This is a genomic window from Anaerolineales bacterium, assembly GCA_016928575.1.
Taxonomy (GTDB): domain Bacteria; phylum Chloroflexota; class Anaerolineae; order Anaerolineales; family RBG-16-64-43; genus JAFGKK01.
Genome location: JAFGKK010000089.1, coordinates 1 through 48724, shown reverse-complemented (window position 1 = coordinate 48724; position 48724 = coordinate 1). Strand labels below are relative to the sequence as shown.

Here is a 48724-nt window from a genome sequence, read left to right as displayed (position 1 = left end):
GGAATCACTCTGGCGTGAATTCCGGTGTGATCGTCACCCCCGAGCGGGTTTATCGGGGGCCCAGGGTCTTTGAATACGGTCTGAGGGAAAGCCGCTGGATGCCCGCTAAGTACCCGCGGGCATGACGAACGGATGAACTGGATACCCGCTGCGATCACCCCGCTTCGCAAGCGTGGCGCTTCGTAAACCGAAGCGCCACGCTCCCGCGGGGCAGGCGCGGGAATGACGCACCTACAAAAGGATGGCCAATGCTTGTCACCCTGAAAATCCAACGCTTCGATCCGGAACGGACTCCCTCCTCTTGGTGGTCCGTCTTCCGCCTGGAGGCCGAACCCTCCGACCGCGTGCTGGACCTGCTGATTCGCGTCAAGGATGAGATGGACGGCACGCTCACCTTCCGCCGCTCATGCGCCCACGGGATTTGCGGTTCGTGCGCGATGCGGGTCAACGGCGCCAACCGTTTGGCCTGCAAAACCCTGGTTCGCGATCAGGGGCGCAACATCACCGTGGAACCTCTTCTCGGGCTGCAGGTGGAGAAGGACCTAGTGGTGGATATGGAGCCGTTCTTCGCCGCCTACCGCAAGGTGAAGCCCTATCTGATCAACGACGAACCGCTTCCCGCCGACGGGCGCGAACGGCGGCAAAGCCCGGCCGAGCGGATGCGGATCGACGACACGACCAAGTGCATCCTGTGCGGGGCTTGCACCACCGCCTGCCCGGTCTTCTGGGCCGACGGGGAATACATCGGCCCGGCGGCCTTCGTGGCGGCGCACCGCTTCCTGTTCGATTCGCGCGACCGCGGCGCCGCGGAACACACGGCGGCGCTCCAGGGCGTGGATGGGATCTGGCGCTGCCGGACGATCTTCCAATGCACGGTCGCCTGCCCGCGCGAAATCAAGGTCACCAAGGCCATCGCCGAGGTGAAAGGCAAGCTGGTCCGTGAGGCCGTCCGCTGACCGCGCCCCCCAATTCGTCATGCCGGCGTGTGCTTCACCGGCAGTCAGGGTCGGACGCGGTTAATCTCGGCGCCGTTGCCCGGATTCCCGGTTGCGGATCACTCTCTTCGGATGGATTTACCCCCCCGGCCAATTGCGATGCGAGGGACCCCGGCTCCAGATCGCGGACTACCGCAAACACCACCCCGCGGTAATCCCGCGCCGAGTCGCCGAACGGACGAAAACCGGCCTTCCCGTTCCCGTCAACCAGGACCAAGTCGCCGGGCCGGGCTTTGGTCCGGATGCAAACGATCCGGTCGCCGGCTCTCAAACGCATCTCTGGCGAATTTTCCTCCGCTTTGACCCAGAACGCCAGGGCGCCCGGAAAAAAATCACCCGCCAAGACACGTGCCGATTCCAATCCGATATCCATGGATGCCTCCTTTTAACGGACCGGGATCCAGCCCAATTCTTGAATTCGATTTTGTCCTTCGGCCCCAAGGACAAAATCAATAAACGCCTGTGCCAACGGCTGGGACAGAGGTCCGGTTAATAGGAACAGCGGGCGGATCAGCGGATAGGATCCATCTTTTGCACTGGCCGGATTCGGAACAACTCCCCCAATCGCAAGCGCCTTGACCGCAGGATCCAAATTCCCGAAGCCGACATAACCAACGGCACCCGGCTCCCCGGCAACCCGGGCCGCCATATCCCCGGCCGTCACAGCCGTCACCAGGTTGGGAGCGGAAGCCTCCTGCTTTTCAAGCACCAATTCATCGAAGGCACCCCGCGACCCCGAACTTGTCTCCCGTTGGACGGGCAAAATCGGCATGTCCGCTCCCCCCAATTCCCTCCAATTGGTGATCCGCCCCAGGTAGCAATCCCGCAATTGCTCCAGCGTCAACCCGGAAACCGGATTATCCGGGTGGACGATGATGGCCAGAACGTCGATTGCGATTTTTTGCAGGATGATTCCGGAAGCCTCCTCCGGGCTTAGATTCCGCGAGGCCATTCCGATGTCGGCGGTCCCGTCGTGCACCGCCTGAATCCCCACCGCCGATCCGCCGGCGGCGATTTCCATGGTGACATGAGGATGCATAGCTCGGAAGTCGTCCGCCAACTGCGAAACCAACGGCTGCACCGTCGTGGAGCCGGCAAACGTCAGCCGTCCGGCGAGCGGGTCCTCGGTCGGCGCGGGGGAGACCGTCGCCGGCCGACAGCTTGCAACGGAAAACATCAGCAAGGGCAACAACAGCGTTTTGTTCATGGTTTCCTCCGGGGTTCAGGCCGGTACGGCCTCGAACCGTTCCAAAATTTTCGTCCGGGGCGTTTCCACCCATTGCAAAAACAGTCTCACGATTTCCGGATCGAATTGTCTTCCAGCCTGCGAACGGATGTACTCCAGCGCCCGCGCCCGGGGCCACGCCGCACGGTAACTCCGGTTGCTGTTTAGCGCGTCCCAGGTATCCACAATGCCGAAGATTCTCGCGGCGAGGGGAATTTGTGTTCGGATGAGACCCCGCGGATATCCCGAGCCGTCCCAGCGTTCATGATGGGCGTAGGGAATATCCAACGCCTTGTGGAGAAAGGGGATCTCCCGCAACATGACAAACGCGTAGATCGGGTGTAGGCGCATCGTTTTCCATTCGTCATCCGACAGCGGGCCCGGTTTGTGCAGGATGCTGTCCGGGATCGCCATTTTTCCGACGTCATGCAGCAAGGCTCCCCGGCGATATTCGATTAGGTCCGAGTCCGGAACCTTCATCATTCGCGCCAACACAACCACGTCCGCGGCGACGCGCTCGGTGTGCTTTTGGGTGTCGTGGTCGCGCAATTCCAAAGCGCTCGACCAGCCCCGGAGAGCGGAATCGTAGGCGGCATTAAGTTGCCGGTTCGCTTCCTGCAGATCCTCGAAGGTAACGGCCAAGCAACGGTTGGATTCCTTAAGGTCGCGGTTGACGAGGCTCAATTGCCGGTTGGCCTCCTGTAAATCGCGGACCAATCCGCCGTAAATTCCTTGTAATTCCGCCGACATATGGGTGAACGCATCGGCCAGCTGGCCGATCTCATCATGGACGCCGATGGGGATCAGATGGTCGACTTCGCCGAGCAAAGGCAAACCGGATTGCGCTTTGGAAAAATCCGCCTGCGCCAACAACCGGGCCGCCTCCGCCAAACGGCGCACCGGCCGGATGATGGAACGCAGCACGAACGCCAAGAGCAGGCTGAGCAGGATGGCGGTGGCCGCGGTTCCGGCAAGGATCAAGTCGCGACCCGTATTCGCGATCCGGGCGAATTGGGATATCTGCCGGGCCTGTTGCAGGATAAAAGTCCGCGCGCCGATTGTCACCGGCGTTCGAAAAATGAATTCGCCGCTGGAGAACCGGGAGGAATTATCCGGCGTGGAGTCCGCCTTCAAGAAAAGGGTGTCCCGCAGACCAAGCGTGAAGGCGATCCTCTCCAATTCCGATGCGAGATCAATGCCAACCACGACCGCCCCGCCGCCCTGGATATCCTCGCGGACCAAATACAACAGGCGGCCATCCACTTCGAAAATACCGGATCCCGCCATCGGCAATAGACCGATAACGGAGGAAATCTTGTAAAGGCTGGCTTGGACCAAATTGGTCCGCGGATTCCCGTTTGCCGTGTAGATCTGTATCAGATCGAGTTCGAATCGGTCGCGGATTACCACCGCGCGGCTGTTCACGACGGGAAGCGAATCCGCCGTATCCATCGCCAGGGCTGATGTCATGATCGGATCGTTCGCCAACATGCGCGCCGCCGTATCACCGAACCCCAGCTTTTCGCGCAGACTGGCGACGACCTTTTGATTGTCCGACTGGACCTCGCCTTCCAGCAAGGTCCGGGAGATGGAAATTATCCCGAAGTTATAAACCAACCCCGTCGTCAGCATGGACAGCAGCATGCATCCGACGACCGGGACAAGGACTTTCATAAAAATTCCCGTATTGCGGTAGGCGAATCCGGCCTTGCTTGCCAGCCGCCCGGCCGAAGAGGCATGGAACGCTTTAATTAACCGTTTGATTTTTCCCTCCGAGAAATTTTCCTAACATAGTGTTGAAAAAACCGGTCGCGTAGCCCGCGTTTTGTGCGGGCGTATCGAGACCGCGATATTTCCGGCGGTTTCGATACGCCCCGATGCTTCATCGGGGCTGCTCAACCACCTGCGACACCTTTTTTCAACATCCTGCTAAATGGATTCCACGACCCGCGCCGAACGGGATTCCATCGTGGGTTTTGACGGTTAAAATTTATCGGAAGCGGGTAAAATGCCGGTTAATGGGGATTTATCGTTTGGTTAATGTCCGGTAAATGGATTAATGACGGGAATTCCAATTGAGGGTTTTTATTACTTCTTCTTTGCGGCGTATCGCTTCCTGTTCGATTCGCGCGACCGCGGAGCCGCGGAACACACGGCGGCGCCTCAGGGCGCGGATGGCATCTGGCGCTGCCGGACGATCTTCCAATGTACGGTCGCCTGCCCGCGCGAGATCAAGGTCACCAAGGCCGTCGTCGAGTTGAAGGGCAAGCTGATCCGTGAGGCCGTCGGCTGACCACGCCCCCCAATTCGTCGTGCCGGCGTGTGCTTCACCGGCGTTCAGGGTCGGACGCGATTAATCCCGGCGTCAATCCCCGGGCTCCCGGTTGCGAAGTACTCTCTTCGATCAACTGCCCAAGCCATATCGCCTTCCCCATGGTGACGCCGTCCGGATTGTGGAAGGGTTCTTCGAGCCCATTTCTTGTGTTTCCGGTTTTCGTTCGTCACCCCGGCGCCCGCGCCCGCTCGCGAATTCTTTGCATCGGAAGATTACTGTGCTCATCGCTCGGGAGGCAGGCCCTCGCGCAGCGGATGTGACTGCGGCCTGCATGACGATCACTCCGCCCTTGCGGGGCTTCACGGTTGCGGGGATTGGTGCCAATACTGCGGCTTGCGCAGTTCCTCCGCGTAAAAAGGGCGGATGGGCGAATCCTGGAGCATGACGTTCTGCCAATCCGGGGCGGTCGTCGTCTGGCGGAAATCCTCGTTGGAATAGCAAAACCCCTTGATGTTGGGATCCGCGTTGATCAGCGCGAAGAAAGGCGCGAACCAGGAATCCCAGACGGCAGCGTCGGCGACTCCCTGGGTCGACGGCCCCGATTCGGGGATGAAGACCGGCTTGCCGCGGGCGGCGGCGTCCGCCAGGAAGCGCAGCAGCTCGGCGTTGGCCGCGGGGTCGAGGAAATGGAGCGAGAAGATGTCGACGCTCCACCAATCGACCACGTCGTCCCCGGGGTACCAATCCAAATACGGGAATTCCCGCGCTTGCGGCATATAGTTCCACATAAAGACGGCGTTGGTCACCCCCTCCCGGCGGAACAAGCTGACGATGCGTCGGAAGGATTCGGCGAAATGCCGGATGTGGTACCCGCTCCAGGAGCCGTTGAATTCGGGCGCCGGACGGACGAACACCGGCCGGTCGAATCCGCGCACCAGCGCGGCCAATTTTACAAGCGCGTCGTCGTAGTCGCCGCGGGCCACTTCCCGTTCCAGGCCGGTGATGGTCCTGCCCTCCGAACTGGTGTACAGGATGGTCAGGAGCGGAATTTCGCGCGGGTAACGGTTGAAATCGTCCGCCAGGCGGTCGATCATCTGGTCGAGGGTGAACCGTGTTCCTCCAAGGTTGATATCGTCGCGGACGACGATCGGCAGGGTGTCGGGGAAGGCGGCCAGGTACGCGTTGTGATGCTCCGGCCAAAAGAGCGGTCCGGATCCGTGCAGAATCCTCCCGCCGAGATCGCCGGCCTTGAGATCGTCGCACTCAGGCCATCCCGGATCGACGGCGCTCGAAACCGTTCCCGTCGGAGGAATGGAGGAAGGATCGGACGAAATTGTTGGCGTCGCCGGCACAACGCCGGAAATCAGGGAACAGGCGAGGACCGGCGCGCACGCCGCCGGCAGGTACAGCATCCTCCAGAAGGTTCCACAAATCGTCTTCATGGCGCACCCCGTCGGGTTCCGATTCGCTTGCCGAGAACCGAGCTTCCGCCAGTATCCACTGTGGGGGAGACGCTTGGCAACTCGCCGTCGGCCGGGGCGGGGTCGCCCGTAGGTCACGATACCGGCCGCCCGTAGACGATCCGGCGGGTTTCGGCACGGTGGCGCTACGCACCGACACGTTCCGTTCCGGTGTTCGTCCGCATCCAGCTCACCGGCCATGCATCAAGACGGCCGGAGCAGTCCTCCGAAGGATTCCGGATGAACAACCGCCGGCTGCGGCGCGAAAAGCGGCGCACCGCGACGGAGAGGAACTCCCCCTCCCTTCAGCGATAGGCGGACAGGAAATGCCGCAGGGTTTGCCACGATTCCCCGAAGCCCATCCGGTAAGCCAGGCACTTGCGCAGATAATACCCGTCGATCAGGTCCCCGATCAGGCGGAACAGCGCGTTCGGGGGAAGCTCGAGCAGCGGCGCAAAGACGCGCATCAGGCGCGGATGATGCGACAACAGGCTGAAGAAGCAACGCAGGTTCAGGATCCGCCTTCGCTCGCGCTCGTCGGCGAACCGCAGGGGCGTCCGGTGGTAATAATTCTCATACAGGGAGTCAAAATTTCCGTCGAAGAATCCGCGCTCGACCGCATACGCCGTGAGCGGCAGCTTCGGATACGGGGCGAACAGCGAGGCGTTGGCGACGTCGGGCTGGATCCGCTGATTGACCGCGAGGGTGCGCAGTGCCGCCGCGTAGGTTTCGCCCGGCAGCCCGACGATGTTTTCCGTGATCAGCTTCACGCCGTGGCGGCGGAGCCGATCCGCGGCGGCGGCCATCTGCTCCTCGCTCATCCGGCGCAGCATCACCTGGTTGCGGAAATATTCGTCGCCGGATTCCACCCCGCAATACGCCAGCCGCAGGCCGGCCTCGGCCAACGCCGCCGTCACATCCTCCTCCAAGGATTCGAAGCGCGCGTTGATGCTGAACGGCAGGCGGACCCGCCGGGCATACGCCTCCGCGAACGCCAAGGCCCATTTCCTATCCAGGGTGAAGACGTCGTCCACGAAGCCCACCATCCGCAGCGGGACTTTCTTGCGCAGGTCCTGGATTTCCTCGATGATGCTTTCCGGCGAGCGGGAGAAGAAAATCCCGGATTGGCCGGTTTCTTCGCGGTACATCTTGTTGTAGGCGTCGTTGAAACAGTACGTGCAGCGGTTCGGGCATCCGCGGTGGGCCACAAAGTGCTTGATCCCGTGGTGGTAGAGGAAGGGGGAGAGCCGGGTGTAGAGATCGCGGGCCGGAAAGGGCAGGTCGTCGAGGGACCGGTTGCGGGGCCGCACCGGATTGCGGATCACTTCTTCGCCGCGCTTCACCCAGAAGTTGCGCACGTCCTCCGGAATTCGCCCCCCCTCCGCCTCGAGCCGATCCGCGAATTCCAGAGCGGCTTCTTCACCCTCGCCCCGGCAGACGGCGTCCACCCAGGGGAGCTTAATCATCTCGGGGAAGAAGGTCGGGTGCGGCCCGCCGAAGACCGTCGTCACCGCCGCGCCTTGCTTCAGGATCCGGGCAAATTCCAGAATGCGCTGATGGCCGCCGGTCAGCATGCTGAAACACACCGCGGCGGGAGCCCAGGCGCGGATCGCCTCGAGAGCCCGCTCCGGGCGCCCGCCGATGACAAACAACTTCACCTCGTGGCCGCCGCGCCGCAGCATCGATGCCACTCCGGTGAATCCAACCGGGATATTGAACCGGATAACCTCGTCTACGAAGGCAAAGCGCATGGGCACGTATGGCCTTTCCCGCCGAAATCTGCGGATCCCGGGGGTTCGTGTTGTATTTTACCGGATGCACGCCTCCCGAACCAATCGACGGTAGCGGCGACGCATCCGCCGGATTCGGATTCCGCCTCCAGCATTGTCGGCATGCAACCCCCAAAGCTTAAGGCGCGGACCGCGCGGGTTCTTTTCGGCCCACCGTCCCTTCGCGCAGGTTCGTAATGAAAACGCCATCGAGATCTATGGAGAAGAATTCCGGCCAGCCCTGCGCCAGCAGCGGATCGCGGAGGTTCCACTGGAGGATCCTCTGGCAGGGCCGGCCTTCGGGCACCTCGCAATCCGAGCTGATCCCGCCGCCGAACAGCTCGGCGAGCCTGGTTTCCTTGAGGAAAGCGCGGCCCCCCACCCGAATATTGAAAACCACCTTGGAAAATATGATTGCAAGGGGCCGGAGGGAGCGAAGCAGATTGCTGCGTCGGATCGCCCCCTGTAAAGACGTGTCCGGCCTTTATAAAATGCGGAGGATGGTTCGAACCGGAGGGCTCGGCCAAGCGCCCCGGTTCGCCGCTTTCGCGAATCGCAATCGCCCTCTACGGCCGGCGGCGCGTCACATCGTTTGATCCTTGCGCGCCTCGTCCGCGGCCGCTCCGTTCCCTTCCCCGGCTTCCGGGACCGCCGGCTTCATGCCCAGCCAACCGATGATGATCAGCGGAATGCCGACCACGATCGCCACGTCGGCCAAGTTCGAAACCCCGGTGCGCACCGCGCCGAATCCCAGGCTGAAGAAATCGACCACCTCGCCGTACGCCGCCCGGTCGATCAGGTTGGCGAAGCCGCCGCCCCACACCAAGCTGAAGCCCGCGGCCGCCCAGCCGAATCCTTCCTCGCGAATGAGCATGATGCCGACCCAGACCAGGATCGCGACCGTGGAGAGTGGCATGAACCAGCGGCGGATCCCGGCTGGAAGCTGGGAGCCCAGCCCGAGGATGGCGCCGGTGTTGTGGATGTATTCCAGGCGGAGGAAATCCCCAAGGTAGGAATGCCGGACGCCGTCGGAAAGATATTCCGTCGCGAGCGCCTTGCCCGCCTGGTCGACGGCCAGCACCGCTGCGACCAGGAACAAAAACAACACCAGCTTCCTTCGGTTGCCCACGCGTTCCCTCCCGTATCCGTCCGGACGGCTTCCCGCCCCGGCGCATCCGCGTTTTGTCCGCGCCGAAAGACGGACCGTCTTCCGGATCCGCCGTGCCCAGCGGTTGTTCAGCCCGAACCGATTCCTCTCACTCCCGGACCGCGGAGAATAGGCCCGTCTCCTTCGAGATCCGGATCACCCCGCCTCTTCGCGTCATCTCCCGCTTTAGGTATTCCTTCAATTCACCCAGCCGGCCTTCGCCGACCGTCATCCGGCCGGATTGAATATAGGCGATGAGCGGCTCCAACTCGGTGACGGCCAGGGAATCCTCGTAGCGCTGGAGAGTCACCTCGCGGAACAAAGCCGCGATCTGCTCCGCGCCGTTTTCCAGCGTGAACCCCTCTTCCAACCCGCCCGACCTCCACACGTCCAGTTGCGGATCGAATCCGGAAACCAGTTCGGCCAACTCGCGCATGTGCCCGCTCCCGACCGTGGAAGCATAAAACCGCCCGGCGGGGCGCATCACCCTGCGAATTTCCGCCAGCGCCCGCGGGCGTTCGCGAACGTGATACAGCATGTGGTCGGCGATCACCGCGTCGAAAGCCGCCGCGGGAAATGGGACCGCTTGCGCGTCCGCGAGTGCAAAGCGGAACAGCCGGCCGCCGGAAGCGAGATTCCTCCGCGCCTGCTGCGCCATGCCGGCCGAAGCATCGGTCAGCGTGAGGTTCCATCCCTCCGGGATCCGGCCGAGGTTGTCGCGCCACAACTCGCCGCTTCCGCACCCCAGCTCAAGCAACCGGCAATCGGGGGGAAGATCCAGCCGCTCGAAGATCCACTGCAAAAAGCCGTGGGGGTTGGTGCTGAAGGTCCGGTGGATGGATACGCGCGCGTTCAGGTTCGAGGCGTCGCGGTATTGTCTTTTCAGAAAGCGCTTGTCGTCCAGCCTGTCCGCCCGTCCCATTCCGGTTTCCTACTCCCCGTCCAGCACGGACCATCCCCGTTGCACGGCGGTTTGCCGCAGCTTCGAATCCGGATGGACGGCCGTCGGGTGGCCGGCGAGCTCCAGAAACGGCAGATCGTGGAACGAATCCGCGTAAGCGTAACTCTCCTTCCAATCCACCTCTACCCCAAGCTCCGCAGCCAAGCGCAATGTGCGGGCGGCCTTCTCGCGGCCGATCACCACCGGCGATCCGATCCGTCCGGTATAGCGGCCGGCGCGCACCTCGGCGTCCGTCCCGGCCGTCCCCGCCGCCTGGAGCCTTGCCCCGATCCGCGCGACGATCGGCGTCAGTCCGCCCGAGGCGATCATCAGCAGATGCCCCGACGCGCGGTGGCGTTCCCAGCGGCCGAGGATTTCCCTGCGGCCCGAGGGGAGGATGAACTCATCCGCGACCCAGTCGAAGGCGGCGTCGGCCTCCGGCCGGCTGTATCCTCCGATCAGACCGGCCATGCGTGCGATCGCGATTGTATTGAACGCTTCCCGGGAGTAAAAACCCAATTTGCTAATCTGATACAGAGGCAGGAGCGAGGCGAAGTAAGCCGCGGCCGGAATCGCGCGCCCGTGGGCAAAGGCGTACTCGGTCATCCCCTTGCCCATCGGATTGGTGAACAGCGTGCCTTCGATGTCGAAGAGGGCCGCGATCATGGCCGCCCATGATACCACGGGGAGGCGGAAGCGCTCGTGTTATCGGAAGGAGACGCATCTCCCCGGCTTCCGGTTTTGGTCTTTCCTCGCTTCCAACCCCCACACCCGTCTCTCGCTTTCCCTCGTTACGCTCGGGACAGGCCGCTCGAGGGCGGGCTGGGGGGGCCAGGGGATAGGGGCGGGGATCGAGAAGTCTAAGATTTCCTTTAACATTGAATCCGCCGAGCAGAAACAAGATTACTTGAATAGCCCCAGCCAAGTTGTTCCCACGGCGAACTGCCCCCGAAACGCAAAGCCTCAAAGGCACGGAAGAAAAATCTCCGGCGCCTTTGGGGCTTTGCGTTTTTTAGATTGGTCGGCGATCGTCAGGGTTTCGGTTTCGAATACCCGCGCAATGCGGTTCCGCAACGCGTGCAGGCCGTGTCCCACCAGGAGGCTTCCTGCCCGCACTCCGGGCAGGACCAGCGCGCCTTCATCCCCTCCAGCCAGGCGGCTTTTCCCTCCCGGTCGATGGTCTTCATATATTCGAAAATTTCGCGGTGGTACGGATATTCCTCCATGTCCGCAAATCCCTTCAGCTTTTCACAGGGATATTCCTCGCAGGCGGAGCAAAATTCGACGCCCTTGCTCCGGGCGCAGGCCTTGAGGTTGCATACGCGGCACCACTCCGCATTCAGTCCGCTCTTGCACCCGCGGCATGCTTCCTTCGCCGTTCCGGCTTTCGTTTCCAGAAAGATTGGGCACGCCCCGCAATACAGACCGCAATAACCGTCCAGGGAATAATCCATCATGCGCTCCTTTCAGTTTGTGGGATTCTACCCCGCTTTTCTCCCCGGCCGGCGGCAGCTGGCATACCGAGGTTGGTGGTGGACGGGATCCCGAATGACATAAATTTACGCATCGATCCATTATCCGTTCATCGTATTCCGTTTTTCCGTATCTTTTTTCGCCGGATCCCGGAACGATACGAACAATCCCGCCGCCGAGAGGATCAGCAGCGGAAAGTGCATCACCCCGGTCCACAAGAGCTCCGGCAGAATGACGAATTCCAGCACCAGATTCCCCATTCCGAACAGAAAGCCGAACAGAGCGGACGCTTTCAGGAGCGGCCGGTTCACCGACGGGAAATGCGCCAACAGAACCGCCAGCGTTGCGGTGGTCGTCATGCAGAATGTCAGTGCGGATCCGGATTCAAACAGATAGCGGACATGGATATCCGGCAGCCCGGTGGATGGATCGAGCGGCCGCCACAGCGCCAACAGCGCCGGCGGCAGGAGCAGGATCAGCCGGCGCGCGCCGGGACGGTGGGCGAAGGCGTTCCCGTGCAGAAAAAAATCCTGCAGCCAGAGAAAGGCCAGGCACAAGGTCGGGACCAGCGAGGCGGTGCAGACGGCCAGGCCGTACCGATCATCAACCGACACGCTTTGCAAAACCGACGCGAAGAGATACAGGACCGACACGCACAGGGAAAACAGCCGGCTGACTCTTGCGCCGTCGGCCAGGACGCCAACCAGGAGGAGCAGGAACAGCGCGTTGACGAATGGGAAGACGGCCGCGAAATCCTCCCGGATCGGGTGGGTCAGGACGAACAGTTCAGCTGCGGGATCCCGGCGAGGGAAAACCCGCGCTGGACCAGCGGCGGAAGAAACACCGCAACCGCTCCGACAGCGATCAGGTTTTTGGTGGAAACCTCGGTCCGCAGGATTTTCCGCATGGCATTCCGCCAACCCTAAGGGTTGGCAAGGGTTCCCAAGGGTTCCGCCAACCCTAAGGGTCGGCAAGGGTTCCCAAGGGTTCCCCTGCCGCGCGCATTCCCGGAAAATCTTAAGCCCAGCTTGAGAGGATCTTCAGATCCGGATTGTACGTTGGAAACCCCCATTCCGATAGGAGGTCGCCCATCAACGTCACTCTCAAGTGCGTCGCCGCCGGCCCGGCAAACCTGTTCTGCCTCCTCGCCGCCTGCGGCCCTCACAGAACCCAACCGGCGAAATTCGCAGCCCCCGAGATTGAGCCGCCGGAGGATTTCATCCCGTCCGAAAGGGATAGGCGGAACCGGTCCCTCCGGAAGCGTGCCGCTCCGACAACAATCCGGGCATCCGCCGGCAAAGGGGCATCCGAAGGCGGCCGCCCCGCGGCGGGTTGAGCCGCGATAAAGATTATCCTGGAAAATGATCGAAACCGTAAAGGGCAGGGATGCGGAAAGCGCAAACCGCACCCGCTTTGCGGGTGCGGCGGATTGTCCCGGCGAGTGGGCGGAAGGATCTTGCCGGCGCTATTCCGCCTTCCCGCCCCGTGCGGATTCCCATCGCAGGAAAGCATCCAGGTCCACCCGGATTTGCGAGACGACGAACGCGATCACCGCGGCGTCGTCGATGTATCCCACCCCGGGGACGAAATCCGGAAGCACATCTACCAAGGCGACAAAATAAATCACCGCGATCACCACCAGCGCCATCGAGCCCCAGGGAATGGACGTGTATTCGCGCTTGAGATAGGATCGCATCAGACGGAACAATGCCCGCAAATACTTCCACACTTCCAGCAACGGGCCTTTCCGTTCCTCGCGTTTATCGGCCTTCTCGACCGCTTGGGAAAGCAGCCGCTCCGCTTTTTCCGGCTGCCGCAGCAGTTCCTCCGCCTTCGGTTTTGTCCTCTCGACCGCATCCGAGAGGATCTTGTTCCGTTTCGGGGTTCCCTGTTCCCTGTTCATCGTCTCACCTCACCCTATGGTAACGGGGTTTTCCGCAATAGTCCATACGACCGCCTAGTGAGCGCCGCGCTGCCGCCGCGCGGGTCCGGTATGACGGCTCTCCATAAGGACCGGTGGCTCCGGAACGCTAATCCTCCGGCCAGTAAATTTCCGTCCAGTGGACGGGGTGATCGGTGGCGGAATCCGGAGGGAGCACGTAGACCGGATTGCGCGCGGCCAGATTGGGGGAAAAGAGGATATGATCGATGCGGTTTTCGCCCGCCAGATCGACTCCCTCCGGGCTGAGCTTGGAAGGATAGACGCTGGTCCAGGCGTTAACCAGCACGCTGTCGATCATCCGATACGCTTCCTCGTAATCCCTCAGGTTGTAATCCCCCAGCGCGATGACGTACGGCCTATCCCGGATCCGGTCGAGAAGCCCCCGGGTGAAGGCCAGCATGGCGGCGTCGGTTCCGTCGGGATGAACGACATAAATAAAAATACGCCGGCCGTCAACCTCGATTTCCGCTTCGGCGCTGCCGATTTCATCCGTGTCGCTGTAGGTGAAGACGGTGCGGGTGTTCCGCAGCGGATATTTGGAAAGGATGGCCGTTCCGAACGTACCCGCGACGGTGGTCGGTCCGTAGTACGAGTGATACCCCAGCCGCTCGGCGAAGTGCCGGACGTAATCGTTGTTGTTGAGCGAAATCCGCGTCGAATCGGTCTCTTGCATCGCCAGGATATCCGGGGAAACGCTCCGGATGAGGTCCAGCTGCCGTTCGTAGGATTTTTCCCCGTACATGTCGTTGAACTGCTGGACGTTTATGGTCATCACCGTCAGGGAGGAGCGATCCGCATCGGGAACCCCGCCGGGCCGGGCGGGGAACGCGGAAACCGTCGTGGCCGCGACTATGCCGCCGAGCAACACGCCCCACGCTCGGGAAAATGCCCCCCCGGGCGCCGGAGCGGCTTGCGCGTCGGTGCGGCGGGAAAGCCCGACCAGTAGGGTGATGCCTCCCGCCGCCAGGAGATAGGGAAGCCAGAATAAATTCCGGAACGGCGGGCTGACCGGCGGAACGTAGCCCCACACATTGGTGAAGATTTGGATAAACGCCAGCAGAATGAGAAAAAAACCGCCCAGGAGAATTCCCGGAACCAAATCCGCCGGAGACGAGATGCTCTCTGCGACCTCGCGGACAAAGAAGACCAAATCCAGAAGGACGACCGGGAACAGCAGCAGCATCAGGGCCAGGGGAATGTAGGACCACCCGCCCGGAGTCGAAACCACCACCGGCGCGGAATCCGGCGTCGACGGAAATGCGACGCGGTGGGCCAGGACGGTGCCGGCCAGGGAAAGCGTGAAGAGTACGTTCCAAATCCAAAGCTCCCGCGGGCGGATCCGGTCGATCCATTGCGGACGCAGGAGCATGAGCAGAACCCAGCCGGCGGAGAGCAACGCGACCGCGGTCACGATCAGGGTGTAATCACCCTCCGTCCAGCGGGCGAATATCCCCGGGGCGGAAAACGAAAACCAGATCAGGGTCAGGATGAGGATCAGCCCCACCACCCCGGCAGTTACGCCGCTCCGGTCCTTTTCCTCGGCGTACGACCCATGGGTGAGATCGAGGAGCGTCAACGCGCCCCCCAGCAAGAGCCCCAGCGCCCAACCGACCCAGCCGCCGGAGGGGGTGAGGGAGTATTCGATTCCCAGCCCGACGGTCCGCAGCAACACGGAAAGGCTCACCGCCAGCCCGAACCCGGCCGACGCCCATAAGCCGATCCGGCCGCGGGATTCCCCACCGTTCCTGATCAGCAGGAGAAAGATCAGGCTCAAGGCGGCGGAGGCGGCGAGGCCGGCGGCCGGCGCGCGGTTCGACGTGTCGACGTAGGGGAGAACACCGCGCGCAAGAAGGAGAATTGTAAACAAAGTCCAGATCAGCCCGCGCGGAAATTTTCTGTAAAAGGGAATCCCGAGCAGGGGCGCGAAGAAGAACAGCACGCCCAGGGCCTTGGCGTTCAGCGCCGCCTGCAGAAGATTAAGGATGTAGATGGATTCGACCAGCGTGCCGGCCGCCTGGAGGAAGACCAGGAACAGAACCGCGAACACGAGGATGAGGGGGGAGATTTTTTTCATCGCGTCTCCTTTTTTCCGGATCATCCCGCCCGCACACCGCCTCCCCGCGGCGGAACCGGCCCGGGCGCCGGTAATTCACATCATCTTTCGATCCTCCGCTGCTGATACCAAGCGGAAGCCCGCCCGGTACGAAGCAGTCTCTGCTCGCCGGAAGACCCGATGGATCCGAGTGACCCGCAGGATTTCACGGCGGGAAACCTTTCGGGCAGGATCAAGCCCGGGATATTGGGCTGAGTCCTATCCCTGCACGGCATCGTCCTTGCTCTTTTTGGCGATTTTCGCCATTAAATTCTGGAGGACGGAGATCGTGATTGACAACCGTTTTTCATCGATATCGGAGAAAAGGAAGCGATAGTCCTCGCGGATGTATGGAAGGGTTCTTCGGATCAACCGCTCCCCCGCCTTGGTGCCGTACAGCAGATTCCTTCTCCGGTCTTTTCCGTCCGGCTTCCTTCCCAGCAATTGCTTCTTTTCCAATGAATCCACCAACCGCATGACAAAGGTTTTATCTCTAAGGATATTGTCTCCGTACCATTTTTGGCTCTTCCCCGGCTGCTTGAGGATATGGGTCAACAACAGCCACTCGTACGTATTGATATCGAACTTTTTCTCCGCCAACAGTCCGTCGAAATAGGCGAACAAATCGATGGAGGTTTTGTTGATGGCATGAAAAATCCCGGTTTCCGCATCGTCAAGGGTCTTCATCTTCGCCTTTCCCCGCCATGATATCCCGACCGGCTCCCCTTGACAAACGGCGGGATCGGGCAGGGGTTCCTATTTGGCCTTTTCGCACAATATCCTTGTGAATACTCCTTCAAGCTTAATGCTGGCCTGATTCAACAATCCCGGAACGACCACCACCTGTCGGCCCAATTTCCGGAAGGACCCGGACCATATCCAGTTGTTTTTCCATGTCGGCTTCGGCGAGCTTCGGCGAGCTTCTGCGGAACCGCGAATCCCGCATTGTTGACAAGCAGGCAGACGGATTTTTCGGCTGCAATCCTTTCCGCCAAGGCATCAGCATACGCATCGAGCGACAGATCGGCCGGCAGGGTGGTGCATTGCGCGCCGAATTCCTCAGCCAAGGCATCCGCAGTGGACCGCAAATTCCGCTCGTTCCGCGCGATCAGCATCAGCGGATACCCGATCGCGGCGGATTTGTGCGCGAAAGCCTTTCCGATGCCGCTTGAAGCTCCCGTGATGACAGCCGTGCGACCTGCATTCATCTTCATCCTCCATCCTGGGGAATAAATTCTGGTTACATTTGTAACTTTCTTATTTGTTACTTTTTAATCGGTATGCGTCAAGGCGTTATCGGCAAGATGATTACCCCCTTCGGTTTTGGTTGCTTTTTTTAGGGATCGCGGGATCGCCGCATTCAGGGGTCAGAACGTAAACCGACATACGTCAGGGATCTTGCACCTGCCAGACCCAGGGACCTGACAGGTGCCGGTCTTCGGAAAGGACTTGGATCAGTAATCGATCCGTTTCAGGAACCCGCGCAAGGCTTCCATGAAGACGGCGTACCGATCAAATCGGATGAGGTGGCCCGCATCGGGGACGTGGACGATTTCCGCCGCGGGGTTCAACCCGCGGATTTTCGCAACGGCCTCGGAGGTCATCAACCCACCGAGGGCCGGGTTGCCGGTGAAGACCAGCATCGGACAGGCGACGCGGCCGATGGTCTTCAGCCATTCCGTTTCCCGGGTCTGCACTTCCTCAACCAATGGATAGACGATCGCGGGATCGAGCTGTTTTTTCGCTTCGCTCATCACGCACACCAGCTCTTCAGGCCAGCCGGGATGATCGCGGCGGTTTTGCGCCAGAAGTTCCTCCAGGCTTTGATGGGGAAGGTTTACCGCCCACTGCACCATGGGCATGCTTTCGGGAGGGTGCGGAATCGGAGTCTGAACCGGCGACGGCAGCCTCCAGGGCGGATCCTCCAACACCAGGGCCCGGACCAGCTCCGGAAAGCGCACGCCGGCCTGGAAGGCGGTCATCGCGCCCATGGAGTGCCCGACCACGACGGGGCGTTTCAACCCGAGCGCGCGGATGATCCCCGCCGCGTCGGAAGCCAGATCCACCGCATCGCCTGGACGCATCCGCTCGGATCGGCCGTGCGCCCGCGCATCCGGCAGGATTACGTCGTATTCCGCCTCAAGTCCGCGCGCCTCGCGAATCCAGCACAGGCCATTGTCGGAAAAGCCGTGCAGCAGCACCAACGGGCGTTTGGTTCCTCGTCCGGTGCGGTAGTAGTGCAGTCGCGCGCCGCTGACCTGAATATCGTTTTCCGTCCAGCGAGATGGCATAGGACGCCCTGCCTCGCCCGCGTGAATTTTCTTTCCGGGAATACGCGGGGCCGTCAAAGGAGCACACCGCGAATGATAACAAACAAAAGGCCGATGGCGTTCTCTTCCTCCCCGCTTCCCGCCGGCCACGACGCATTTTTCAACACTCTGGCATCCAGCCCAGTCCCGGGCTTGCCATCCGTTTCGCTTGGTTTCACCCCGGATTTTCCAATGAAGCGGCGGTTGGCCGGAGCGGTCCGCGGTTCCGGTATGGATCGCTCCGGCTTATTGCCCTAGTTCTTCAGCGGAATGCACACCAGGCACTTGCTCTTCCGCTCCGGATCCTCGGCCGGATTGTTGAGGTTGATCTCCAGCGGCGGACGCTCGTCGAGTTCGTATCCGCTCTGCGGCAGCCACTCGCCGTACAAAGCCCGGAAGGCGATCGCCAGCTTGTCGATCGTGTCGTAAAAGAGGTACTGGCCGTACCGTCCGGCCGGAATCGTAGTGTACCGCACCCCGTCCTCATCCGTTTCGGGAAAACCGGCCGGCAAGGTGACGCAGGCGTCGTGCCGGCATTCGTCTTCTTCGGTCGTCTCCGGATCGTCTTGCGAAATCCCGATGAACAGCGGACGCGCGGCGGACAGCCCGCGCTTTCCCACCCAAGCCAACAGCCGTTGCCAGTTCCGCCCCGTGTCCAGGTAGCTCCCCGTGTGTCGGAAATACGCGATCCGGTATTCGGGTAGATTCTTGATTTCGACGTTCATCGCCCAGATCCTCCGTAAAAAAGAATTCTTCGGAGTATCGGCGGTTTTCCCGTCGGCGTCTTCCCGGATCTTGCGCGACTCTGCCGGCTTCTTGCGTTTTTTCCCCTCCCGGTATGCTTTCGGGGACATGCCGAACATCTGCTTGAACAACGCGTTGAACGAGGAGATCGAGGCGAACCCGCACTTGCGGGCGATGCCTGTGACGCTCTCCCCGGTTCCAGCCAGCATCCCGGCCGCCTGCTCCAGGCGCCGCGCCTTCACGTAGCGGATGACCGGCATTCCGGCGTACGCGTAGAACAAACGCGAAAAGTGGTACATCGAAAACCCGGCCACCCCGGCCAGGGTCCCGAGATCGAGCGGCTCGGTTAGATGGCCGTCGATGTATTGTTGAACGATTGCGATGCGTTTTGAATAATCGGCCATGGTCGAAACGGCGGCGCCGCTTGTCATCCCTTCCCTGCCCCGAGTTGTCTGCGGGTGGCCCGGCGAACGCATCCCCCGCGCTTGGATCTTCCAGCCCGATGGATACAGCCTCCCATAAACCTGCGTTCCGCCCTCCTTGCCCGGGTATTCTACCTGGTCCTTGACCATAAAAAAAAAGGAACGGTCATAGCGAAACTCAGAGCCGCCGTACCTCGATCGGAAATTTCTTTGGGTTTCCCCCTTTTTGAATTATCCCGACTCCCTTATCGGAATTACTCGCGCCTTATAGTAGTTAATCCTTCCATGAGAAATATTTTTCCGACTTGACTTACAGCTTAATTCCAATATTATGACTATTATGACTAATATTATCCATTATTAGGAGGCAAGATAGAATCATTGCGTCGATCTCACTTTTTTACCTTTTTCTTCGGCTTCGCGTCACTGGTTTCCGCTTTCAGCCTGGGAGACGCAGCCGGGGCCGCCGGTTCGACCGGCATCTTGGAACCTGAGGCCTCCGCAACGTCAACCCGCACTCCTGCCTCCCAAGCCGGAGCGGACGGGGCCGCTTGTCTGGTTGGGAATTGGGTGATGCCGACCGCGGACTTGGATTCATTGCTGGCGGCGATTGTCCCTGTTCCGGGCTTGCACGCCGTGTCCGGCGGATTGCAGATGGCGTTCGACGGGAATGCCTACACCTATTATTCCGACGAGTTCGTTCTGCGCATGGACTTTGGCCCCGGACAATATATGGAAGCTACGTCCAGTTTCCGCAATACCGGTACCTACACCGCCAACGATGAGATCATCCAATTCGACTCCGCCTCCGTCAAATCCGGCGTCTCCGAGTGGACGGCCTACAAGGACGGCGCCATGGTCTCGGCTCCGGGAGCGGGACCTTAGGTGAACCTTGCGGTCGACGGCCCGGCGCCATACCGTTGCACGGCCGAACGTTTGGAGATCGATTCTCATCCCACCGGGAGCGGGACGGTGACCATGGCCTTCTCACGCGCATCTTAAGTCGGCGCATTCCCCCTCTAGTGCGACCGATCGGTTTTGCGGTCCGGTCGGTTTCGGCTGGCGGGCCCCTCCCCCGATCGGGGGAGGGGCCCGTCGTTCCGGCGTGCGTTAATCGCCGGGTTGCGCCCGGAGATGGTCGCTGAAATCAGGGGGGCGAAAAGCCTTGCCCGCTTCCCCATAATTATTGGACAAAACTTTCGCATACAGTCCCTGCGTCGCCTCGCCGCGGCCGCGGCATCAGCCGCAAGAAACCTCCTCGAGCGCAATCACCCGCCATCGGCGGGTTTCCGGATTCTTGCGGTTTCCCTCTCGCCTTTTTCCTTTTTTGGCATCCGGATGGGATTTCCGGCACGGGGATGTACGGCCCGGCCTTTACGGAATTGCCGATGATGGGGATTCCTTCAACGATTACCACGCCTCCTGCGTGGCGTACCATACGATCCCCACAAAAACCGTCAGGCCGAACGCGAGATAGAACACACCCGCCAAATCCGCCCCGAGGAAATTTTCCGCCGCGATTCCTGCGATCATGGCGGCCGCAATCCCGACCAGGATATTCACCGGCGGCGCGGAAAGCAATCCGCGGAAAAAATCGCCCGCGTCGGACGGGGAAAAAATGTTTTCATAGGGTCCGACCAGCGGGAAAAACATCTCCACCCAGTCGTCGGCTCCCAATCCGCCGATGACGGAGTACACGATTCCCCAAACCGCGCCCGCGATCCCAAGCGCGGTCCAACCCCCGTCCGGCAAGGGGAAGTCGACGGCCAGGACACCGCTCAGGTAGGCCGCCAGCCATCCGGCGAAAAGCGCCCCGGCGACGGACAGCAGGATGATCACGACCATGCCGATCCACCAACTGCCTTCGCGGTAGAAGACAAACTCCTTCGTTCTTTCGGCCGTCGGAGTCCGGGCGGATTCTGCGCGCTTCGCCGGAGTCGGCTTGGGCGCCCTCGGTTCCGGGCCGGCCGCCTCGGACGAGGCTTGCCCCGCGGCGCTCTTGTGTTGCTCCAGATAGTGGCGGTACCAAATTCCGGCCAAACCGAAAAGCCCGGTGACAATTGCGGCGATAATCGCTTCCATTGCGCGCTCCCTTGGTAAAAAGACCGCTCGGCGGCGGACATCCTAACCTCAGCGGCGTCCGGAGTTCCACGGTTTCCCCAATTTTATCCGAAAGGAAAAACCGCGTCTCCCGGCTCCGCTGTCAGGATGCCGCTTTCCGGTCCAATCCGTATCCGGGCGCTTCCAGGCATCTCCAAACCATCCTCAACCGGCCCGCCCTTGTGCTCGTCGCCAACGACGACAAGAACATCCGTGAAATCCTGCAGACCTGTCTGGGAATCTCCGATTGCCGGGATTTCCCCGCCGGCAACGGCGCATTTTTCAACACTCTGCTGGACGTCTGGAAAAAACGATCTTGGCGGCCGCCCGCTGGATGTCCGCAAAAACCATGCAGGCAAGCCGATCGATCGGCGGGACCGCGAGCGGCTTCCCGGACGGCCATCACGCGGTGGATGCGGCGGCCAGATCAAACGATGCCGGCCAACCCGGCCGGGGCCCCGAGGCCGAGCGGCTCGGCCGGATGCTCGTCGAGGCATCAATTCATCATTGCGGCGTTTTTGGAAAAACCAGCCGCCTTTTCGCGCGCAGGCGGAAACCTTGCTCTCCGGACCGGCCCCGTTCCGCCGTTATTCCTACCGAGCGGGCCGGGGCCTCCCAAAAAGCCCGGCTTTTCCGTTTTTATCCGGAAACAATGCGTCTTCCGCGCGGAAAGTGAGGAACAGGAGGAAAGCCCGGTTCGAGCCTCACCGTCAGGCTTGCGCCGCCTTCTCTCCGAAGATCTTCGTGCCGATCCGCACCATATTGGCCCCTTCCTGCAGCGCCACGGGGTAGGAATTCGTCATGCCCATCGATAAGTATTTCATCTCGACATCCGCAATTTTCAGCCCGCGGATGCGTTCGAACAGCTTCCGGGTGTTTGCAAAATACGGCCGGGTGTCTTCCGGATCGCCGAACCGCGGCCCCATCGTCATCAGTCCCAGAATCCGCACATGCGCCAACCCGGCGATTTCCCGGATCACCCCTTCGGCGTCCTCCGGCAGCACGCCGGATTTCTGAACTTCCCGCCCGCTGTTCACCTCGATCAGCACCGGCATAACTTTGCTGATCTCGCCGCATTTGCGATCGATCCCGGCCGCGATGTCGATGGAATCGACCGTTTCGATCATATCGAACAACTCCAATGTTTTTCTCCGGAGCAAATCGTGCTTTTGCTGTCCGGGGAGGCCGATAAAATGCCAACCAGCCCGCTTTCCCACCACCCGATGGGATCTTTGGGCTTCCCGGATGTAGTTCGCGCCGATGATCCGCACACCGGCGGCGATGGCCTCCAGGATTTCCTCCGGGGTTCGCCCCTTCGCCGCCGCCACGAGTTCCACGCCCTCCGGCAGCTCGGCCAGGATTTTCCGCACGTTGTCTCCGATCATCCGCGCCTCACCTCCGCAGCAACCCTTCCCGGATTTCGCCGTCCGGCAGGAGATTATCCGGATGGGGCTTGCCCTGTTCTTCCATCCGGTACCGCAGGCAGTTCCGATTCCCGACCAAACAGTACGCTTCTACCCAATACCTTTCCAACTCCCCCCGTTCGGTGTACTCCCGGATCGGGCAGACCGGATACCACCGGCAGGGGGTGATCCTGCCCTTGTCGATCAACGCCTTCCACCCGGGGATCCGGTACGAGCCGGCATCCGCCTTTCCGCTGGCATACTCGGCATGCCATGCATCGGGCACCGGCAGCCATTCATACAGTTGCTTGCGCCATCCCTCCAAAAAGAGCGGTTGCCGCTTCATGAATTCCGCCGCGCAGAGAACGGGATGGCCGGCGGCGCGTTTGACCTCCTCCAGCCAGGAAAGCCCTTCCGTGGACCGCAGGAGGTGATGGTCCAGAATCAGCGCATCCACCATCCGCGAGAGTTTGATTGCGTTCCGACGGGCATGCTCCCAAGGCGAGGGCTCTCCGGCGGCTCTGCCAAGGTAAACGGGCGGACCCGAAGCCAGCACGATATCCGGCCGCCATGCCAACACCGCCTCGACGGTTTGATCGTCCAAGAGTTGAATGTCCGATGCATGCACGAAAACCGTGCCCCCCTCTTCGATCCGGCTCATCATGACGGTGCGGCGGTTCCCCTCCCTCCGCCCGTGGGGCACCGGCAAAGAGAACGTCAAAGGCCCTGCCCGCACGCCTTCCGCGTCGCGCCAATGTGCGGAAAATTTTTCCGTTAAGGCCTTGCGCCGGGCTTGCTGCTTGGGCGGACAATCCTCCCAGCCTTTGGCCCAGATCCGGACGCCCGAGAAATCCATCCCCAGGCCGCGGATTCCCAACTGGTACGGATTGGGATCGTCCAACGGGCAATGATCGCCGTCGAAATGGCTGACGATCACATCGCTGGAATTCTCCAATTCCCGCACGATCCGACCTCGAATTTCCCCCCCCACCGCAACCTGAAAGGGATGCGGCAGATAGCCGCCCCGGGAATAGCCCAGCGCAATTCCCGGATCGATAAATATCTTCCGATCCTTCAATTGCACCGAGCAAGACAGTCCGCGGACTCCCAGCGATTCGGTGCCGATGATGTTGATCACCATGGATGACAATGCCCGGAGCCCAGGCGCACGCCGCGCGGAGTCGAAGCCCGGCGCCTACTTCCCGCCCGGGGCTTCGCCGACGAGGATCACTTGCCCCGCCCCCCCTTCCCGGTAGGAATCCGGATACAGGGACCGGATTTCCGTTTTGTGCTGCGTACAATGGGTGGCGCAGATCATTTGTACATCCTTCAGGGATTCCGGCCGGTTGCCGTGCAGCCCGCCGATGATTCCGTATACCGTTCCAAACGCGGAAGCCGCGCCGAGAATGCGCTCCATCGGCGGATGGGAACATCCCACGACGACGACGACGCCCTTCGAAGTCTCCACGCAAAGGGATTGTTCCACACCGTCCAATTCGCCCGTGGAATGGATCCCTGCGTACAGAACGCCCGAGGTTTTCACGGTGACGACTTCGCGCGCGTGCTTCACGCCCCGGAAAGACGGAGGAACCCACACTTTCACCTCGGAGTTCTGATCCAGAAAAGCGGACAATCCCCCGGTGTGATCGAAATGGGCGTGGGAAATGAACACATCGCCGATCGTCTTGGGGTCGACCGCCAAGGCCTTCAGATTGGCAAGAAGAATGGAACCGCTTCCTCCCGTGTCGAACAGAATTCGTCGCCCGTGCGCCTCGACCAGAGCGGCAAAACCCCAGTCGGGCTTTAGGTCCTTCCGGATTGCGGTATTATCATACACGATGGTGACTTTCATCATCCTTGCCTCCTTTCGCAAAGGATCCGCCGAAGCTTTCGACTCCCGCGATACGCCCCCGGCCGCTCGCCGCTTTCACGGGGTGCGGGGCATCCGGCGGAAAACCGCCTCAAAGAAAATCCAGCCCCCCGGGGATAATCCTTTTCCCCGGGACGGTTTCTCGGCACACGGCTGGCGTCGGCGGGAGGGGATGCTGGGGAATCCTAATTTTGCGGTTTCCCGTCCGGCAAGCAACGCCTGCCCGGGGGATTGCACTCCCGGCGTTGCGGACGGCGGATATTCTAGTCCCGGCAGGGAATTCGCACAAGAAATGAACCGCGCTCTCCACGGGGTCGCTGACTTCGCCGCGGTATTGTGTGGTTTGATGATCCAATCGGTTAAAAATCGACAAGCCCAACAAGGTGCCGAAAAAGGGTAGGATCCCCCTGTTTCCGTTGATGGTTGGAAAACCGTCTTTTCGGTAGAATAACTGGGGATAATTCCATGGACCTGGCTGCCATCCTCAACCGGCCTCCCCTCGTGCTCGTTGCGGACGACGACAAAAACATCCGCGAACTCCTGCAGACCTACCTGGAATCCTCCGGCTGCCGGGTTTTCCCCGCCGGCAGCGGCGACGCCGCGCTGGAGATCCTCTCCCGCGAGGGGATCGACCTGGCCTTGCTGGATATTTCGATGCCGGGCAAGAGCGGCCTGGAAGTGTGCCGCGCGATGCGCGCCGAAAGGCGCACCCGGCTGGTTCCGGCGATGATCGTCACCGCCCACGATTCCGAGCGCCTGGAGGCGATCGACGCCGGCGCCGACGAGTTCCTCGGCAAGCCGCTGGATTCGGTCATCCTGCTCACCCGCGCGCGCTCGCTGCTCCGCCTGCGCAAACTGCACCTCGACCTGGAAGAGCGCAACGAACTGCTGGCGCGCGCCCTGCACCGCTACGTGTCGAAGGACGTGGCCGAGACGATCCTCACCGAACCCGAGCGCTATCTGCGGCTGGGCGGCGAATCCCGCCGGGTGACGGTGCTGTTCGCCGACATCAAGGGCTTCGTGCGCTTCACCGAGAACCATCCGGCCGCCGAGGTGGTGGCGATGCTCAACCGCATCTTCCCGATCCTCACCGGGGCGATTTTCGAGTGCGGGGGCACGTTCGATAAATTCATCGGCGACGCGGTGATGGCATTCTTCGGCGCGCCCGTGCCGCAGGAGGACGACGCCCGCCGCGCCGTCGAGGCCGCCCGCCGCGTCCAGCGCGCCTTCGCCGAGCAGGCGCCTGCGCTGAACCTCGCCTCGGGCGAGATCGCCCTCGGCATCGGTCTGCACACCGGCGAAGCGATCGTCGGCAACATCGGCTCCGATTTGGTGATGGACTACACCGTGGTGGGCGACGCGGTCAACATCGCCCAGAGGTTGCAGGAGGAAGCCTGGCCGGGGCAGGTGCTCCTCAGCCAAGCCACCTACGAGGCCGCCGGCAAGCCCCCCGCCCGCCCCCTCGGCGACAAACACCTCTCCGGCCGCTCCGGACGGGTGGCGGTCTTCGCCCTGGACCTCGACGGATGACCGAGTTCGACCGCAAAGCAAAAGACTGGGACCAGTCGCCCGTCAAGACGGAACGCGCGCAAGCCGTTGCCGGCGCCGTCGCCCGCCGCGTCCCGCTGAGCCGCGGCATGCGGGCGCTGGAATACGGATGCGGAACCGGCCTGCTCAGCTTCGCCCTCCGCCGCCGCCTGGGGCGGATCACGCTGGCCGACAGCTCGGAGGGGATGCTGGCCGTCCTTTCGGAAAAAATCGCCGGCGCCGGCATCCGCAATATGTTCCCCCTGCGGTTGGACCTCACTACCGATCCCCCACCCCCGGAACGCTACGGCTTGATCTACAGCCTGATGGCCTTGCACCACATCCCGGACACCGCCGGAATCCTGCGGGCGTTTTTCTCCCTGCTCGAAGAAAACGGCTTTGCGTGCATCGCGGATCTGGATTCGGAAGACGGCTCGTTCCATGGCGGCGGCTTCGACGGCCATCGGGGCTTCGACCGCGGCGAGCTGCAGGCGTTGGCCGTGCGCGCGGGGTTTCGGAAGGTCGCCTTCGATACGGTCTTCCGCATGCGCAAGCAGACCGAGCGCGGAGTAAGGGAATTCCCCCTGTTCCTGATGACCGCCGAAAAACCGGGCGGGAGGTCATGACGCCGCAGCCCGCCATTCAATCGAATCCAATCCGCGTTTTTCATACGAGGGGCAAGGATAAAAATCCGCCGCGCTGGAATTCTTTCGTTTGCCGCGGTTTCCGCCGCGGTCAATGCCCTGTTCGGATTCGCAGGGGGATTGTTCATGACTTTTGTGAATCTGCTTGGAACAATTCTCACCGGGGGCGCTGCCATCAGCGCTTTCCTTCCGCTCCTCCTAATCGGGTGCTGAAAAAGCCGGTCGAGCCCCGCCCGGCGGACTGTCCGGGGCGGGCTCAACCGCCTTCCCCTCTTTTTTCAGCACCCTGCTCATCCTACGGAAGATCAATTGACTTCTTTGGTCTGATCACCAGCCTGGGAGCCGTCGTTTGCCTGCCGATCCTCTATGGAGTCCTGGGCTTTATCGACGGTCCGATCGGCGCGTTTTTCGTAAATCCGGCGCTGAAAATCATCCAAGGGCTGGAGATCGAAGCGTCCGGATTTTTCCATACCGCCGTGGAACCCAAGAAGCCGCCGGTGATCGAACCGTCGAGCCCGTAGCCTGAGTGATTTCTCGTGTGCGAGTCTGATAAAAAAAACTCCCCGCCGAATTTCGGGCGGGGAGTTTTTTTATTATTTTCGCAGGGTGAGCATCGCTTCCGGCCGGGTTAGTCTTCCTTAACCTTCAATTCGCCGATATCAGTCTCTTTGCCCTCCGCGACGGGAATTCTCTCGTATAAGTAAATCCATCCATCCTCAACCTTCACCGTGATGTAATAATATCCCGTCGGGACATCCGCGATGGAGAAATTTCCTTCCGCATCCGTAGTTCCCTTTTTCATGAAGGGTTGGCTGCTGCAGGGAGTCTCTCCGACGTATTGAAAGCCCAACTCCTCGACGCAAAATTCCACTTCCGCGCCGGCCAAGGGTTTCCCTCCCACCGTAATGCTCCCGACGATGGAGCCAGGCTGTTTGGTCATTTCCGCGGGAAGAGCCGGCCCGTTGCCGACGACCGCGACACGAATGATCTTGTTGTCCGCCAGATCGGCGTTATCCATCCGGTAGTGGGTCGTCGTGTCTCCCGAAAGGATGTCAATCCCGTACTCCATAGCCACCCAGGTTTTGCCCGATTTGTCGAATGCCACCGAGAAGACCCCGTTACTGTGGAGATCTCCGCTGTTATAGGAGAACTCGCTGAACTGGTCTCCGTCAAGGATCAAGGCCCCATAGGTGTCCGTGTTGATCCACAGGCGGTCCTGCGGATCGACAAGGAGCGAGTTCGGAGTCATGATGCTGTGCTTCAACTCGAAGGCATTCCATCCGCCGTTTTCAAACAGATACAGCATATCGTAATCGATCATCCAAACCCGGTTCTTGGAATCCACGGCCAAACCGGCGGGGCTGATCTCCACGTCGAATCCGCTGCCCTGCGTATATTCCTTCCACGACGTTCCATCGTACGCCGAGATCGAGCGGGCCGTCGCCACCCAAACGGTGCCGTCCGGAGCGATTTCCAACCCATACATGAGATCTGGGTATTCACCGGTGGCGTAGGCTTCGACGGCGAACGATCCCCATTCCCCGTCCTTGTAGTAGTGAATACCCTTGTATCCGCCGACCCAGATACTCCCCTCCGCGCCGCAGGCTATATAATCGCCCCCGATATATTCCTCTCCACCGGGCGGGATTTCCTCCCACGCCCTTCCGTCGAACACCAGCACCATCGAAAAGGTGGAGGCGTATATCTTTCCATCCGGGCAGGCGGCCATATCCTCGACGTCGAGGCTGTAGAAATCGGTGTTCTCCTCGGTATACGTCTTCCACCCCCCGTCGTTCAGGCAGGTGACCCCGTTGTCCGAGGTTGCAAAACATGCGAAATCGCCCACCGAGCCGCCGGAGGACGGGCCGCCTTCGGCATCCCCTTCCTTCGTGGCTTCGGGTTGGGCTTGCGTTTGCACGGCGGTTTCCCCCGCGGGTTGGGCGGTCACAGCCGTGTCTGCGGTCGGCGTGTTCTCCGCCGCTTGAGGTTCCGCGCCGCTGAGTGCACACGCCATTTGCACCGCCGCCAGAATCATAAAAACGGCGGCCGGCGCCGCTAACTTCCGCTTGCTGGTTGCTGTATCCATTTCCCCTCCTTTGGATATATTGGTTTTTTCTTCGGGCGTGCAGATGGATTTCATGTTATCCCCCTTCTTGGAAAAAAACGGATTTGAGTAGTGGCACAATTATATCCCCGCCCTGCAAATTCGGCAAATGCCAAGGATCAGCGGGGGCAACGTTGTTCTTCTTTTTTTCCAAGGCTATCCTTTCTATGCTTGAGGAGGAACACCCGGATTCCCGGCCCGAAACGATGCCGGCCTCCCGTTTCATTTCTCTTTTTTCTTGACTTTTTTCAGATGGCCGCCGTCACATCCCCCATTTTCGAGTAAGATCACCATTCTTTGCGATAACTGCCGGAAACCTTCAAAAGAGACCCCCTGAGCGCTTGCCCCTCCGGCCTCTCTGCCGAAGGCAGGTTCGCGCCCCCCTCGGTGGGCATTTCACCGGGGGGAGCGGTGGCAGCGAAGGGGCTAAAAATTCTGTATCAGATGCTTCGGTTCGCTCAGCATGCCCCCTTTTTCAGAGGTTTCCACCTATTCATACGGTGACCGGTCCGAAAAGTTGTTCCCAGTCGGCCTGCCCGAGATTTTCAACCGTTTCGTGCGCCCCCGCGCCGAGCAACGCTTCCGCCGGCTGGTTGGTGGTCAGCCCGATCACCCGCCCGATCCCCGCGGCGCGCGCCGCCTGGATGCCAGAAAGCGAATCCTCGACCACGACGCACCGCGCCGGATCCCGCTTCAGGTTTTCCGCCGCCTTGAGGTAGAAATCCGGCGCCGGCTTGCCGGGCAGGATCCCGTCGTCGTAAACAATCAGCCTGGTGTTGAACCAGCGGTCCAACCGCAGCCGCCGGACGAAAAAATCCACGTTCTCGATGATCGAGACGGTGGCGATGGTGCGCGGAATCCCCCGTTCGCGCAGGTACTCCAGCAACTCCTCGGCGCCGGGCGAGAGCCGGAAGGCCTCGCCCTGCTTCCGGCATAGGTCCCGGTAATGGGCTTCCTTCTCCCCCACCAGCCGCGCGGATTCCTCCCGGCTGAGCGGCCGCCCGGCCAGGTATTCCATCGTCCCGCGGCTGTCGCGCCCGTGCATGATCCGCGCCGTTTCTTCGGGCGTGAAGGGGCGCCCGCGGATTTTAAAAGCCGCCGCCTGCCAGCTTTCCTCCACCAGCGGCCCGTCCCACCACAACACCCCGTTGAAGTCGAAAATGATTCCTTGAAAAGGCGTCAACCGTTAACCTCGATTCTTTCGGAAAGCAACGAGACGATGGACCATGGACCATGGATTCTCGACCATCAGTATTTCGACGATGGACCGCAGACCATAGACCATGGACCATCGTCGAGTATTCCATCGCGTTTACATCTCCCCAAATTCCATTCGGTGCGATATCGGATGTTAGCGGATTCCTCGAGCCCCCTCCCCTTTCCCTCCCCATATTGGGGAGGGGGTAGGAGGTGGGGTCCGGTCTTCACGATGGTCGGTTGTCGATGGTCTATGGTCGGCCCTTCCTCCCCCGGCCTACTTTCTCATCCTCCAGGAACCCGCGCAACTCGAACAACTGATCGCGCAGCGCCGCGGCCTTCTCGAATTCGAGGTTGCGGGCGGCGGTGCGCATCTCCTTATCGAGTTCGCGAGCCACGCGCTCGGCTTCCGCACGCGAGAGCCCCGCCCCCGCTTCCCCGGCTTCCCGGGATGGCTCCGGCGCGCCGGAGCGCAGGCGTTGGGTCAGGTCGCGCACCGCCTTGACGATGCTCACCGGTTCGATTCCGTGGGCTTGGTTGTACTCGACCTGGATCTTGCGCCGCCGCGCGGTCTCGTCGATCGCGCGCTGCATCGAATCGGTGACCTTTTCGGCGTACATGATCACTTTGCCCTGCACGTGGCGCGCCGCGCGGCCGATGGTCTGGATCAGCGAGGTGTCGGAGCGCAGGAAGCCTTCCTTGTCGGCGTCGAGGATCGCCACCAGCGATACCTCCGGCAGGTCGAGCCCCTCGCGCAGCAGGTTGATCCCCACCACCACGTCGTATTGCCCCAGCCGCAGGTCGCGCAGGATCTCCACCCGCTCGAAGGTCTGCACCTCCGAGTGCAGGTAGTGGACCTTGATCCCCAGCTCGGCCAGGTAATCCGCCAAGTCCTCCGCCATCCGTTTGGTCAGCGTGGTCACCAGCACCCGCTCCCCGCGGCCGGTGCGCGCGCGGATTTCGGCGATCAGGTCGTCCACCTGCCCCTGGGCCGGGCGCACTTCCAGGTCGGGGTCGAGGATCCCCGTCGGCCGGATGATCTGCTCCACCACCCGCTCGGCGCGCTCCATCTCGTAGGGTCCGGGCGTGGCCGAGGTGTAGATCGTCCGGCCCATGCGGGCTTCGAACTCCTCGAACGAAAGCGGCCGGTTGTCCAGCGCCGAAGGCAGGCGGAATCCGTAATCCACCAGGGTCTGTTTGCGTGAGCGGTCGCCGCCCGACATGCCGCGCACCTGCGGAACGGTCATGTGGCTTTCGTCGATCACCAGCAGGTAATCCGGCGGGAAGTAATCCAAGAGCACCCACGGCGGGGTGCCCGCCGCCCGCCGGTCGAAGTGGCGCGAGTAGTTTTCGATGCCCGAGCAATAGCCCACCTCGCGCAGCATCTCCAGGTCGTAGCGCGTGCGCTGTTCGAGGCGTTCGGCCTCGAGCGGTTTCTCGGCGGCTTTGAAATGGGCCACCCGCTCCGCCGCCTCGGCTTCGATATCGGCGATCGCCGCGCGCATCGATTCGCCCTCGGCGATGTAATGCCGCGCCGGGTAGATGGTGACCGAATCCGGTTCGGCGAGGATCTCCCCCGTCACCGGCTGGAGCTCGCTGATCCGCTCCAGCTCGTCGCCGAAAAACGAAAAACGGAAGACCGCTTCGGCGTAGGCCGGCATCACCTCGAGCGTGTCGCCGCGCACCCGGAAGGTGCCGAGCTTGAGCTCGGTGTCGTTGCGCTCGTAGTGAATGTCCACCAGCTGGCGCAGGAGGGTCGTCCGGCGGTAGGTTTTCCCGCGCTCGAGCGGGATGATCACCTTGCCGTAGTTCTCCGGCGAGCCGAGGCCGTAAATGCACGAGACCGAGGCGACGATCAGCACGTCGCGCCGCGAAAGCAGGGCGGTGGTCGCCGCCAGGCGTAGGCGCTCGATCTCGGCGTTTGTCTCGGTTTCCTTTTCGATGTAGAGGTCCTGGCGCGGGACGTAGGCCTCCGGCTGGTAGTAGTCGTAGTAGGAGACGAAGTACTCCACCGCGTTCTCGGGGAAGAAATCGCGGAACTCGGCGTAGAGCTGGGCGGCGAGGGTTTTATTGTGCGCGATCACCAGAGTCGGTTTTTGGATTTGCGCCACCACGTTGGCGATGGTGAAGGTTTTGCCGGTGCCTGTGGCGCCGAGCAGGACCTGGTGCTTCTCGCCCTTGCGTAGGCCGTCGATCAGCGAATCGACCGCCTGCGGCTGGTCGCCGGTGGGCTGGTAGGGGGAATGCAGTTTAAACTCCATGGCGAAGGAGGATTCTATCAAAGCGCGGAGTGTTTTCCAGAGGGGGATTTTACCCCCCGGGTTCTCTTTCCCACCGTTCCTTTCAGGACCTGGGGGACCGAGGGGGTTCTGCGACTTGCTGCACACGTACCGCCGCGATTTGCATCGGTCGGATTGGTCCGGATTGACCGAGGCGTTTTCCACAGAGACCGACGCGGCCGCAAAGACCGCGTCGGTCCGGTCGTATATTGGCGGGATCGCTGTCAAGGCATCGGCGGGAAGGTGCCCGGCGGGGCGTACCAATCCTGCGGATTGATGTTGTCCACCACCGCTCCGGCGTCCACGAAAACCGGGATCAGGCTGTGGTCAGTGCAGGAAGCCAGCAGGCCGCAAGGCACCGCTTGGGTGTAGCCGGCCGCGCTTCCGCCGGGGAGCTTGTAGGCCACAACATAGTACTCGCCGGCTCCCACGCTGAGCGCATATTCGCCTTGGCCGTCGGCCGTGGTCACGTCCGCCTCGACCTCCATCGTGGCCGTGCGGAAGGCGACGACCCGCTGGGCGGGAATGAAGTCGCTCGGGTAGCTCAGCTTGCCGCGGATTATCCCCGGCGCACTCAGGTCCGGCGGCGTCATTTGCGCCTCCAATGTTCCGGGCAGATCGGAAAGTAGCGCGGGCGCTTCGGTCAGCATGTAGCCGACGGTGCCGCCCATGGCTTCCAAAGTCCCTTGTATCCCGCCCACGTTCGGGCAGGCACAAGCCAAACCGACAAGCACAAAACCCGCCAGGATCGGAAAGAACCTGCGCATGGCGCCTCCTTTGGAAAAAAAAAGACGGGCTTGAAATTCTGCCGGGATTGTATCAGAAGGCGGCGGTCTCCATCGGCCGCGGGAGTCGGACGGGAGGATCCATCCGGATGATTTTCACACCTGACAGGTGCCGTCGACCTGTCAGGTGCGCGGCTCCGGCCGAGTCTCCGGCGCAGCGGCATGCCCACTCCGCAAGGCGGCCGCCAGCGATGCGCCGTACAAGAAAAACCCCAGCGGCGTCAGCAGGAGGTAGAAAAGGATGTTCGTCTGAATCTTCGCCCCAAGCCAGACTGCCGGGGCATACACCGCCGCCGCGGCGGTGGGAATCAGCAGCAGGGCGGCCAAAACCGGGAGGCGGGTGTGCGCCAGCGGCTCGGCCAGCAGGCTCCCCTGCGCCTCCTTCCGCCGGTTGATCCACAACGCGCAGAAGGTGAGGCCCATCAGGATCGGCAAAACGCAAAACGCAACCGGTTGTTCGATCCCCCGAAAGAGAAAGAAGAACGCCGCCAGCCCGCCCAGCGCGATCCCCTCCGGCGGATGGATCCGCGCCGGCGACCTTCGTGCCGAAAGAAAAACGCCGTAGGCGACGATCAGCGCCCCGGTCGCGACCGTCGCGAACAGGATGAATTCGGGAACGGTCGCGTGATATTCGGATTCGTTCGCGAGCCAATTGATCCCCCAGGCGCCGAAGAACAGGCCGATGCCGGCCGCGGCCGGAAGCAGGAACGCGCGGCGGCGGCTGAGGATCTCCGGCACAGCCCATAACCCGAGCGCGACGCTGATCGGCGCGTGCCAGGCCAAGCCGGTGAAGGAGATCGAGAGCGGAAGCATCTCGTAAGCGGTGCCGACGATCACGCCTTCGGTCAGCCAGCCGAACACCGCCCCCGCCAGGAAGACCGCCGCCGCGCGCCGCACGCGGAAGATCGAGATCACCGCCAGCGCCGCGTATCCGGCCAGGCAATAGGCGATGTAGGTGTTGAGGTAGTTCCCGGGCCCGTCGATCCCCGGCCGGAACCGCGCCCAAAACAGGTGCTCGGAGAAAAACATCAGGATGTACCCGGCGGAGAGGACGAGCGCCAGCCGGCGGGCGGCCGCGCGGATCAAGGCGCCTCCGCCGGAAGGCCGGCGGCGGATCGGCGAAATCCCTCCGGAACGCGGACGAGGACAAACAACGCCAGCAGGGCGAAGGCCGCACTGCTGAGGAGCAGCGCCGTGTACCCGAGGTTGCTTCCCGGGGCCGCACCGTTGAGGAAATCGATCGCCGGTCCCGTCAGACGGCTGAAGGCGCCGGCGCCGGCGGTGGCCAAGTTCGTCAGCCCGAGGAATTTGCCCGCCTCGGCCTGCGGCGCGAGGTCGGTGGCCAAGGCCCAGTTGGCGGTGATGAACACGCCGGCGCCGGCGCCGATGATCGTGCCGCACAGCAGGACCGTCTCCGCCGTTCGCGCCGGGATCATCAGCAGGCTGCCGCCGGCGACAAGGAACGCCGCGAGCACATGGAGAGGCTTGCGCCCGAACCGGTCGCACAGCCAGCCGCTGCCGAAGGCGGTGGCGGTGAGGGAAAGCGCGATCACCGCCATCAGATCCCCGGTCAGCTTCACCGGGTCCTCGGCGGGAAGGGTGTCGCGGATGAAATATTGCGAAAACGCCTGGACTCCATAGACGCCCGCCAGGAACACGAACCGCGAAACGATCAGCCAGGCGAATCCGGGGGCCGTGTCCCACTGCACGCGGAACATTCCGCCGAGCCGGACGCCGAGCGACCCGGTCGCCGCCCGCGCGCGGCTGTCTTCCTCGCGGGATCCGAGCAGGGTCATCCCGGCGGTGAAAAGCATGACCGCGGCGATGATCCCGACCGCCGGAATCCAATTCGAACCGTCCCCGCGCAGGTAACGCCCCATGATCAACGACGCGGCGATCATCCCCAGCATGTCGAGCGCGCTTTTCACCGCGCTGCCGCGGCCCATCAGCGCGGGCGGGATCCGGTCCGGAAGCAGGCCCTGCGCCGGCCCGTGCGCGGTGTTGGAGGTGAATTGCAATCCGACGTACCCGATCGCCAGCCCGGGTACGCCGCCGGCCGCCGCCAGCAGGCCGAGGAAAGCGAGGTTGCCCAGGTTGCCGAAGAGAATCAGCGGACGGCGCCTGCCCCAGCGCGAAGCCCACCGGTCGCTGACCGACCCGGAAACCGGCTGGACGACCATCGCGATCACCAAACCCGCCGCGGTCAGCACGCCGAGCACGGTGTTCTTTTGCCCGTCCGGGACGTAGAGCAGGAGGATCGCCGGCAGAAGGATCAGATGCAGGCTGTTCCATAAAAAAGAAAGGCCGAAGAAGTACGCATTGAGGGTTAAAAATTCCCAGGCGGTGACCTTGCGCATAAAGTCTCCTAACCTAACCCCCTTACCCCTTCTCCCCTTTCCCCCTTCCCTTAAGGGAAGGGGGAAAGGGGTCGGGGGATTGGAGGTTAGGTGGCAGCAGTTCCGCAATTTTCTCCATCACGATTCTATCCGTTTCCCGGTCGCGGTCCTCCGCCTCCCTGAACCCGGAAACCCGCTCTCCGGACGGCGCAAAGACCGACCCGGTCTTGAAGACCGCGTCGGTCTGAGGAAGGCGAAACGGCTCGCCGAACCGCAGGCAAAACGCGCCGTCCGTCTCATACGCCCCGACCGGGACCGGCGTGTATCCCAGCGCGGCCAGGTGTGCGATGAAGCGGCCGGCCCCTGAGGGCGGCGGCTTCAGCCGGCCGTCGGGCGAATCCATCCCCTCGGGCGCGAGCGCGATGTCGGGGCGGCTCCGCCGCGCGAGGCGGAGGATGCGCCGCACCGAATCCGCGCGCGCCCCCGCATCCTCCGGCCGCGGAGGCATCGGCGGCATGAGCGTGAAGCCGTACATCCGCGCGATCCGCGCCAGCGCCCAGCGGCTGAGCGGCGTTAGCAGGCGCGAACGCAGCGGATCCGGAAAGGTCCAGGCGGCGGTCATCGGCCAGTGCAGCCCCGGCCCGACAGCCGGGGCGGGTTCGCGCCTTTCCCCACGAAGCGGGGAGTTCGCCGCGGCAGTGAGAGCGATCGCAGTCCACCAAGCTTTGAATCCAGGTCGTGAATAGTGATTGACCAAGAAGAGAAAGGGTCTGCTCCCCGCAGGCGCGATTCCTACCACGGTGAAGGACCGGACGCCTTGGATCAACCGTGATGCGTCTGCGACGAAGGACCGCCGCCGTCCAAAAAGAAAATCCCGCAGGATTAGAAATGTAATCCGCGCGGGATACCGATATTTCGGGGGCATGGAGGAATTTTAATACAATGCGGAGGACATACCTTTTCACCGCCAAGGCGCGAAGATCGCAAAGTAATTTTATTGAACTCTCAGCGTTCTTGGCGGCTTTGCGGTGAAGAGGCTTCAGCCCCGGAACCCCCGCAACCGCAGGCTGTTGGTCACCACAAAGACCGAGGAGAACGCCATCGCGCCGGCGGCCAGCATCGGGTTGAGCAGGCCGAAGGCCGCGGCCGGGATCAGGACGACGTTGTAGAAGAAAGCCCAGAACAGGTTCTGGCGGATGGTGCGCAGGGCGCCGCGCGAAAGCCGGATCGCGCGCGAGACGCCCCGCAGGTCGCCGGAGATCAGCGTGACCGGCGCGGCGGCCATGGCGATGTCGGTCCCGGTGCCGAGGGCGATCCCGACATCGGCCTGCGCGAGCGCCGGGGCGTCGTTGATGCCGTCGCCGACCATCGCCACTTTTTCGCCTTCCGCCTGCAGGCGCGCCACTTCGGCCGCCTTGGCGTCCGGCAGCACTTCGGCCAGCACCCGCTCGATCCCCGCCGCGCGCGCCACCGCTTCGGCCGAGCGCCGGTTGTCGCCGCTGATCAGCGCCAGCTTCACGCCCGCTTGTTTCAATTCCCGGACCGCGTCGAGGGATCCTTCCTTTAATTTGTCCGCGACCGCGATCAATCCGGCCAGCCGGTCGTCCACCGCGACGAGGAACACCGTCCGCGCCGCCGCCTGCAGGCGGTCGATCTCGTCCCGCAAGGGGGCGGAGGAGATCCCGACTTCGGCGAGCATCCTTTCGTGGCCCACCCGCACCGTGCGGCCGGAAATGACGGCTTCGATCCCGCGGCCGGGATCGGCTTCGAACAATTCCGGATCTTCCAGCGTCAGCCCGAGGGCCGCCGCCGCGGCCCGGACCGCGTCGGCCAGCGGGTGCTCCGAAGGCTTTTCGGCCGATGCGGCGATCCGCAGCAGCTCATCCTTGCCTCCGGGGAACGCACCGGCAATCACATCCGTAACCTCCGGAAGTCCGCGAGTCAATGTGCCGGTCTTGTCGAACGCGACGGTCGTCACGCGGCCGGCGCTCTCCAGGGCTTCGGCGCTGCGGAAGAGGATCCCCATCTCGGCCCCCTTCCCGGTCCCGACCATCACCGCCGTCGGGGTGGCGAGGCCCATCGCGCACGGGCAGGCGATCACCAGCACCGCCACCGCGCGGATCAGCGCCGTGGTGAACGCATCCGGCGCGTTCGCCGCCAGCCCGGCCATTAACCAGGCCGCGAACACCACCGCCGCGGCGAAAATCACCGCCGGGACGAACCACTCCGAGATCTTATCCGCCAACCGCTGGATCGGCGCTTTCCCGCCCTGCGCCTCTTCGACCAAACGCATGATCTGCGCCAGGACCGTGTCCCGGCCGGTGGCGAGCGCCTTCATCTTGAAGGCCCCCCGGCGGTTGATCGTCGCGCCGATGACCCTGTCGCCCGGGCCCTTCGCGGCCGGGATTGGCTCGCCGGTGATCATCGATTCGTCCACATTCGAGCGGCCGTCGATCAGCTCCCCGTCGACCGGGACCTTTTCGCCGGGCCGGACAGCCAGGACGTCGCCCGGCTTAACCTCGTCGACCGGGATATCGCGCTCCGCTCCGTCTCGCAGGAGGCGGGCCGTCTTGGCCTGCAACGAGGCCAGCTTGCGCAGCGCGTCGCTCGTCCGGCCCTTGGCGCGCGCTTCGAGGAACTTGCCCAAAACGATGAGGGTGACGATGACCGCGGCGGTTTCGAAATAGACGTGACCCGGAAGGACACCCAGCATCACCGGGATGGAATAAAAATAGGCCGCCGATGATCCCATCGCAATCAGCACGTCCATGTTGGCCGACCCGCCGCGGACGGCCTTGACCGCCCCGGCGTAATACTGCCATCCGACCCCGAACTGCACCGGGGTGGCCAGGAAAAACAGAATCCAGTTGAACCATGGGGCCTGGCCGACGGTCGCGGGGATCAGCATGAAATCGCGCGCCATCGATAGCAGGAACAGCGGCACGGTGAACAAGACCCCCCACACGAGGCGGCGGCGCTGGTGCTCGATCTCCCTGCGGCGGGCGAGCGCCTCGGCGTCTTCGCCCGCGTCGGCCGCTTCCGCAACTTCCACCCCCGCCGCGGCGATTTCCCTGCGGATCTCGGCGGCGGCGGCCACGGTGGGGATGAATTTCACCAAAGCGCGTTCGGAAGCGAGGGAAACCTCCGCCGCAAGCACGCCGCGCAGGCCGCGCAGCCGGGTTTCCAGGCGCCGGGCCTGCCCCGGGTCGGAGAGGCGCTTGAGCGGGATCGCCTCTTCACCGAGGGCCACATCGTAGCCGGCATCCCGTATGCGCGCGACCAGCGCTTCCTGTCCGAGTGCGGCCGGGTCGTACGCTACGCTGGCCCGTTCCGATGCCAGGTTCACCTGGGCTTCGTGCACGCCGGGCAGGCGCTTGAGGCTGCGCTCGATCGTCGCCACGCAATTGGCGCAGGTCATTCCGGTGACTGGCAGGGTGACCCTTTCGTCGGCCATGGATTTCCTCGCGGAGCCTATTCGCCCTTCAAGCCCGCCTCGGCCTCAAACACGGAACACGGAACACGCCACGCGTCCGTTCCGGCGGTGTTAGATGTTCGACGGCTCGTAATCGATCTCGGTCAGCACGTCGCGGATGATCTCGAGCGCCGCCGGCGCGTCGAACTCCACCTCCACCTGCTTGGCATGCTCATCGCCGGTCACTTTTTTCACCCCGGTGATGGACATCAACTCCTTGGTGATGGTGCTGATGCAGTGATGGCAAGTGATGGACGGGATCTTGAGCGTGACGGTTTTCATGGTTTTCTCCTTATCCCGCCCCCCTATAGTCCCCCCATTTCCCTTCGAGAAATGGGGGGACGGCGATTTCCAGGGGGTCAAGAACGATTCGCCGCTTGAAATACTTCTGCAATCTCCTTGAGCACTTTCTCGCGCGCGTCCGGATCGCCGCCCCGGACGGCGGTGGTGACGCACGATTGCAGGTGGTTCTCGAGGATCCTGGACGAGAGCCGATTGAGTGCAGCCTGCACGGCCTGGATCTGGCGGATGACGTTGATGCAATACTCGTCGCGCTCGATCATCTTCGACACACCCTCGAGATGTCCGACGGCCACGCGGGCTCTCCGCAATACCTCTTCTTTTTCAGCCATTCTATATTGTCCTTACCCCACCCAGGGGGGTAGGGTATTAGAATATTAGCATTTAAATAATTAGGAGTCAATATGTCATATTAATCGATACGTGGTACGCGGGAGTCCCATGCCTCCAGCAGGCTGTTGGGAGATGGAGAGGAGGAGTGTGAGCCTGCCCCCGGGGGTTATTCGATATGTATCCCCAAGCCCGACCTCCTGCGGGGTGAGCGAAACCACCGAAAAATTCTGCGATTCCGCCCGCCCCCGGTGGGCTTGCCGGTGCAAGCTCGAGGGGTTTGGTGAGTGTACCGGGAAGTGAAGGATTTTTTAAGAATCGGAACCGGCTACGCGTCTTGTCCGAACAACTTCCGCACGGAGGTCTGCATGAGCACGATGATGGTGAAGATTCCCAGCACGGTCCCGAACGGCGTGAAGATGCAGCTGATCCCGGCCATGACCAGGCAGAAATAATAATGCCGTTTTTGGGAGAGGAAAAAGCCCGCCAGTCCCAGGCAAATCGCGAACGCCCATCCGGCGAGGATGATGATCGCCGGAATGGCGGTGAACGCCAATCCGAACAGGCCGGCTGGAAATGAATCCGGGAATTCGGAGCCGGCGAACAACGAGCCCGTCAGCATGGATATGCCGATCAGGAGGTGGAATATGGGGGTGCATGATAGCAATCCGGCGATGCCGGCAACGACGTAATGGAATATAGAGAGAATTGTGAGGTATTTGGTATCCTGTTCCATTTTTGGCTCCCTCTTGGTATAGGAATTTTTCCCCGCCTGAAAAAGTTGATCGAACCCATCCCGGCCGAAGGCCCGGGAAAGCCCGCATGCCTTCTGACCGCATCCCCAGACGAACTCGGCAAGACCGTTCGGTCCCCTGCAGACTCGATCCGGCCCGGCGGGTTGCCGGGGTTACCCGGCTGCATCCGGTTTTAATCCGACTCCTTCATGTTTGATCGGTGAAAAACCGGCTGGGAAAACGCTCCCCCCAGCGCAAAGACCTTCACCCGAGCCCGCACGAGCCGCAGGAACCGCCTGCGCAGTCCGAGCAGGAAGGCGCGTTCGTCCCGGCGACGCTTTTTCCGTCGCTTTGGGCGTGGAAAACCGACAGCTTGCGCCGGATGCGAGTGCCGCCGCAGGAAAGGCAGGCTGTCGGCGCGTCCGCCTCGTTCATCGGCCGCAGCAGTTCGAATTCGCGGCGGCAGGCTTCGCAGACATATTCGTAAAGAGGCATCGGTCATTTCTCCAACGGCCGATTGTAAACCCTCCCGAGCGGTTTTCCCAACCGGCCTTTGTCGTTCGCGTTCAGCGGGCGGGCTTCATGATCCGCAGGAAGGCCCGGACGACGACCGGGTCGAACTGCTTGCCGGAATTGCGTTCGATCTCGTCCAGGGCTTCCTTTTCCGAAAGCGCCTTGTGGTACGGGCGGTTGGTGGTGATGGCGTTGAAGGCGTCCACCACGGCGATGATCCGCGCCCCCTCGGGGATCGCCTCGCCCTTCAAACGGTCCGGATACCCGTCGCCGTCCCATCGTTCGTGGTGGTGGTAGATCCAGGGGATGATCTTGCGCAGCGGTTCGACCGGGCGCAGGATTTGGGCGCTGTGGTAGGGATGCAGATAGATGACGTTCCACTCGTCGGGGACCAGCTTCTCCGGCTTGCGCAGGATGTCGTCGGGGACGGCGATCTTGCCCACGTCGTGCAGCAGCGCCGCGAATTCCAGCATCTCCAGATCCGCCCCGTGCCAGCCGAGTTCGCGGGCCAGCTGGACCACAACCTTAGTCACGTCCTCGGAATGGCCGCGGGTGTACGGATCGCGGGCGTCGATCGCGGTAGCCAGCGAGGAGATCGTCGCCACCGAAATGGCGCGGACATCTTCGAACAGCTGGGCGTTCTCGATGGCAATCGCCGTCTGGGCGGCCAGCGCCTCACACAGCGACTGGTCGGCTTCGGAGAACCTGCGTTGCTGCTGGCGGTTGATCGCCAGCAGAACCCCCAGCACCTTCTTACCGTGGATCATCGGCACCGCCATCACGTCCCGGACCCGGAACCCGAGGGTCGCCGTTTCGTGCTCGGCTTCCTGCTTCCAGCGCGGATCGGAATTGACGTCCGCGACGATGGCCGGACGGCCCTCCAGAAACACCCAACCCACCAGCCCTTCGCCGGCGCGGTACTTCAATTCGGCCGGTCCGGAATCCGATCCTTCCCCGGAATGCTGCAGCACGAGCCGTTCCTCGACCTCGTTCCACAGAAAGACCCAGATCGCCTGGGCGTGGACGGCGGGGGGGACCGTGCGGACGATCAGGCGGACGACGTCTTCCAGATGCAGGCTGGTGGACACCGCCTGGCCGAACTCGTAGAGCGAACTCAGTTCGTGCACCCGGTGTTCCAACTGCTCGAAGAGGTTCGCCCGGTGGATCGATCCGCCGGCGATGTCGGCGGCGGCCTTCAGCAGCCTCAGCTCGTTCTCGCCGAATTGCGAACGGCTGGAGGAGGCCAGCAGCAGCACGCCCACCACCTCGTCGGCCGCGCGCAGCGGAATGCACACGGTGCAGCCGACGCCGCGCACCATCGTGCCGGAGTCGGGCGGAAAGACCAGCATCGGATCCCGCGGCAGGAACGGCGTTTGGCGGATCTCGCCGCTGGCGGCCGCCCCGCCGGTCAACCCCTCCCCGAGCGGAATCCGCCGGTCGATTACCTCCGCCGCCAGGCCTTCCGCCGCCCGGCAGACGACCTCCTGCCCGTCCACCAGGGAGATGCTGGCCGCATCCGCGCGCGCGATCTGCAGGGCCTGGTGCAGCAGCTGGGGAAGCATCTCGTGCAGGGTCATCGCGCCGCGCAGGACGCTGGAGAGCTCGTAGAGCGCGGCCACTTCCTCCAGCCTTCGTTCGGTTTCCTGCAACAGCCGCACCCGCTCGAGCGCCATCGCCGCAGTGTTGGCGAACGTCGTCAGCCCGCGGATGTCCTCCTCGGAAAAGGACCGCGGCTGGGAATAGCGGACGAACATCGTGCCGACCACCCGCCCGGACGCCCGCAGGGGCAGGCCGATCATCGCCTGCACCCCCGCGGCCGCCGTCTCCCGGGTGATCTCGGCCTGCTCGGGATCCGGCTTCTCCACGATCAGCGGCAGCCCGTCGAAATATACCCGCATCGTCAGGCCGTGCGGCCGGGGAGGCAGCTCGGACGCCGCCGTTCCGCGCCCGTCCACGGTCAGGCGCAGGACAACCTGGCCGTTCGGGTCGATCAGGGTGATGTTGACCGAATGGGCGCGGGCGGCCTTCGAAACCTTGGAGCAGATCGCCCGCGCCGTGTCGGATTGGGTCGAAAGGGAAATGATCTCCGAACCGAGCTCGTACAATCCCTCCGCCTGCTCGCGCCGGTGCAGTTCGGATTCGAACAGCTGGGCATTGTGGACTGCGCCGCCGATCTGTTGGCCGATCGATTCCAGCAGGTCCAAGTCGTCGACGGCGAAGGTGCGCTCGGCCTGGGTGAACAGCGTCAAAACCCCCAGCGATTGATCCTTGGCGATCAGCGGGGTGCAGGCCACCGTCTGGAAGCCGGATCGGAGGATCTGCTCCAGCAGGCCGTCGGCGGGAAACTCGGCCGGAACCGCCACGGAAACCTTTTTGCGCAGCGTCGCCGTCCCGATCCCGCGGTGGGAGGTGTCCACCCGGCTCAGTGCGGCGGCCAGGTCCTGCGAAAGCGCCTGTTGCACCTTCAGCCGGAGGGCGCCCTTTTCCGCCAGCAGAATCGCCCCGGCGTCCATCTTTAAGAGGTCCAGGACCCGCTCCAGCGAGATGGTCAGCACTTCTTCCAGCGCCAGGGTCTTGGAAGCCGCCCGGTCGATGGCGTACAGGGTCGAGAGGCGGTGAGTCTGCCGTTCCACCGCGGCCGAAAGCGCGCCGCTCCAATCCGCCATCTTCAAACGCATCGCATCGAACGCCCTGGCCAGCTCGGCGGTTTCGTCGCGGCCCGCGGCGCGGATCGGCGTCGAGAGGTCGCCGTCCGTCAGGCGCCGGGTGGCTTGGAGCAGCTCGCGGATCGGGCCGACGAACGCCTCCAGATAAATCCAGACGAAGAAGATCGCCGCCGCCATGATCAGGGCGCCGAAATAGACAAATTGCCAGCGCAGGGTGTTCAACAGGCCGTACACCCGGCTCTCGGGAGATACGATCACCATCCTCCAGGGAGCGTTTTCCATCGGGACGATGGCCGCGATCAGACTCTCCTCGGCCTGGATCCGATTTCGGTCCAGGCGCGTCAGGCCGGCCTCCCGCTTTTCCAGATATGGGAACAGGTAGGCGTAATTCGCCGCCGGGCGTACGGTCAGCCGGCCCTGGGAGTCGAGCTCCAGGGTGTTTCCGGCCGAATCGACGACCATGGAGTAAGCGCCCCCCGCTTCGGCCGGGCCGGCGAAGTCGCGGAAGGGGGCCGTGTCCAGATAGATCCACCCGCCGAGCCAGCAACCGTCCCCGCCCCGGGAATCCGGCACCGGCGCCAGCAGAACGGTCCGGGGCGATCCCCCTCCGTCGATGTCAAAATCGCCGGTTTGGCGGGCGCCGGTTTCAAGCGCCCGCCCGACGGCCGGGGACTTGCGGAGGGATTCGGCCGCTTGTTCGTCCAAGGCCGGTTCCGCCGCGAGCAGCGACCCGGCGCAATCCAGGAGGAACGTTCCGCCGGGAAACAGCCCGCTCGCGGCCAACGCGCTCAGGGTTTCTTCCCGGTCGGCCGGCGGATCCGCGCCGCTCCCGAGCGCATCCGCCTGATGGGTCAGGACCTGAAAGGAGGCGTCCAACCGCACGTCCAGGCTCTGCGCCGCCAGCCCGGCGGACTGCAGCTGCATCTGCTGCGCCTGGAGGGTACTGTCATCCAGCGCGTCGGACCCCAGGAAGGCGAACAGCGCCAGCAGGAGGATGACGGCGGCGACCGCCATCACCACGGTGCGAAGAACGATCGGAAAGTGGCGCAATGCGCGGATCATTTTTCCCGTGCGATCGAGAATCGGTCGAAATCCTTCACCACGGTCGTCTCCGCAAACACCGCCCGGGCTTCCTCCAAAACCTCCCGGTCGCGGTACCGCCGCGAAAGGTGGGTGAGGAACAGCCGGCGGACCCGAGCGTCGCGAGCCAGCTGCGCCGCCTGCCGGGCGGTGAGGTGGGAGAACTCGCGCGCCAGTTCCGCCTCCACGTCCAGATAGGTGGCTTCGATCACCAGCGCGTCGGCGCCGCGGCAACGTTCCAGGATATTATCCGTCCTTCCGCAGTCGCCGACAAACGCCAGCCGGGTCCCGGGCGTCAGCGGCCCGAGGACCTCGTCCGGCTCGACCGCCGAACCGTCCGGCAGCGTGACGGCCTTGCCCGCCACCAGCCTGGCGCGCAATGGGCCGGGCGGCACGCCCAGGCTTTCCGCCCTCTCGGCCAAAAACGGACGGCGCGCCTTCTCCTCGAACAGGAAGCCGAAGGTCCCGCCGCCCCGGTGGGTCACCGGAAAGGCGGAAAGCCGGAAGGTTTCATCCTCGATCAGGCACCCCGGTTCGATGGTGTGGAATTCGACCGCCACCGGAGGGCGGCCCCCCCTCAGCACCACTCCGTACAGCAGGTCGCGGATCCGCGCAAGCGCCGGCGGCCCGGCCCAGATCTCCAGCTTTTCCATCGCCTCCCAGCGCATGAAGGTGGAGAGCAGGCCGGCCAGTCCGAGGATGTGGTCCAAATGCGAATGGGTGATCAGGATTTTATCCAGCCGCTTGAACCCCAGGCCGGATTGCAGGATCTGGCGCTGGGTTCCCTCGCCGCAGTCGATCAGGAACCGGTACTCCTTGTGCAGGACCATCTGCGCGGGCAGGCCGCGCTGGATGGAGGGGGCGGAAGCGGAGGTGCCGAGGAAAACGATGTCGAACAAAGGTTGCTCCGGAGATCCAGGCTGAGTGCAAGGGGATTCTACCGCAAAGGCCATCCTGAATCCGCATCCTCGGACGTTTCCCGGACACCCTCGGACGACACTCCCCTTCCATCACATCCAGTCCGCCAGAAACGACGGGTGAAAGCCGTATAAAAAGGTTCCCGGCGGCGGCGGAATCAACCGGCACGAGCCGTGCAGGGCTACCTCCAGTACGGCCGACGCTTCCAGCAATGCGCGAAGGAAAATCGCCCCCCCGGTCCGAATCTCGCGCAGGTAAAACCTCAAACCGGCGGCCGCCGTTCCTCCCCGCGAGGAAAACCGATCCCGACTCCGCCGGGCTTCCGGCAGGTTGACACATTATTTTTTTTGAATATAATTGCTTTTAAACATTCAGGATATTGAATATGAAAAAGCCGACCGACAACGCAATCCTCCGGACAGCCAGGGTTCTGGATGCGATCGCGCCGCCCGCCCGTCTGGGAATCATCCGAGTTTTGGGCGGCGGCGAATCGTGCGTCTGCCACCTCGAAGCGCGGTTGGGAATCCGCCAGGCCGCCCTTTCCCAGCATCTGATGGCACTCCGCAAAGCCGGATTGATCAAGAACAGGCGCGACGGGCGGTTCATTTATTACCGACTTGCGGATCCGGCGCTGCTCGAGCTGATCGGTTTGGCGGCAAGGATCGCTGGGGTGAACACGGACCTTTCCGCGGCGGTCCGTGGCCCGATGCCCCAAAAATGCCATTGCCCGAATTGCGCGGATCACCCCGCGGGCGAATAACGAGATCGATTCCAAGCAACAAACATGGAGGCCCCATGGTGGAATTGTTCGGCTCCCTGCTTCGCGGCGGCTTGGGCAACCTGGCGGCCTATCTCGCCGCACATGTGCTCCTGTGCCTCGTACCGGCGTTCTACATCGCCGGCGCGATGACCGCGCTCATCCCCAAGGCGTCGGTGACGCGCTTCCTCGGACGCAACACCCCTAAGTGGATATCCTACCCGGCGGCCGCACTGGCCGGTTCGGTTTTGGCGGTTTGTTCCTGCACCATCGTCCCGCTCTTCGCCGGGATATATAAGAAGGGCGCCGGGCTCGGACCGGCGATTACCTTCCTGTTTTTTGCCCCGGCCGCCAATATCCTGGCTCTGGTGTACACCGGAGGCGTGATCGGCACCGACCTGGCTTTCGCCCGCCTGTTCCTCTCGCTCGCGTTCGGGATCGGGATCGGCCTGATCATGGCGCTGATCTTCCACAAATCGGACGTCGCCCACGACAAGGACACCGACGAAGTGTTTGCCGGACAGCGCGGCAAGGGGATGCGCCGCGCGGCGCTGGCGTTCCTGCTGATCCTGGTGGCCCTACTGCTCTCGGGCACGCTCAAGGTCGGGTTGCTGACCAATTCGTACGGACAGGCAACCCTGCCGATCCCCGGCGTGGATAAGTTCCAGGATGTCCTGTACACGCTCGTCCCCTACAACGCCGCCAAAGGCGAGGAAGGCGTCACCGCCCAGGGCGCGATCCTGATCGGGCTCCTAATCCTGGTCGGCATCGCCTCCTGGAAGGGTTTCGACAACATCCACAGCGGATTTTCCGCCTGGACGTGGGCCGCGCTCGGGTTGACCGGGCTGACGCTGCTGACCGCCGCGCTCGGCATGCAGCCGCACCTCGGCGGATTGGATATCCTCTTCACCGGGAAGTTCTTCGCGGTGCTTGCGGCTCTTGCCGTCCTCGGGTGGTTGCTGCGCAAACGGCTGAGCGAAGACGAACAGCGCGATTTCCTCTGGGAATCCTGGCGCTTCGTCAAGCAGATCTTCCCCCTGCTGGTGGTCGGCGTGTTCGCCGTCGGCATGATCCGTGTGATCATCCGTCCGGAGTGGATCGAAGCGCTGGCCGGATCGAACACGCTGCCCGGCAACCTGGCGGGAGTGATCTTCGGCGTGTTCATGTACTTCCCCACGCTGGTGGAGGTGCCGATTGCGAACATGTTCCTCAGCCTGGGAATGCACCGCGGCCCGCTGCTGGCGTACCTGATGGCCGACCCGGAGCTGAGCCTGCAGAGCATCCTGATCACCGCGGCCATCATCGGCCGACTTAAGGCCTGGGTGTACGTATTCTGGGTGGCGCTGTTCAGCATGCTGGCCGGCCTGATCTACGGCGCCTGGATCGACGGAACCGGCCTGGGCCTGCTGGCGCTTTTCCTGGCGGCATTCCTGGCCGTCCTGGCTGGGTTGCTCATTCTCATCAACCGCAGGGTCGCCCGCGTGCAGGCGGAGATCCCGGTGTCGGGAGAGTAAAATACTTCAGGCGCAAATCCATTCTTGCGGAGGAAAAAACATGCTCACCATAAAAGTTCTCGGCTCCGGCTGCGCCAATTGCAAAAAAGTGGAGGCCGTCGCCCGGCAGGCGCTCGAGGCGAAAGGCCTGCAAGCGGAGTTGACCAAGGTCACCGATATCAACAAAATAATGGAATACAACATCCTGGCCACGCCGGGGCTGGTCATCAACCAGAAGGTGGTTTGCTCCGGACGGATCCCCGGCCCGGAGGAAGTAGCCGCCTGGCTCGCCGACGCGGCGGAGGATTCCGCATGAAACGCAAGGTGTTGTTCCTTTGCACCGGCAACGCCGCCCGCTCGCAGATGGCCGAGGCGATCGTCAATTCCCGGCTCGGGGAGGTTTGGGAGGCTTTCAGCGCGGGAACCCGTCCGGCGGAAAGCGCCCGTCCGGCGGCGCTTGCGGCGTTGGCGGAAATCGGGATCCGGTACGCGGGCCGCCCGAAAATGGCGGCCGGTTCCGCGGAACGGATTTCAACCCGGTCGCCGCGTTATGCGATCACGCGGCGGGGAACAGCCCGATCCGGCGGGGGAAGGGCAATGCGCGCACCTCGGATGTCCCGATCCTGCCGCGGCGGGCGCGGACGAGGATATCGCTGCGTCCTTCCGGGATGCGCACGACGACATCCGGCACCGGATCGCCGCTTCGCTGTGTGCGGATTAGAATGACGGGAACATGCCCATCTTCGACCATTTCGGTTTTCTCGCGCCCCTGTACGATCGGATCTTCCGGCCTTCCGATCCGAAAACACTGATCGACCGCCTCGAACTGCCCGTCTCCGGCGCCCTGCTCGACGCCGGCGGAGGAACGGGGCGGATTGCGCAATTGTTTTCCGGGATGGCCGATCCGATCATTGTGGCCGACCTTTCCCATCCGATGCTGACCCAAACCCGGGGCAAGAACGGCCTCCGCCCCGTCTGCGCGCACACCGAACGACTGCCCTTTCCGGATGGCTTCTTCGACCGGATTCTGATGGTCGACGCCCTCCACCATGTGTGCGATCAGCGCCGGACCGCACTCGAACTCTGGCGGGCGCTCGCGCCGGGCGGCAGGCTGGTGATCGAGGAACCCGACTTGCGGTCCTTCGGCGTCAAGCTGCTTTCGATCGCCGAAAGGCTGGCGTTGATGCGGAGCCGGATCCTCGCCCCGCAGCAGATTGCGGATCTTTTCCGCTTTGACGGCGCGCGGGTCCGCATTGAGGCGGAAAACCATATCGTCTGGATTATTGTTGAGAAACCCTAAAACCTTTGGACAGGATGAACAGGATTTTTCAGGATTGGAGCCTGTTGCTTGGGTCCACTTTGAAAAAGCCAAAAAAGAACCCCCGTTGAATCAGGGAATTATCCTCTGAGGAAGGCGATTCTT

General features: G+C 62.7%; 46 protein-coding genes. 11 read left to right on the top strand and 35 right to left on the bottom strand.

All coding sequences use genetic code 11. From position 1 onward, the window contains the following. The first annotated feature begins 248 nt into the window (after nucleotides 1–248). Nucleotides 249–956, top strand: coding sequence for a succinate dehydrogenase iron-sulfur subunit (locus tag JW929_11465; protein ID MBN1440017.1), 708 nt, complete (start codon nucleotides 249–251; stop codon nucleotides 954–956). A 34-nt stretch (nucleotides 957–990) separates the two neighbouring features. Here the strand turns inward: JW929_11465 and JW929_11460 are convergent, their stop codons facing one another. Genes JW929_11460 through JW929_11450 form a run of 3 tightly spaced genes read right to left on the bottom strand, consistent with a single transcriptional unit; the run spans nucleotide 991 to nucleotide 3894 of the window. Then, nucleotides 991–1368: a hypothetical protein gene (locus tag JW929_11460; protein MBN1440016.1), complete on the bottom strand. Its 378-nt coding sequence runs from the start codon at nucleotides 1366–1368 to the stop codon at nucleotides 991–993. A gap of 12 nt (nucleotides 1369–1380) precedes the next feature. Next, the gene (locus tag JW929_11455) at nucleotides 1381–2202 is read right to left on the bottom strand and encodes a phosphate ABC transporter substrate-binding protein (protein ID MBN1440015.1); all 822 of its coding nucleotides are present in this window, start codon (nucleotides 2200–2202) and stop codon (nucleotides 1381–1383) included. 15 nt (nucleotides 2203–2217) lie between these two features. Then, nucleotides 2218–3894, bottom strand: a complete 1677-nt coding sequence (locus tag JW929_11450) for an HD domain-containing protein (protein ID MBN1440014.1) — start codon at nucleotides 3892–3894, stop codon at nucleotides 2218–2220. A 385-nt stretch (nucleotides 3895–4279) separates the two neighbouring features. On the opposite strand from JW929_11450, the gene JW929_11445 reads away from it, so the two are divergent. Next, nucleotides 4280–4513, top strand: a complete 234-nt coding sequence (locus tag JW929_11445) for a hypothetical protein (protein ID MBN1440013.1) — start codon at nucleotides 4280–4282, stop codon at nucleotides 4511–4513. A gap of 341 nt (nucleotides 4514–4854) precedes the next feature. Here JW929_11445 and JW929_11440 read toward each other — a convergent pair whose 3' ends face one another. The 13 genes from JW929_11440 to JW929_11380 all read right to left on the bottom strand — a co-directional run bounded on the left by JW929_11440 (nucleotide 4855) and on the right by JW929_11380 (nucleotide 18802). Beyond that, nucleotides 4855–5937, bottom strand: a complete 1083-nt coding sequence (locus tag JW929_11440) for a hypothetical protein (GenBank protein ID MBN1440012.1) — start codon at nucleotides 5935–5937, stop codon at nucleotides 4855–4857. 323 nt (nucleotides 5938–6260) lie between these two features. Next, nucleotides 6261–7712 (bottom strand): radical SAM protein, encoded by a 1452-nt coding sequence (locus tag JW929_11435; GenBank protein MBN1440011.1) that lies wholly within the window; start codon nucleotides 7710–7712, stop codon nucleotides 6261–6263. Nucleotides 7713–8307: 595 nt separating this feature from the next. Further along, entirely contained in the window at nucleotides 8308–8853 is a 546-nt protein-coding gene (lspA, locus tag JW929_11430) for a signal peptidase II (protein ID MBN1440010.1), read from the bottom strand. Between the two features lie 127 nt (nucleotides 8854–8980). Further along, nucleotides 8981–9793, bottom strand: a complete 813-nt coding sequence (locus tag JW929_11425; protein MBN1440009.1) for a methyltransferase domain-containing protein — start codon at nucleotides 9791–9793, stop codon at nucleotides 8981–8983. A 9-nt stretch (nucleotides 9794–9802) separates the two neighbouring features. Further along, the gene (locus tag JW929_11420; GenBank protein ID MBN1440008.1) at nucleotides 9803–10477 is read right to left on the bottom strand and encodes an HAD-IB family phosphatase; all 675 of its coding nucleotides are present in this window, start codon (nucleotides 10475–10477) and stop codon (nucleotides 9803–9805) included. A 365-nt stretch (nucleotides 10478–10842) separates the two neighbouring features. Beyond that, nucleotides 10843–11265, bottom strand: coding sequence for a DUF3795 domain-containing protein (locus JW929_11415; protein MBN1440007.1), 423 nt, complete (start codon nucleotides 11263–11265; stop codon nucleotides 10843–10845). Nucleotides 11266–11385: 120 nt separating this feature from the next. Next, nucleotides 11386–11898, bottom strand: coding sequence for a hypothetical protein (locus tag JW929_11410; protein MBN1440006.1), 513 nt, complete (start codon nucleotides 11896–11898; stop codon nucleotides 11386–11388). Between the two features lie 851 nt (nucleotides 11899–12749). Further along, entirely contained in the window at nucleotides 12750–13187 is a 438-nt protein-coding gene (locus JW929_11405) for a DUF1232 domain-containing protein (protein MBN1440005.1), read from the bottom strand. A 127-nt stretch (nucleotides 13188–13314) separates the two neighbouring features. Then, nucleotides 13315–15300 carry an endonuclease/exonuclease/phosphatase family protein gene (locus tag JW929_11400; protein MBN1440004.1) on the bottom strand — a complete coding sequence of 662 codons (1986 nt, stop codon included), beginning with the start codon at nucleotides 15298–15300 and terminating at the stop codon, nucleotides 13315–13317. A gap of 237 nt (nucleotides 15301–15537) precedes the next feature. Next, nucleotides 15538–16005 carry a winged helix-turn-helix transcriptional regulator gene (locus tag JW929_11395; GenBank protein ID MBN1440003.1) on the bottom strand — a complete coding sequence of 156 codons (468 nt, stop codon included), beginning with the start codon at nucleotides 16003–16005 and terminating at the stop codon, nucleotides 15538–15540. A gap of 131 nt (nucleotides 16006–16136) precedes the next feature. Further along, nucleotides 16137–16526: an SDR family NAD(P)-dependent oxidoreductase gene (locus JW929_11390; GenBank protein ID MBN1440002.1), complete on the bottom strand. Its 390-nt coding sequence runs from the start codon at nucleotides 16524–16526 to the stop codon at nucleotides 16137–16139. A 246-nt stretch (nucleotides 16527–16772) separates the two neighbouring features. After that, nucleotides 16773–17609, bottom strand: coding sequence for an alpha/beta hydrolase (locus JW929_11385; GenBank protein ID MBN1440001.1), 837 nt, complete (start codon nucleotides 17607–17609; stop codon nucleotides 16773–16775). A 272-nt stretch (nucleotides 17610–17881) separates the two neighbouring features. Continuing rightward, nucleotides 17882–18802, bottom strand: coding sequence for an AraC family transcriptional regulator (locus JW929_11380; protein MBN1440000.1), 921 nt, complete (start codon nucleotides 18800–18802; stop codon nucleotides 17882–17884). A 564-nt stretch (nucleotides 18803–19366) separates the two neighbouring features. On the opposite strand from JW929_11380, the gene JW929_11375 reads away from it, so the two are divergent. After that, nucleotides 19367–19678, top strand: coding sequence for a hypothetical protein (locus JW929_11375; protein ID MBN1439999.1), 312 nt, complete (start codon nucleotides 19367–19369; stop codon nucleotides 19676–19678). Nucleotides 19679–20203: 525 nt separating this feature from the next. On the opposite strand, the gene JW929_11370 is transcribed toward JW929_11375, so the two are convergent. From JW929_11370 to JW929_11355, 4 genes are all read right to left on the bottom strand, one after another. After that, nucleotides 20204–20875 (bottom strand): hypothetical protein, encoded by a 672-nt coding sequence (locus JW929_11370; GenBank protein MBN1439998.1) that lies wholly within the window; start codon nucleotides 20873–20875, stop codon nucleotides 20204–20206. Nucleotides 20876–21603: 728 nt separating this feature from the next. After that, complete coding sequence (locus JW929_11365; protein ID MBN1439997.1) at nucleotides 21604–22278, bottom strand: YggS family pyridoxal phosphate-dependent enzyme; 675 nt, start codon at nucleotides 22276–22278, stop codon at nucleotides 21604–21606. Nucleotides 22279–22285: 7 nt separating this feature from the next. Continuing rightward, nucleotides 22286–23437 carry a hypothetical protein gene (locus tag JW929_11360; protein MBN1439996.1) on the bottom strand — a complete coding sequence of 384 codons (1152 nt, stop codon included), beginning with the start codon at nucleotides 23435–23437 and terminating at the stop codon, nucleotides 22286–22288. A gap of 54 nt (nucleotides 23438–23491) precedes the next feature. Further along, complete coding sequence (locus tag JW929_11355; protein MBN1439995.1) at nucleotides 23492–24151, bottom strand: MBL fold metallo-hydrolase; 660 nt, start codon at nucleotides 24149–24151, stop codon at nucleotides 23492–23494. Nucleotides 24152–24631: 480 nt separating this feature from the next. On the opposite strand from JW929_11355, the gene JW929_11350 reads away from it, so the two are divergent. The 3 genes from JW929_11350 (at nucleotide 24632) to JW929_11340 (ending at nucleotide 26858) form a co-directional block, all read left to right on the top strand. Next, entirely contained in the window at nucleotides 24632–25696 is a 1065-nt protein-coding gene (locus tag JW929_11350) for a response regulator (GenBank protein ID MBN1439994.1), read from the top strand. After that, nucleotides 25693–26319 carry a class I SAM-dependent methyltransferase gene (locus JW929_11345; protein MBN1439993.1) on the top strand — a complete coding sequence of 209 codons (627 nt, stop codon included), beginning with the start codon at nucleotides 25693–25695 and terminating at the stop codon, nucleotides 26317–26319. Before JW929_11350 ends, JW929_11345 begins: the two co-directional genes overlap by 4 nt. 224 nt (nucleotides 26320–26543) lie before the next feature. Next, the gene (locus JW929_11340) at nucleotides 26544–26858 is read left to right on the top strand and encodes a hypothetical protein (GenBank protein ID MBN1439992.1); all 315 of its coding nucleotides are present in this window, start codon (nucleotides 26544–26546) and stop codon (nucleotides 26856–26858) included. Between the two features lie 107 nt (nucleotides 26859–26965). On the opposite strand, the gene JW929_11335 is transcribed toward JW929_11340, so the two are convergent. The 15 genes from JW929_11335 to JW929_11265 form a co-directional block, all read right to left on the bottom strand. Next, a complete protein-coding gene (locus JW929_11335) occupies nucleotides 26966–28423 on the bottom strand; it encodes a hypothetical protein (GenBank protein MBN1439991.1) in 1458 nt (485 codons plus the stop codon). A 511-nt stretch (nucleotides 28424–28934) separates the two neighbouring features. Continuing rightward, nucleotides 28935–29624, bottom strand: coding sequence for an HAD family phosphatase (locus JW929_11330; protein ID MBN1439990.1), 690 nt, complete (start codon nucleotides 29622–29624; stop codon nucleotides 28935–28937). 265 nt (nucleotides 29625–29889) lie between these two features. Beyond that, on the bottom strand, nucleotides 29890–31899 hold the full coding sequence (gene uvrB / locus JW929_11325; protein MBN1439989.1) for an excinuclease ABC subunit UvrB: 2010 nt from the start codon (nucleotides 31897–31899) through the stop codon (nucleotides 29890–29892). A 242-nt stretch (nucleotides 31900–32141) separates the two neighbouring features. Beyond that, nucleotides 32142–32684: a hypothetical protein gene (locus tag JW929_11320; protein MBN1439988.1), complete on the bottom strand. Its 543-nt coding sequence runs from the start codon at nucleotides 32682–32684 to the stop codon at nucleotides 32142–32144. A gap of 141 nt (nucleotides 32685–32825) precedes the next feature. Beyond that, nucleotides 32826–33788, bottom strand: coding sequence for a hypothetical protein (locus JW929_11315; protein ID MBN1439987.1), 963 nt, complete (start codon nucleotides 33786–33788; stop codon nucleotides 32826–32828). Next, nucleotides 33785–35059, bottom strand: coding sequence for an MFS transporter (locus JW929_11310; protein MBN1439986.1), 1275 nt, complete (start codon nucleotides 35057–35059; stop codon nucleotides 33785–33787). The genes JW929_11315 and JW929_11310 overlap by 4 nt, the downstream gene beginning before the upstream one ends. Before the next feature lie 22 nt (nucleotides 35060–35081). Continuing rightward, nucleotides 35082–35660: a hypothetical protein gene (locus JW929_11305; GenBank protein ID MBN1439985.1), complete on the bottom strand. Its 579-nt coding sequence runs from the start codon at nucleotides 35658–35660 to the stop codon at nucleotides 35082–35084. 417 nt (nucleotides 35661–36077) lie between these two features. After that, entirely contained in the window at nucleotides 36078–38492 is a 2415-nt protein-coding gene (locus JW929_11300; protein ID MBN1439984.1) for a copper-translocating P-type ATPase, read from the bottom strand. 90 nt (nucleotides 38493–38582) lie between these two features. After that, nucleotides 38583–38792, bottom strand: a complete 210-nt coding sequence (locus JW929_11295) for a cation transporter (protein ID MBN1439983.1) — start codon at nucleotides 38790–38792, stop codon at nucleotides 38583–38585. Nucleotides 38793–38869: 77 nt separating this feature from the next. Next, on the bottom strand, nucleotides 38870–39142 hold the full coding sequence (locus JW929_11290) for a metal-sensitive transcriptional regulator (GenBank protein MBN1439982.1): 273 nt from the start codon (nucleotides 39140–39142) through the stop codon (nucleotides 38870–38872). A 326-nt stretch (nucleotides 39143–39468) separates the two neighbouring features. Beyond that, the gene (locus JW929_11285) at nucleotides 39469–39876 is read right to left on the bottom strand and encodes a hypothetical protein (GenBank protein MBN1439981.1); all 408 of its coding nucleotides are present in this window, start codon (nucleotides 39874–39876) and stop codon (nucleotides 39469–39471) included. Between the two features lie 262 nt (nucleotides 39877–40138). After that, nucleotides 40139–40369, bottom strand: a complete 231-nt coding sequence (locus tag JW929_11280; GenBank protein ID MBN1439980.1) for a zinc ribbon domain-containing protein — start codon at nucleotides 40367–40369, stop codon at nucleotides 40139–40141. 71 nt (nucleotides 40370–40440) lie between these two features. Continuing rightward, on the bottom strand, nucleotides 40441–44115 hold the full coding sequence (locus JW929_11275) for a GAF domain-containing protein (protein ID MBN1439979.1): 3675 nt from the start codon (nucleotides 44113–44115) through the stop codon (nucleotides 40441–40443). Beyond that, complete coding sequence (locus tag JW929_11270) at nucleotides 44112–45032, bottom strand: ribonuclease Z (GenBank protein ID MBN1439978.1); 921 nt, start codon at nucleotides 45030–45032, stop codon at nucleotides 44112–44114. The genes JW929_11275 and JW929_11270 overlap by 4 nt, the downstream gene beginning before the upstream one ends. Before the next feature lie 111 nt (nucleotides 45033–45143). Then, the gene (locus JW929_11265; protein MBN1439977.1) at nucleotides 45144–45317 is read right to left on the bottom strand and encodes a hypothetical protein; all 174 of its coding nucleotides are present in this window, start codon (nucleotides 45315–45317) and stop codon (nucleotides 45144–45146) included. Nucleotides 45318–45436: 119 nt separating this feature from the next. Here JW929_11265 and JW929_11260 point away from each other — a divergent pair, with 119 nt between their 5' ends. The 5 genes from JW929_11260 to JW929_11240 are packed head-to-tail and all read left to right on the top strand — an operon-like array spanning nucleotide 45437 to nucleotide 48601. Next, complete coding sequence (locus tag JW929_11260) at nucleotides 45437–45811, top strand: helix-turn-helix transcriptional regulator (GenBank protein MBN1439976.1); 375 nt, start codon at nucleotides 45437–45439, stop codon at nucleotides 45809–45811. 35 nt (nucleotides 45812–45846) lie between these two features. Beyond that, complete coding sequence (locus JW929_11255; GenBank protein MBN1439975.1) at nucleotides 45847–47322, top strand: permease; 1476 nt, start codon at nucleotides 45847–45849, stop codon at nucleotides 47320–47322. Nucleotides 47323–47362: 40 nt separating this feature from the next. Further along, the gene (locus JW929_11250; protein MBN1439974.1) at nucleotides 47363–47617 is read left to right on the top strand and encodes a TM0996/MTH895 family glutaredoxin-like protein; all 255 of its coding nucleotides are present in this window, start codon (nucleotides 47363–47365) and stop codon (nucleotides 47615–47617) included. Continuing rightward, nucleotides 47614–48027 carry a hypothetical protein gene (locus JW929_11245; protein MBN1439973.1) on the top strand — a complete coding sequence of 138 codons (414 nt, stop codon included), beginning with the start codon at nucleotides 47614–47616 and terminating at the stop codon, nucleotides 48025–48027. The genes JW929_11250 and JW929_11245 overlap by 4 nt, the downstream gene beginning before the upstream one ends. Nucleotides 48028–48034: 7 nt before the next feature. Then, a complete protein-coding gene (locus tag JW929_11240) occupies nucleotides 48035–48601 on the top strand; it encodes a class I SAM-dependent methyltransferase (protein ID MBN1439972.1) in 567 nt (188 codons plus the stop codon). Nucleotides 48602–48724: the final 123 nt, after the last annotated feature.

Coding starts and splice junctions, on each gene's coding strand:
- JW929_11440 (MBN1440012.1), bottom strand. CDS start 5,937: ATGAAGACGATTTGTGGAACCTTCTGGAGGATGCTGTACCTGCCGGCG.
- JW929_11465 (MBN1440017.1), top strand. CDS start 249: ATGCTTGTCACCCTGAAAATCCAACGCTTCGATCCGGAACGGACTCCC.
- JW929_11275 (MBN1439979.1), bottom strand. CDS start 44,115: ATGATCCGCGCATTGCGCCACTTTCCGATCGTTCTTCGCACCGTGGTG.
- JW929_11420 (MBN1440008.1), bottom strand. CDS start 10,477: ATGATCGCGGCCCTCTTCGACATCGAAGGCACGCTGTTCACCAATCCG.
- JW929_11260 (MBN1439976.1), top strand. CDS start 45,437: ATGAAAAAGCCGACCGACAACGCAATCCTCCGGACAGCCAGGGTTCTG.
- JW929_11375 (MBN1439999.1), top strand. CDS start 19,367: ATGCCGACCGCGGACTTGGATTCATTGCTGGCGGCGATTGTCCCTGTT.
- JW929_11370 (MBN1439998.1), bottom strand. CDS start 20,875: ATGGAAGCGATTATCGCCGCAATTGTCACCGGGCTTTTCGGTTTGGCC.
- JW929_11305 (MBN1439985.1), bottom strand. CDS start 35,660: ATGACCGCCGCCTGGACCTTTCCGGATCCGCTGCGTTCGCGCCTGCTA.
- JW929_11240 (MBN1439972.1), top strand. CDS start 48,035: ATGCCCATCTTCGACCATTTCGGTTTTCTCGCGCCCCTGTACGATCGG.
- JW929_11395 (MBN1440003.1), bottom strand. CDS start 16,005: ATGAAGACCCTTGACGATGCGGAAACCGGGATTTTTCATGCCATCAAC.
- JW929_11425 (MBN1440009.1), bottom strand. CDS start 9,793: ATGGGACGGGCGGACAGGCTGGACGACAAGCGCTTTCTGAAAAGACAA.
- JW929_11245 (MBN1439973.1), top strand. CDS start 47,614: ATGAAACGCAAGGTGTTGTTCCTTTGCACCGGCAACGCCGCCCGCTCG.
- JW929_11460 (MBN1440016.1), bottom strand. CDS start 1,368: ATGGATATCGGATTGGAATCGGCACGTGTCTTGGCGGGTGATTTTTTT.
- JW929_11285 (MBN1439981.1), bottom strand. CDS start 39,876: ATGGAACAGGATACCAAATACCTCACAATTCTCTCTATATTCCATTAC.
- JW929_11290 (MBN1439982.1), bottom strand. CDS start 39,142: ATGGCTGAAAAAGAAGAGGTATTGCGGAGAGCCCGCGTGGCCGTCGGA.
- JW929_11350 (MBN1439994.1), top strand. CDS start 24,632: ATGGACCTGGCTGCCATCCTCAACCGGCCTCCCCTCGTGCTCGTTGCG.
- JW929_11445 (MBN1440013.1), top strand. CDS start 4,280: ATGACGGGAATTCCAATTGAGGGTTTTTATTACTTCTTCTTTGCGGCG.
- JW929_11280 (MBN1439980.1), bottom strand. CDS start 40,369: ATGCCTCTTTACGAATATGTCTGCGAAGCCTGCCGCCGCGAATTCGAA.
- JW929_11390 (MBN1440002.1), bottom strand. CDS start 16,526: ATGAATGCAGGTCGCACGGCTGTCATCACGGGAGCTTCAAGCGGCATC.
- JW929_11415 (MBN1440007.1), bottom strand. CDS start 11,265: ATGGATTATTCCCTGGACGGTTATTGCGGTCTGTATTGCGGGGCGTGC.
- JW929_11335 (MBN1439991.1), bottom strand. CDS start 28,423: ATGGATACAGCAACCAGCAAGCGGAAGTTAGCGGCGCCGGCCGCCGTT.
- JW929_11380 (MBN1440000.1), bottom strand. CDS start 18,802: ATGACAAGCGGCGCCGCCGTTTCGACCATGGCCGATTATTCAAAACGC.
- JW929_11400 (MBN1440004.1), bottom strand. CDS start 15,300: ATGAAAAAAATCTCCCCCCTCATCCTCGTGTTCGCGGTTCTGTTCCTG.
- JW929_11360 (MBN1439996.1), bottom strand. CDS start 23,437: ATGGTGATCAACATCATCGGCACCGAATCGCTGGGAGTCCGCGGACTG.
- JW929_11385 (MBN1440001.1), bottom strand. CDS start 17,609: ATGCCATCTCGCTGGACGGAAAACGATATTCAGGTCAGCGGCGCGCGA.
- JW929_11405 (MBN1440005.1), bottom strand. CDS start 13,187: ATGAACAGGGAACAGGGAACCCCGAAACGGAACAAGATCCTCTCGGAT.
- JW929_11300 (MBN1439984.1), bottom strand. CDS start 38,492: ATGGCCGACGAAAGGGTCACCCTGCCAGTCACCGGAATGACCTGCGCC.
- JW929_11455 (MBN1440015.1), bottom strand. CDS start 2,202: ATGAACAAAACGCTGTTGTTGCCCTTGCTGATGTTTTCCGTTGCAAGC.
- JW929_11295 (MBN1439983.1), bottom strand. CDS start 38,792: ATGAAAACCGTCACGCTCAAGATCCCGTCCATCACTTGCCATCACTGC.
- uvrB (MBN1439989.1), bottom strand. CDS start 31,899: ATGGAGTTTAAACTGCATTCCCCCTACCAGCCCACCGGCGACCAGCCG.
- JW929_11345 (MBN1439993.1), top strand. CDS start 25,693: ATGACCGAGTTCGACCGCAAAGCAAAAGACTGGGACCAGTCGCCCGTC.
- JW929_11320 (MBN1439988.1), bottom strand. CDS start 32,684: ATGCGCAGGTTCTTTCCGATCCTGGCGGGTTTTGTGCTTGTCGGTTTG.
- JW929_11310 (MBN1439986.1), bottom strand. CDS start 35,059: ATGCGCAAGGTCACCGCCTGGGAATTTTTAACCCTCAATGCGTACTTC.
- JW929_11450 (MBN1440014.1), bottom strand. CDS start 3,894: ATGAAAGTCCTTGTCCCGGTCGTCGGATGCATGCTGCTGTCCATGCTG.
- JW929_11255 (MBN1439975.1), top strand. CDS start 45,847: ATGGTGGAATTGTTCGGCTCCCTGCTTCGCGGCGGCTTGGGCAACCTG.
- JW929_11365 (MBN1439997.1), bottom strand. CDS start 22,278: ATGATCGGAGACAACGTGCGGAAAATCCTGGCCGAGCTGCCGGAGGGC.
- JW929_11355 (MBN1439995.1), bottom strand. CDS start 24,151: ATGATGAAAGTCACCATCGTGTATGATAATACCGCAATCCGGAAGGAC.
- JW929_11250 (MBN1439974.1), top strand. CDS start 47,363: ATGCTCACCATAAAAGTTCTCGGCTCCGGCTGCGCCAATTGCAAAAAA.